Origin of the sequence: Streptomyces sp. NPDC090025 (assembly GCF_044748125.1) — a bacterium.
GTDB lineage: Bacteria > Actinomycetota > Actinomycetes > Streptomycetales > Streptomycetaceae > Streptomyces.
The window spans coordinates 1-57,671 of sequence record NZ_JBIVFL010000018.1 but is presented as its reverse complement, the minus strand read 5'-3'; the positions used below and the strand labels follow the sequence as shown (position 1 = coordinate 57,671).

Genomic DNA, 57,671 nt, shown 5'->3' with positions numbered 1-57,671 from the left:
GATCAACGCGCACTTCGAGTGCAACATCCACTCGCGCCGTGAGTACCTGCGCGCCATGGCCGACCACCGGCTCGTCCCGAACGCGGTGATCGACCTGACCGCCGCGACCCTGCCGTACTGGGAGCTGCGCGCCACCTCGTCGCTGGTCACCGGCATCGAGGAGGCGTTCATCGAGTCGTACAAGGACGGCTCCTTCCAGTACCTCCTGATCGCCGCCGACCGCGTCTGATCCCCCGGACCGCCGCCCCACCGGCGGGAACGGGGCCGGGCCCGCCCCTCCTTCAGCGGAGGGGCGGGCCCGGCATTTCGTACGACGGTCAGGGCGCGGCCCCGGCAGGTTCCCCGGCGGGCTGCTCGGCCCGCCGGATCGTGCAGTGCAGCGTGTCGTGGACGACGTCCGCGACGATCGTGTCACCCGGCTCCGCCTCACCGCCGAGCAGCAACGAGGCGATCCGGTTGTCGAGTTCGGTCTGGATGGTCCGGCGCAGCGGACGGGCGCCGAACTCCGGCTGATGGCCGTGGGCGACCAGGAGCTTCTTCGCCGCGTCGGTCACCTCCAGCTTCAACCCCTGGGCGTGCACCCGGTGTTCGCTGCGGTCGAGCAGATGCTCCACGATCTGGGCGAGGTCGTCCTCGGTCAGGCTGTGGAACACGATGATGTCGTCGATGCGGTTGAGGAACTCCGGCAGGAAACGCCCCCGCAGGTCCTCCATCAGCTCGTCCTTCAGCTCGGCCGCGTCGCCCTGGTGCGCCAGGATGCGGTGGGCGCCGATGTTGGACGTCATGATGACCACGCAGTGCCGGAAGTCCACCGTGCGGCCCTGACCGTCCGTCAGGCGGCCGTCGTCCAGGATCTGGAGCAGCGTGTTGAAGACGTCCGGGTGCGCCTTCTCGACCTCGTCGAACAGGACCACGCTGTACGGCTGGCGGCGCACCTTCTCGGTGAGCTGTCCCGCCTCGTCGTAGCCCACGTAGCCGGGCGGCGCGCCGACCAGGCGGGCGACGGTGTGCTTCTCCTGGAACTCGCTCATGTCGAAGCGGATCATGCGGTTCTCGTCGCCGAACAGCAACTCGGCCAGTGTCTTGGCGAGTTCGGTCTTGCCGACGCCGGTCGGACCGAGGAAGAGGAACGAGCCGACCGGGCGGCCCGGGTCGCCCATGCCCGCGCGGTTGCGGCGGACCGCCTCCGACACGGCGGTGACGGCCTCGTCCTGGCCGACGATCCGGGCGTGCATCTCCTCCTCCAGTTTGAGCAGCCGCTCCTTCTCGCTGGTGGTGAGCTGGGCGACCGGGATGCCGGTGCGCCGGGCGACGATCTCGGCGGCGGTGACCGAGACGACGCCCTCCCGGCGCTCCTCGATGCCCGCGAGCTCGCCCTCCACCTCGGCGATCCGCCTCTTCAGGTTCGACGCCTTCTCGAACTCCTCGCCCGCGACGGCCTCGTCCTTCTCCCGGCGCAGCTTGGCGAGCTTGTCCTCGCGGCTGACCACCTCGGTGGAGCGGCCCGCGCTGCGCAGCCGGACCCGGGCGCCCGCCTGGTCCATCAGGTCGATCGCCTTGTCGGGCAGGAAGCGGTCGCTGATGTAGCGGTCGGAGAGCTCGGCCGCCGCCGTGAGCGCCCCGTCGGCGAACCGGACCTGGTGGTGGGCCTCGTACGCGTCCCGCAGTCCTTCGAGGATCTGCACGGTCTCCTCGACCGTCGGCTCGGGGATCAGCACCGGCTGGAAGCGCCGTTCGAGGGCGGCGTCCTTCTCGACGTGCTTGCGGTACTCGTCGATGGTGGTGGCGCCGACCACGTGCAGTTCGCCGCGGGCGAGGGCGGGCTTGAGCATGTTGCCCGCGTCCATCGAGCCCTCGCCGGTGGCGCCGGCGCCGACGACGGTGTGCAGCTCGTCGATGAACAGGATGATCTGTCCCTCGGACTGCTGCACGTCCTCGATGACCTTCTTCAGGCGCTCCTCGAACTGGCCGCGGTACTGCGCGCCCGCCACCATGCCGGACAGGTCGAGCGAGACGACCCGCTTGTCCTTGAGGGTGTCGGGCACCTCGCCCGCCACGATCCGCTGGGCGAGGCCCTCCACGATGGCGGTCTTGCCGACGCCGGGCTCGCCGATGAGGACCGGGTTGTTCTTGGAGCGGCGGGACAGGATCTCGACGGTCTGCTCGATCTCGTCGGCGCGGCCGACCACCGGGTCGAGCTTCCCGGCCTTCGCCTCCTCGGTGAGGTCGCGGCCGAACTCGTCGAGCGTGGTGGCCGGTTGCCGCTGCTGCGCGGCGGGCGCCTCGCCCGGCCGGGACGCCTGCTCGGCGGCGCCGCGCAGCCGCTGCACATCGAGGTCCTCGGCCCGCAGGAAGCGGGTGGCGCCGGAGTCCGGGTCGCGCAGGAGCGCGCCGAGGATGTGCTCGGGGCCGATGTACGAGACGCCCGCGGCCTGGGCGTAGGCGTGGGCGGCGGCGAGGGTGCGCTTGGCGGCCGGGGTGAGTCCGGGTTCGGCGGACGGCTCGCCCGCCTCGCGGGGCAGCACCCCGGCGATCTGTTCGGCCAGCTTGTCCGGGTTGACCCCGGCGTCGGTGAGCACCCGGCGGGACGCCTCGACCTGGGTGGCGGCCCACAGCAGATGCTCGGTGTCGAGGTCGCTGGTGCCGTCCTCAAGGGCCTGCTGCGCCGCCCGGGCGAGGAGTTCCTGGGCCGACTCGGTGAGCAGCCGTCCGATGGGGACGCGCTGGACGGCCGGGGGAGAGGACGCGGGCGACATTCCGAAGAAGCGGTTCAGCATCTCGCTGAACGGATCGGAGGAGCCGAACGGGGATCCGAACGCCATGGACATCTGGTGCTCCTGCTGCGGGGGTGCCAGGGGGTGGGGGGTCGTTCCTCCCCACTCAAACCCGGGTCCCGGGGCCCCGCAAGCGGGGTCCCCAGTGCGTTCAGGGGTCTTTCATTGCAACGTTGCGCGCCCCGGCATTGCCTTAAGTCGGTTTCCATTGCAACGATTTATCGGTTCTGAGCTGGGTGGTTGTCCGGGGATCGCCATGGTCATGTTGCCTGGAGCGCGAATGCAACGTAGCGTTTCTGTTATCAGAAACAGTAGGCGGCAAACGAGCCGTGTCCCAGGAAGCCGGAGCAGACCATGCAGAAGTTCCCGACCGCCGCCCCCGTCACCGTCGTCGTCGACCTCCCCGCCGGGCGCATCCAGCTCATCGCCGCCGACCGCGCCGACGCCACGGTCGACATCCGGCCGCTCAACCCGGCCAAGACCCGGGACGCGAAGGCCGCCGAGAAGGTCCGCGTCGACTACGCCGACGGCGTCCTGCGGATCGAGTCCCCGCAGCCGGAGAACCGGCTGTTCGGCAGCTCCGGCCACGTCGAGGTGACCGTCCAGCTGCCGGTCGGCTCCCGGGTCCGGGCCAAGGCCGCCGCCGCCGACCTGCGCGGTGTCGGCCGCCTCGGCGACGTCGACTTCGAGACCGCCCAGGGCGAGATCAAGCTCGACGAGACCGGCGCCGCCCGGCTCGCCGTCCAGGCCGGCTCCATCGTCGTCGGACGGCTCGGCGGACCTGCCACCCTCAGCACCCAGAAGGGTGACCTGCGGGTCGACGAGGCCAAGACCGGCACCGTCGAGCTGAGCACCCAGAAGGGCGACATCACCGTCGGCGCCGCCCGGGGCGTCTCCGCCACCCTCGACGCGGGCACCGGCTACGGCCGGGTCGCCAACACCCTGCGCAACGACGAGGGCGCCGCGTCCGCGCTGCGCTTCAAGGCCACCACGGCGTACGGCGACATCACCGCCCGGAGCCTGTGAGGCCCGTGGCGGGGGACGGGTGGCGTGGGGCGTACGAGGTGGTGACGGGGGGTGCGTGAGGTGGCGACGGGGGATGCGCGGGGCCGGGGGCGCGGATACGCTGACCTCGATCTTGCTGACCGAAAAGTGATGTTTGTCCGTACGTGCGCATCTCAGGGAGTCGTGTGGCCACCCCGCAGCCCGTCCTCGCCCCTCCCGCGACAGCCGCCGTGTTCCTGGTGGTCACCGTGGACCCGGGTGGCGAGTCCGCCGCCCGCGACGCCCTCGACGGCCTGGCAGGACTGGCCCGGTCGGTCGCCTTCCGCGCGCCCGAGGACCGGCTCAGCGTCGTCGTCGGCATCGGCGCATCCGTCTGGCCCCGCCTCTTCGACACCCCGCCGCCCCACGACCTGCACCCCTTCCGGCCGCTGCGCGGCCCCCGGCACACCGCCCCGGGCACCCCGGGCGACCTGCTGTTCCACCTCCGCGCCCGACGGATCGACCTCTGCTTCGAACTGGCCCGGCTGATCGTGGACGGCCTCGGCGGCGCGGTCACCGTCGTCGACGAGGTGCACGGCTTCCGCTATTTCGACTCGCGCGACCTGCTCGGCTTCGTCGACGGCAGCGAGAACCCGGAGGGCCCGGCGGCCGGTGCCGCCGTGTACATCGGCGACGAGGACCCCGACCACACCGGCGGCAGCTACGTCGTCGTCCAGAAGTACGTGCACGACCTCACCACCTGGGACACGCTCAGCGTCGAGGAACAGGAACGGGTCATCGGACGCACCCGGTCCGCCAACGTCGAACTGCCCGACGAGGTGAAGCCCGCCGACTCGCACGTCGCCGTCAACACCATCGTCGACGCCGACGGCGACGAACGGCAGATCGTCCGCGACAACATGGTGTTCGGCTCCGTGGGCCAGGCCGAGTTCGGCACCTACTTCATCGGCTACGCCCGTACCCCCGAGGTCACCGAGCGGATGCTCGACCGGATGTTCCTCGGCGAGCCGCCCGGCGTCACCGACCGGATCCTCGACTTCTCCACCGCCCTCACCGGCTGTCTCTTCTTCGTGCCGAGCGCCGACTTCCTCGACGACCTGCCCGACCCGCCGTCCGCGTCGGCATCCGTCCCCGCGACCACGCCCGCCGAGGCGACCACGCCCGCCGGACCGGCCGCGCCCTCCGACGGCTCCCTCGCCATCGGCAGCCTGAAAGGAGCCTGAGCACCATGACACCTGCCGGCGACCCCACGACGACCAGCAACCTCCACCGCGAACTCGCCCCGGTCACCGCCGCCGCATGGGCGCAGATCGAGGAGGAGGCCGCCCGCACCTTCCGGCGCCATGTCGCGGGCCGCCGCGTCGTCGACGTGCCCGCATCGGACGGGCCGGGACTCGCCGCCGTCGGCACCGGACACCTCACCGACATCGCCGCGCCCGCGCCCGGCGTCACCGCCCGGCTCCGCGAGGCCCGGCAACTCGTCGAACTGCGGGCGCCGTTCACCATCAGCAGGACCGCCGTCGACGACGTCGAACGCGGCTCCAACGACTCCGACTGGCAGCCCGTGAAGGACGCCGCCCGGGCCATGGCCTTCGCCGAGGACCGCGCCGTCTTCGACGGCTACGCCGCCGCCGGGATCGCCGGACTGCGCGAACGCAGCTCCAACCCGGTCCTCGCGCTGCCCGCCGAACCCCGCGACTACCCCGACGCCGTCAGCCGCGCCCTGACCTCGCTGCGGCTCGCCGGGGTCGACGGACCGTACGCGCTGCTCCTCGGCGCCGACGACTACCGCGCGGTCAGCGAGACCTCCGACCACGGCTACCCGATCGCCGCGCACCTCGCCCGGATGCTCGACGGGCCGCCGATCTGGGCGCCCGCGCTCACCGGCGCGTTCGTGCTGTCCACCCGGGGCGGCGACTTCGAACTCCGGCTCGGCCAGGACCTGGCCATCGGCTACAGCGCCCACGACGCCGACAGCGTGCACCTCTACTTCCAGGAGACGCTGACGTTTCTCGCCTACACCGACGAAGCCGTCGTCGTGCTCCAGCACTGACCCCGGCCGGGATCGTCTCCGGCTGACGGTCAGGCGCCACCGGCCGACGGTCAGGCGCCGACCGAGACCACCTCGGCGCTCATCGGCCCGCCGGGCGTCCGGTACGACACGGTGTCCCCGGCCCGCCGCCCGAGCAGCGCGACACCGAGCGGGCTGTCCGAGGTGACGAGCGCCGGGTCGTCGGCGTCGGCCAGCTCCCCGAGGTGCACCGTCGACTCGCCGCCGTCCTCGAACCGTACGGTGACGGTGCTGCCCACCCCGATCAGCAGGGCGTCCGGCGGCCCGGCCACGGAGGCGCCGTCGAGCCGCTCCTGGACCCGGGCGATCCGCTCGTCGAGCCGGGACAGCTCGTCGGCCCGCTGGATCTCGTCGGCCGCGTCCCCCTCGTCACCGACCGTGTCCTGGTCCTTCAGGGTCGCCGCCACCGAGCCGCGCTCGGCCCGCAGCTCGGCCAGTTCCTGCTGGAGCGCCCGCTGCGCCTCGGGGCTGATGGGCTCGGGACCGTCCGTCATGCCTGCTCCCAGGTGACTCGTGGCGCGCGTCCCGGCGATCGCGCCTCGCGGACCGGGGACGGGGCCGTGGACATCGTCTCCATTACCGCACCGCCCGGGTCCCCCGGCAATCCGGCCCGGCCGCTCAGGCGGTCCCGTCGTCCCAGCTGGCGAAGTAGGCGGCCGCCATGTCCTCGTCGCCCCTGCCCTGCGCGACCGCCCGCAGGAACCGCGCCTCGGCGGCCCTGGCCAGGTCCAGGCGCACCCCGCCGCGCTCGCCCGCGGCCACGATCAGCCCGGCGTCCTTCGCCGCGGTCCGCACCGCGAAGCTCGCGGGCGACAGCCGGTCCTCCAGGACCAGCGCGGCCTTCGCCCGCAGATAGCCCAGGTCGAGCGGGCCGCCGTCGATCACCGAGAAGAAGTCGGCCGGGTCGACGCCGAGCGCCCGGGCCAGCGCCAGCACCTCGCCGGTCGCGGTGGTGGCGGCGAGCACCCAGCTGTTCGTGACCAGCTTCAGCCGGGTCGCGGTGCCCGCCGCGCCGTCGTCGCCCGCCCACACCGTACGGCTGCCCACCGCGTCGAACAGCCGGGCCACCGCCGCCCGGGGCGGCCCGTCGGGCCCGGCGGCGAGCACGGTGAGCCGCCCGGCCTCGGCGGGCTCGCGGGTGCCGAGCACCGGGGCGTCGAAGAACGTGAGCGCGTGCTCGTCGGCCAGCGCGGCGAGCGCGCCGATCTGGTCGAGGCCGACGGTCGTGGACTGCGCCCACACCGTGCCCGGCGCGAGCCCGGGGGCCGCCGTCCGCATCACGTCGAGGACGGCGCCGCCGTCGTACAGCATGGTGAGCACGGCGTCGGCGCCCGTGACGGCCGCCACCGGGTCGGCCACCGCCACCACCCCGGCCGCGTCCGCCGCGACGGCGGCGGCCTTGTCCGGCGTACGGTTCCAGATCCGCACGGTGTGCCCCGCGCGGGCGAGGCTGCGGGCCATCGCGGCGCCCATGATCCCGGCGCCGAGGACGGCGACGACGGCCCCCGCGCCGGGTGCGGACCGCTCGGCGGACGTGGACTGCGCGGCGGGCACGGGCTGTTCGGCGGACACGGGGGCTCCCTCGGCTGTGCGGCGCGGACCCGCCCATCGAACCACGGCGGGCCGGGCGGGGCCGGTCAGTCCGCCGCGGGCTCCGGCTGGATCCCGGCGAGCAGGTTGAACGCGCCGGTCAGCAGGTTGAGGGTGACGACGCCGACCACCTCGGCGATCACCCGGTCGCTCCAGCCGTGCTCGCGCAGCTCCGCCACGTCCGCGTCGCCGACGGCGCTCGGCTCGGCGAGCACCTTCAGGGCCACCGCGATCAGCGCCGCCTCGCGCGGGTCGGTGGCGGTGCCCTGCCGGGCCAGCTCGATGTCGAGATCGGTGAGCCCGGCGGCGCGCGCGGCGGCCTCGTGGGCCTCGCGGCAGGTGCCGCAGCCGATCCACTCCTGGACGGCGAGGGAGATCTTCTCGCTGATCGGCCGGGCCATCCGGACCCGCTTCATCGACCGCGACAGGCTCAGATAGCCCTCCAGGACGGCCGGCGAGTGGGCCATCGTGGAGACCATCTCGCCCGCCGAGCCGTGCCGTTCGACGATGTCGGCGAGCAGTTCGCGGGCGCGACCGGTGGCCTGCTCGGGTTCGAGCGCGGTGAGTCGTCGTCGCACGGTTCCTCCTGCTGCTGTTCTTCTCGGTCACGGTCGTGGTCGCGGGCCGGTCGTCCAGCCCCGACTATATACCCCTGGGGGGTATGATGTCGGGTGTCCTCCCCGCGTTCGCGCTCGCGCGCTCTACGATCGAGGGGTGATCAAAGGCGTCATGTTCGACTTCTCCGGCACCCTGCTGCGCGTCGAGTCCATCGCCCACTGGCTGGACGCGGTGCTCGCCGGGTCCGATGTCCGGCTCTCCGGCGACGCGTTCGCGCACACCGTGGAGCGGCTCACCCACTACGGAGCCCTGCCCGGCGGCCCGGCACCGGAGCAGGTGCCCCGGCGGCTGGCCAAGGCGTGGGCGGAGCGCGACCTCGACGACGCGCGGCACCGGGCCGCGTACACCGCGCTGATCCGTGCCGCCGGGGTCACCGACCCCGGCCTCGTCCGGGCGCTGTACGACCGCCACCGGACGCCCGAGGCATGGCACCCCTACCCCGACACCGCCCGCACCCTCGGCGAGCTGAGCCGCGCCGGTGTCGCGGTCGCCGTCGTCAGCAACATCGGCTGGGACCTGCGACCGGTGTTCCGGGCGCACGGGCTCGACGCATGGGTCGACGTCTACGCCCTCTCGTACGAGGTCGGCGTCCAGAAGCCGGACCCCGGGATCTTCCGGTACGCGCTCGACGGGCTCGGGCTCACCGCCGCCGAGACCCTGATGGTGGGCGACGACCGGCGCGCCGACGGCGGCGCCGAGGCGCTCGGCGCCCAGGTGCACTTCGTCGACCACCTGCCCGTCGACCAGCGCCCGCACGGTCTGCTCCCGGTGTTCGGGCTGCTCGGCGGCGGCACCACCACCGGCGGCCACCGCCCGGGCGGCCACCACGCCGGGGACCCGCACGCGGACCCGGGCGCCGCGCCCGGCTCTCCGCCGGACTCGCCGCCCGACTCCCCACCCGTCACACCCAGTTGACCTTCGCGCGGGCGAGCAGCGGGTCCTCCAGGAGCTCCCACAGCGGCACCGCCACGTTCCCGACCCGGTAGCGCCCGCCGTAGTGCAGTCCGAGCACCCGGTGGTCGGTGAGGTCGAAGACCGGCGAGCCGCTGTTGCCGCCGAGCGTCGAGCAGTCGTGCCGCATCACCAGGCCGCCGGGCGTGAACTCGGTGGCCATGCCCGGCTGGAGCCGCTTCACGTTGTACACGTCCATGAAGATCCGCCGCATCGACTCCGGCTCGTTGCGCCGCCCGTCCCAGGCCGGATAGCCGATCACGTACACCGGACGCCCCGGAACGCCCGCCGGGGCGTCCGCCGCGACGGCCAGCGGCGTCGGCAGCGGCTCGTCGTCCACCGGGGCGATCCGCAGCAGGGCCAGATCGACGTCCGGGTGGATGCCGGTCACCTCGACGACCTCGTACGGCCGGGTGTCCGCGGTCGGCACCGGGCCGGGCGCGGGGTGCCCGGGCTGCTCCTCGCCCGGGTCGATCCGGGCCGACATGCCGTCCTGGAAGGTCCAGCCCGCGTCGTCGGCCCGGCTGAACTCGGCGGCCACGTGCCGATTGGTCATCACCGTCTCGGGACCCACCTGGAACGCGGTGCCGATCCACTCCAGGCTCGGATGCCCGGTGACCTCCACCCGCCCCACCCGGGCGATCGACTCGCGGATCGCGGCCCGCCCGGCGTCGAGCACCGACCAGTCGCCCGGCTGCGAGGCGAAGTCCTGCCCCTGCACCAGGATCGCCGGGCGCCCCTCCAGGAGCACGATCGCCTCCACCCCGAAGTACTCGTCCTCGTCGATCTCGTCCGCCCGGTCCCCGGCCAGCTTCTCCAGCCCCGCCACCCCCGCCTCCAGGACCCGGGCCCGCTCCTCGGCCGCGAACCGGCCGATCTCGGCGGCCGGGGCCACGCCGGGCGGCAGCTCCTCGGCCGACTCCTGGATCTCCAGCTCCTGTTCGAGCCGGTCCCTGACCCGCTCGGCCACCGCGCCGAGATCGCCGAAGACCTGCGCGGGACCGGTCGCCACCGGTGAACCGCTGTGCGAGCCGCTGCGCGATCCGTAGCTCATCCGTCAGCCCTCCTTCGGCAGCCGGGCCTGCGCCGCCATGATCTCCTCGTACAACGCGGGCCGGTTCTCCCGGAGATGGGCGAGGATCCGGCTCATCTGGGTGCCGACGTTGACGACCGCCGTCGACCTGCCCTGGTAGTCCACGTCGCTCACCCGGCGCGCGCCCCGGTGCAGCGCGACGACCGTCCAGTCGTCGGTGCAGACCGGCGAGCCGGACGAGCCGCCCTGGGTGTCGGTGAAGTAGGCGAGGTTCCTGGCGTCCGCCTGGTAGACCAGGTTGTTGCGCAGCGCCACCCGCTTCGGCATCCCCTTCGGATGCTGGATGATGTTGACCGCCTGGGCGTCGTTGGCCCGGGACTCGTACGGCTCGGTCGACACCCGGAGCACCGCCCGCTCCGGCTGAGCCACCGTCAGCCGGACCACCGCGTAGTCGAGTTCCGGGTCCCAGGCGACCAGCGCGGAGGCCGTCGCCTCCTCCGTCTCGGCCTCGTCGGCGCCGTAGTCGAACCGCGAGCGGGAGTTGCGCACCTGGAGCTGCAGATCCGCCTCGGCGACCTGTGTCCGGCCGCCGCCGATGCCGTTGCGGGCGTTCACCACATGGTGGTTGGTGACCAGCAGCCCGGGTGCGATCAGCCAGCCGGTGCCCACGTGCGGGTACGCGGGATGCATCGGCCGGCCCGACTCGTACGGTGGCACGGTCACCCGGGCGACCGCCGCGCCCGCCGTGAAGCCCTCCCGCAGGAACTCGAAGGGCACCATGTCGTCCCGGATGACGATCTCCTCCTTGAACTCGGTGAGGTGCTCCGACGTCAGGTACTTGGCGGGGAGTTCGGGCTCGCCCGCCGCGTCCCGCACCACCCGGTCCAGGGCCCGCTGGAACACCGCGACCGGGCCCGGCTCGTCGGCCAGACCGATCGCGTTGCGCAGCCACAGCTCCAGCGGCACCTCGCCCTCCATCAGCCGCTCGACGTGGTTCAGCGTCGCCAGGTCCGCGGTCAGCTGGGCGCGCGGGCTGGGCAGCGGCGGCAGCGACATCCAGAAGTGGTCCTTGACGCCCGCGAACAGCGGCCCGCGCAGCTCCCGGTCGGCGAGCCCGGCCTCGGCGGCCGCGTTCTGCACCGCGAGCAGCCCGTCGGCGTCCAGGTACGGCTCCTGCCGCCAGGCGGCCTGCGCCTGGTCCGGCGGCGGGGTGCGCCCGGGCTCGTCGCGCTCCTTGCGTTCCCTGAGGGCGGCCGTACCGGTGTCCACCGCCTCCGCGACACCCCGCAGCAGCTCCCCGCCGTTGTCGCCGAGCGCGAGGGCCCGCCAGGCCACGCTGTCCAGGGTGCCGCGCCGCCGGGCCGCCCGGAGCGCCTCCTCGACCCAGACCGCGTCGACCGGGTCGGCCCCGTAGGCCGTGCCGCTGCCGCCGGGACCAGGGGAGACCCCGGAGCGGAACCCGGAGTGTCCGGACCGGGTGCCGGTGCCGTAGCGGGTGCCGGGGCCGTCGGACCCGGGCACGACCGTGCCGCCGGACGGCTCGCGCGCGCCCGCCGCCGCCGACGCCAGGATCCGGGCCAGCGGCTCCCGCAGCTGCGGCCGCTCGGCGACCGCCCGCGCGAACCGGCGGGCCAGCACCGTGACCACCGCGTCGTCGTGCTCCGGCAGCCCCACCAGGCGCAGCGTCCTGGCGAGCGCGGGCGGGTCGGCCCGGCAGGCCGAGACGGCCGCCGCCCTGGCGAGCCCGGGCCGCCGGGCCAGCTCCTCGTCGGACAGCGCCCGCAACCGCCGGGCCAGCCGGGTGTCGACCTCCGTCGCGTCCCATCCCGCGTCCACCGCGAGCCGCGAGCGGGTCACCAGGACACCGATCGACTCGTACGGCAGCCCGAGCCCCGTCGCCACCGCCTCCGCCTCCTGGAGGTCGTGGTCGGCCCCGGTGAGGTCGCCCGCCTCCCGGGCGAGCCGCGCGGACAGTTCGAGCAGTTCGAGCCGGGTCTCGGCGCAGCCCGCCTCCTGCGCCCGCGCCACCGCCCGCTCCGCCGACTCCCTGGCGTCCCGCGCCCGGCCGCTCCTGGCGAGGGTCTCCACCAGGAGCGCGGGCAGTCGGCTGCACGGCGTCCACGGCTGACGCTCCGTCAGCCGCTGTGCCGCCGCCTCCACATAGCCCTGGGTGAGCAGGTCCTCGATCTCGCGCGCGGCGATCCGCTCCCAGTCCTCCTGGTCGGCCAGGGCCATGATCTGGTCCGGCACATGGCCGCCGATCCGGCCGAGCAGGAACGCCGCCGAGCGGGGCGACAGATCCCGCTCCGCGCCCGCCAGGTAGTGCTCCACCCCGGACAGCCAACGCGCCTCCACGGTGCGGGGGTTCTCGCCGAGCCGCAGCCGGTGGTAGATCTCCTCGGCCCGGTCCCGTACCGTGTCGCGGCCCGCGAACCAGGCGACCGCCCGGGTGTCCACCGCCCGCATCAGATCGGTGCGGGCGCCGTCCGAGAGCCGCAGCATGATCGAGCGCAGGTCCGGCCGGTGCCGGACGGCCCCGGGTCCGGCCGGTTCCATCAGGTCCATCCGGGCGGTGAGGTGCGCGAACAGCCGCCCCGCCTCGGCGGCCGACGGCACGGTGAGCCCGGCGGGACCGGCGAGCACCTCGCGCACCAGCACCGGGGTGATCGTGCGCAGCGCCAGCCCCGCCTGCACCAGGGCCCGCAGCTCCGGGTCCGCGATGTGCTTGAGCAGCCGGTCGTACAGCGTGCCCTGGATCAGCATCCGGTCCACGCTGCCGCGCAGCCGCCGCCGCCCGGTCACCCCGCTGAGCAGTTCGCCGATCGACCGGGCGTCCTCGCCGAGCGACACGGCGGTGCGCGCCGCCAGCTTCAGACTCAGCGGATGGCCGCCGACCTGCGCGTACAGCTCGCGGGCCAGGGTCTCGTCCTCGACCCGGCAGGACATCAGGAGGCTGACGGACGCCTCCTCGTCCAGCTCGGACAGCTCCATGGTGCGGGGCGCGAGGACCTTCGCCGGATGCTCGATCGGCGCCCGCCCGGCCACCACGAACCGCAGCCGGGGGTACGCGGCGCGCAGTGCCGTCCACACCGCCCACATCCGCGAGAGCGCCGGTGACCCCCGGTACTGCGCCTCCTCGAAGGAGTCGAGCACCACCACGAGCGGCGGCTCCATCACCCCCGGGGGCGGCGCGGCGGCCTCGCCGACCAGGGTGGCCAGCTCGCGCGCCAGGTCCTGCTCATGGGCGCTGGCCCGGGCGTGGAAGCCCGCCGAGTAGTCCCTGCTGTAGGTGGAGCGGGTCACCGAAAGGCCGGACAGCTCGTCGAGCCGGGTGCGTTCGCCGCGCTGCACCCCGGCGGTCCGACCGCACCGGTCGGCGAGCGAGTCGAAGCGCTCACGCGACTCGGGGTACTGCACGCCGAGTTGGCGGGCCGCCTCGCCGAGGACGGTGGCGGGCTGATGGATCGTCAGAGTGGGGCGCTCGAAGTCGATGTAGGCGAACGGGAAGCCGTCCGGCGCCGCCTCCCGCAGGCTGTCGAGCAGGAAGCGGGCGAGCAGGGTGCTCTTGCCGATGCCGCCGATGCCGTGCACCAGGACGGGCGGCTCGGCGGGTTCGGTCGGCAGGGCGAGATAGCCGCGCAGCGCGTCCAGCTCCCGGATCCGGCCGTGGAACGACTCCCGGACGAGCCGGCGCAGCGGCTGGAGCAGCCGGGCCCGCTCAAGGCGCCGCTGGACCGCGTCGGGCGCCGGGACGAGGCCCGCCGTGCCCGGCACCTCGGCCAGCCACAGCACCGCCTGCAGGGTGTCGGACAGCCGGGCCACATCGGCGTCAGCGAGCAGCGCCGCCGCCCCGGCGGGCGCGGAGTCCACTCCGGCGGCCGCCCCTCCGTCCGTGCCCGCGCCCGTCTCTGCTCCCGCACCCGCACCCGCGCCGGACAGCAGCGCGAGCGCCGTCGCCGCGGGACCCGACCCGCGCGGGAAGACGCCCTCGTTCGCGGCGAGCGCCCGGCGGGCCGCCTCGGGGCCCGCGAGCCCGCGCAGCGCCTCCAGGCGGACCTCGGGCGTGAGCGACCAGCGCACCGAACGCTGCGGGGCCGCCGAGGCCGTGCAGTCGTCGACCAGTTCGAGGACCGCCCGGCCGCTCGCCGTCGTCTCGCCCGGCAGCCTGAGCAGCGCCGGGTCGAAGCTGTCGAGCAGGCACGCCGCCTCCCGGTAGCCGCGCCGCAGCTCGGGCAGCGCGGCGACCAGCGGCGACACCGGGGAGCGCAGCGCCTCGCGGAGCCGTACGACGAAGTCGTCGCCCGGCGCCAGGTCGAGGCGGACCCGTACCGCCGTCTCCACCGTCGTGCACACCCGCCGCATGTGGCTGTCCACGGGATCCGCCGCGTCGACCGCCCGCAGCACCTCGTCGACGACCTCCTCGACCACCCGGGCGTCGACGGCACCGTCCGGGGGACCGGTGCCCGGCGTCGCGCCCGGCGCGTCGGCGAGGAACCGGGCGAAGAACTCCCGCAGTTCCTCGGGCCCGGCCGGGGTGGCCGTGTCGTGGCACTCGTTGTTCCGCAGGTCGTACGGGAGTTGGTGGCGGGCCCGGTCCCAGCCGAGCAGCACGAGGCGCGGCACGGTCTCGTTGCGCACGGGGGTGTGCTCGTAGATGGCGAGGGCCAGTTTGCCCACGCAGTCGAACACGTCGGAGTTCGGGTCCGGCGCGTCGCACTCGTCCAGCACCAGCCAGAACCGGTCGTCGGCGGCGGTCGCCCGGCTCACGATCCGGTGCACCGCGTCGTCGACCGACGGCAGCAGGTCGTTCAGCCGGGTCGGGTTCAGCACGAAGCCGTTCGCCTCGGGACCCGCCACGAACGCCCACAGCCGCTCCACCAGACGCTCCGCCGTCGACGTCCGGTTCAGCGTCACCCGGACCGGCCGGAACCCGGTGTGCTGCCCCAGGTGCCGGATCAGCCGGTAGGTGTACGAGCGGCCGCTGTCCGGGGCGCCGTCCACCACGAGCACCGACTGTTCGGGGTCCGCCACGAACCGGCGCAGGGTCCCGCGCAGCGCGGTCCGGTCGAGGAACACCTCGGTGCCGTGCCGCAGCACCACCGCCTCGTACGGGTCGCGGTCCTCCCGCCGTACCGCCTCGTCCTCGCGCAGCCGCCCGAGCAGCGCGCGTACCTCCATGCCCCGGCCCTCGGAGTCCACCGCGTCCAGCCGGTCGAGCGCGTCGAGCCTGGCCAGCGCGTCGAGCAGCCGTCGCTGATGGCCGATCTCCTGCCGGGCCGCGCCGACCACCACCCGGGCGTTCGCGTCCCGGTCGGCCGTCAGCCGGAGGCCGGTCACGAAGTCCGTGGTCAGTGCGGAACGCAGCAGACGGCTGCGGGGATCGGGGTCGTCGAGGAGGTGGTCCCGCACCCAGCTGGTGACGAGACCCCACTCCGTCTCGGTGAGCGGCATGAGGCACCTGCCCGGGCGTCCCCGCGCCGTTGGGGACACCGGCTCGCTCCTGCCATCGTCCCGCCGCACGCGCCCCCGCGCAATCGCTGCCGGACCGGCCGTCGGGCCGCCGACCGGACCGCCCGCCGGGCCGCCCGCTCAGTCCGCCATCGCGATGTCCTCGTACGACTCCAGGCGCCGCCAGCGGTCCTCCGGGCCCCGCGACGGCGGCATGAGATCCACGTCCGGCAGCGGCCCCAGCTCCAGCTCGGCGATCTCCGCGACGTCCGACACCGGCACCTGGTAGGTGCGGAACGGCCCGAGCGGCGGCGGCGCGCCCGGGGTCGCCCCGGCGAACGCCCGGTCCGCGTCCCGGCTCAGGTCCGGGCTCTGGTCGAGCACGTACGCCGTCGCCGCGAGCGCCCCGTCCTGCATGAACGCCGCCACCTTCCAGAACCGCAGGGGCACCTGGATGCCCCGGTACGGCGGATCGGACTCCTGCAGCACCGGGCCGGTCAGCACCACCAGCTTCCGGTCGAAGGCGGCCGCGTGGTCGAGCAGATAGTTCTCCAGGCCCTGCCACACCTGCTTGCCCTGGTTGAACACATCCGCCTGCGGCGCCGCGTTGGTGAAGTGGAAGGTGTCGGCGTCGGCCCGCCCCGCCACCGCCGCCGCGCCCCACACCGGGTCCAGCCTGCGCACCAGATGCCCCCGGTCCAGGCTGTTGTTCCGGTACACGTCGTCGCCCGCCTGCTGCTCGCGCGCGACCCGCGGGTCGTACAGCCACGTGTCGTCGCGCGGCATGTCCTCGCGCAGCTGCCCGCCCTCGATGCAGACGGCGGTGGACGCGGCGAGCCGCCGGTCGGGCCGGAACACCACGGTGAAGTGGGTGTACGGCAGGATCACCGTCGGCACCGACGCGCGGGCGGGCAGCGCGAGCGGCACCGCCGGGCCGAGGAAGCCCTCGTCGTACCCGGTGCGGTCGGCGAGGAGATCGGCCCGGCCGGGCCGCTCGGACTGTTCGGGCCGCTCGGGCCGTTCGGGCAGGTTCTGCCGGGGATCGCTGGGGTTCATACGATGGAAGTACCGCGCGGACGAGGGTCGCCCACGGCACCGGACCCGCAGGCCACTCGAACAGACGCCCACGATGCCCCCTCCCGCGCGCCCGAGGAGGCACCCCATGCCCACCGGACTCTCCCTCCACGTCGGACTGAACAGCGTCGACCCCGATGCCTACGGCGGCTGGGACGGCACCCTCCTGGCCTGCGAGAACGACGCCCGCGACATGGCACGGCTGGCCCGTGCCGCCGGATTCGCGGACACCGTCCTGCTCACCGGCGAGGGCACCGTCGACCGCTTCACCGGCGCCCTGCGCGCCGCCGCCGAGCGGCTCGCCGCGGGCGACATCCTGCTCCTGAGCTACTCGGGCCACGGCGGCCAGGTCCCCGACGTCACCGGCCCGGACGACGAGCCCGACCGGCGCGACGAGACCCTGGTCCTGCACGACCGCCAGTTCCTCGACGACGAGCTGCACCAGGAGTTCCTGCGCTTCGACGACGGCGTCCGGATCGTCACCTTCCTCGACTGCTGTCACAGCGGCAGCAGCGTCGAGCTCCCCGGCCCCGGTCCCGGACCCGGCGCGGAAGGACCCGCGGCCCGCTATGTCCCCGAGGCCCGCCAGATCGCCCTGTACGAGCGTGACCAGGACTTCTACGACGACCTCCAGCGCTCCGTCGCGAAAGCGGCGGCCGCCTCCGGGGACGGCCAGGGCCCGCCGGTGATCCTGATCTCCGGCTGCCAGGACAACCAGACCGCCTCCGACGGGCCGGTCAACGGCGCCTTCACCGAGGCGCTGCTCGACGTGTGGCGCGACGGCACCTTCCGCGGCGACTACCGCACCTTCCACCGCGCGATCCAGCGCCGGCTGCCCCCCACCCAGAGCCCGAACCTCTACACCACCGGGGCGCCGTCGTCGGCCTTCCTCGGCCAGCGCCCGTTCACGGTCTGAGCGTCACGGCCTGAGTCTCACGGTCCGAGCGTCACGGTCCGAGTCGCACGGTCCGAGCGTCACGGTCTGAGCGCGGTGGCGAGCTGCGCCCGCGAGCGGACGTCCAGCTTCTGGTAGATGCGGGTCAGCCGCGCCTCCACCGTCTTCACGCTCAGATACAGCTTCGCCGCCGCCTCCTGATTGCTCGCCCCCTGGCCCACCAGGCGGGCGAGCCGCAGCTCGGCCTCGGTGAGCGAGGCGAGCCCGGGCGACGTCTCCTCGCCCACCGGCGGCTCCCCGGCCGCCGGTCCGGCCGGGGTCTCGCTGGTCAGCACCAGCCAGGGGGCCGCCCCGGCCCGCTCGAACACCGCCGCCGCCGACTGCAGCGCCGACTGCGCCGCCGACCGGCGACGACGGCGGCGCTCCACCCGGGCCAGCGCGATCAGCGCCCGGCCCCGCTCCAGCGGCAGCTCCGCCTCGGCGAACCGGGCGGCGGTGCCCGCGAGCAGTTCCGCCGCCGAGTCCGTGCGGCCCTCCGCCGCCAGGCACAGCGCGTACACCCGGTCGCAGCCGAGCAGCACCGTCGTCCGGCCGAGCCGCTCGCCCACCGGCCGCACCTCGGCGAGCACCGCCCTGGCCCCCTCGACATCGTCGTGCGCGAGCAGCGCCTCGGCCAGCTCCTCGTGCCAGCGCAGCATCGACGGGTCCACCGTCGACTGGGCCCGCTCGTTCGCCTCCACCCGGCGCAGCGTTTCCAGGGCCGCGCTCACGTCGCCGTTGACCAGCTGCACCCGGCCCAGCGCGTACAGGCTGCGGGACAGGAAGACCCGGTCGCCCTCCTCCTCCGACGCCCGCACACTGCGCCGCGCGTAGCTGGCCGCCCGGGCGAAACTGCCACCGGCCGTCTCGGCGAGCGCCAGCGCGTACCAGGCGGGCCCGGGCGAGAGCCCGGCCTCCAGGGTCATCGCGAGCGACCGTCCGGCGTGGTGGAGCGCCGACCCGCACGGCCCGATCCGCGACTCGATCTCGGCGAGCGTGCTGAGCAGTTCGATGGCGTCCTCCACCGAACCGCGCCGCTGCACCAGCGGCAGCAGCGCGCCCAGCTGATTGCGCGCGTCCACCAGACGCCCGTCGAACAGGGCATGACGGATCGTCAGGATCTGGGCCGCGTTGCGGATCCCGGCCGGCTGCTCCGCCGTCTCCAGGGCCCTGGCCTGCGCGAGCACCGCGTCGGCGTCCGGCGACCCGAGCGCCCGCTCCATCCGTGCCTGTACGGTCAGGGCCTGGGCGGCGGTCCGCGGATCGCCGGTCGACGCGGCGAGCGCCGCCGACTCCATCGCGGCCGCCCGGGACCGCAGCGGATCGCCGTCCGCCAGCACGTACTTGATCGCGAGCCTGAGCTGTACGGCGGCCCGCAGCGCGGTGTCGCCCTCCGAGTCCTCCATCGCGTGCACATACATCTCGTCGAGCCCGGTGAGCCCCTGGCCCGCCGTGTCGAGGACCGCGAGCCGGGCCCGCACCCGGTCGGCCGGAGCCGCGTCCCGGGCCAGCAGATCCGTCGCGGCCCGCATGGCGAGGTCGGCGCGGGCCGCCCTGGCCGCCTCCTCGGCGGCGTCCACCAGGCGCGCGATGCGCCGGGGCCCGTGCCCGCCGGGCGTCGACTCGGCGGCGAGCAGGGCCAGTTCGGCGGCGAGCACGCTGTTGCCGCGCCGCCGGGCCAGATCGGCCGCCGCGGCGACCTCGGCGGCCAGCTCCTCGTCCGGCGCGTCCCCGGCGAGCGCCCGGTGCCGTACCGCCTCCACCGGATCGTCCACCACCCGCGCCAACGCCGCGTGCCCCGCGCTGCGTTCGGCCCAGCAGGCGTCGTGCACCAGGGTCGACGGCAGCAGCCCGGCGGTGAACGCGACCGTGCCGTCCTCCGCGAGCGACACCAGACCGGCCCGCTCGGCCGCCGCCAGGTCCGCCTCGGCGTCCGGCCGCCCGGCCCGCCGCACCAGGGTCGCGGTCGGCCTGAGCGCGAGCGCCGCGAACAGCAGGGTGGCCCGCACCTCGGACGGCGCCGCGCCGAGCAACTGCCGGGCCAGGTCGCGGGCCCGCCCGGACAGCGTCAGCGCCTCGGCGTGGTGCACCGGGGTCCGGGCGTCGGCGAGCGAGCGGCCGACGGCGAGCGCGAGCCGCGGATTGCCGCCGCTCGCCTTGTGGATCCGGCCGGCCATCCGGGACGGCAGCCGGTGCTGGATGAGGAGTTCGGCGATCTCGTCGGCGTGCAGCGCGGGCACCTGGAGCACATCGGTCTCGGACGGCACCCACAGCCGGTTCTCCTGCGGGTCGGCGCGCCCGCCGCCGTACTCCGCGTACGCCCGCGGGGTCTCCACGGCGACCACCCGCAGCGCGGGCGGCGCGAGGTGCAGCGCGAAGCGCAGCAGGTCGGCGCTGTCCGGGTCGATGTGCTCGACCCCGTCGACCACGAGCAGCACCGGGCCGCGGCCGGTCAGCGCCCGCAGGATCCCGGCGATGCCGAGCCGCAGCGCGATCGGGTCCCAGCCGCCGTCCTCCGGCGGCGCCTCCCGGCACAGCATCGCGACGGCGGCCCGCTGCGGCCCCGGCAGCCCGTCGAAGGCACCCGAGGCGAGCGCCCCGAGCCCGATCGGCCCCCCGAGCCCGATCTGGCCCCCGAGCCCGATGTGGCCGCCGAGCCCGGCGCGCGGGCCCGGGGCGGTGGGCGGATCGGCGGCCGGGCGCTCCTCGTCGGCGGAGCCGGTGGCCTGGGCGGGCACCTGGGCGGTGAGCACGGGGAACGCGGCGAACGGGTCGGGCGCCCCGGCACCGGCCGGGCCACCGGTCCCGGTGCCGTGCCCGGCCCCGTACTCCGGTCCGTACCCCGGAGGCGGAGACGGGGACGGAGGCGGTACGGGCCAGGGCCCGGGCGCGGCCCCCGCGCCGGGCCCGGGGACGGCCGGGACGGTGGTGACGGCGGTCGTGGCCACCGTGGCGGCGACGATGGCGACGAGCGCGGCCGCCGCCGCGCCGGGTATCCCGCGGTCGGCGGGCAGCGTCGCGAGCCAGAGCACGGTCTCGCCGCGCGCCTGCGCGCGGGCCGCCGCCGCCACCGCGACCTCGGTCTTGCCGACCCCGGTCGGCCCGGTGAGCAACGCCCGGCCCCTGAGCTGCAGCACTCGCTCCAGCCGGGTGAGGAGTTCCTCCCGGCCCACCGGCGCAGGCCGGAGCGGCGCTGTCGTCACCTGTCCACCACCCTCCGGCACGCGGGCCCGGCCCGTGAGCCCCGTTCCGCAGAGAATACGGAGCGACGCGCCCGCGTCCAGGGGTCGTGTCCGGCATACGGACGGTCGGATCCGGTGAGCCGGTCGCGCGCGGGGAGCCCCCAACTGCCGGAAGCGCCCGTGGTGTAGACCACGGGCGCTTCGCTGACCAGCGGTGATGCTGGTGTGTGGGGGGTGGGGCTGATGTGGTTCGCGAGGCGAACCGGGTGGATCAGAAGGTCAGGCTCCAGCTGTCGATGTAGCCGGTGTCACCCGAGGCCACGTCCCGGACCTGGAGCTTCCAGGTGCCGTTGGCGACCGAGGTGGACGCGTTGACCGTGTAGCTCGCGATGACGTTGTCGGCGCTGTCGGAGCTCGACGAGGTCTTCAGGCTGCGCACGGTGCCGTCGGGGGCGACCAGGTCGACGACCAGGTCACCGCGCCAGGTGTGCTTGATGTCCACGTCGACCTTGAGGGCGGCGGGGGCGTTGCCGGTGCGGCCGGTGACGGCGATCGAGGACGACACGGTGGTGTTGTCGGCGATGGTGACGTCGGTCGCGTTGGTGAAGACGGTGCCGGGCGGCGGGGTGGTGGTGACCGCCGCGACGGTCTTGGCGGCGTCCGCGATGCCGGTGCCGCAGCCGCCGGTGCAGGTGCCGGGCAGCGGGCGGGCGTTGGCCTTGATGGCCGACTCGATGTCCGCCGGGGTCAGGCTCGGCTTGGCCGACTTCAGCAGCGCGGCGAGACCGGCGATGTGCGGGGCCGCCATCGAGGTGCCCTGGTAGGGCTTGTAGGTCTCGGCGGACTGGACGGTGGCGCCGGAGTTCAGGGTGGAGTAGATGCCGTTCTCCGGCGTGGTCACCGTGCCGGGCGTGTCGGTGGCCCTGCGGGTCTCGCCGCCGGGGGCCGCCACGTCCACGATGGTGCCGAAGTTGGAGTAGAAGGAACGGTTCCCCTCGCGGCTGGTCGACGCCACGTTGATGATGTTGGCGCAGTTCGCGGGGGTGAAGCCGGAGGCGTTGGCGTTGCTGTTGCCCGCGGCCACGACGACCGTGGTGCCGCGCTGCACGGCGCCGTTGATGGCGTTCTGGTAGACGCTCGGGCAGGTGGCGCTCGCGCCGCCCAGGCTCATGTTGATGACCTTGGCCGGGGTCGGGTTGGCCGGGATGCCCGGCACGGTGCCGCCGGAGGCCCAGGTGATCGCGTCGGCGATGTCGGCGGACGAACCGCCGCACTTGCCGAGCACGCGCACCGGCTGGACCTTGGCGTTGTACGCGATGCCCGCGATGCCCTTGGTGTTGTTGGCGACGGCGGCGATGGTGCCCGCCACGTGGGTGCCGTGCCAGGAGGAGTTGGACGCCTTGGAGCCGGTGCCGCACTCGCCGTCGGTGGCGTTCCAGTCGCCCTCGTCCTTGGCGTCCGCGTCCCGGCCGTTGCCGTCGCGGGCGTCGGCGGCGGTGGAGATGAAGTCGTAGCCGGACACGATGTTGCCCGCCACGTCCGAGTGGGCGGCGTAGCCGGTGTCGATGACGGCGACGGTGACGCCGGAACCGGTGGCCTTGTCCCAGGCGGTGGGCACGTTCATGCCGCCGGTGGGCTCGAAGAGGTCCCACTGCTTGGCGTAGTCGGTGTCGTCCGGGGTGACCGCCATCGGGTAGGCCCGGATGTCCGGCTCGACGGAGGCGACCTGCGGGTCGGCGCGGAACGCGGACATCACCTCGGCGACGTCCTGCTTGCTCGCGGCGCCGCCCAGGTCGACGAGCGCGGCACCGCCGGCGAGGCGGCGCTCGAACGACAGCTTCTCGCCGGTGCTCGCGGCCTTGTCGGCGGCGTCGGTCTTCGCGGCGGAGTTCGAACCCGCCTCGGCGGCCGAGGACTTGTAGGTGACGATGACCTTCTCGACCGGCGCGCTCGGCAGCGCGGTCAGGGCCTGCGCGGCCGGCGCGGGCTTCGGGGACGGGGCGCCGGGGACGGCGGCGAACGCCCCGGAGGTGGTGGCAGCGGCACCGAGGATCGCGGCGCTCGCGACGACCACGGATATGACTCTCCGCCTGGAACCGTTCAAGGTGTGGCCCTTTCGAGTACGACGTGAGGGAGCAGTGGCGGCGGCGCGGGAGCCACGGGGCGAAGTGGGGTCGCACCGCCGTTCCCTGGGCGTGGGGGCCCGTGCGCCGCCACCGGCGCGACGGCCCGGGTCAAGGCCGTCCCCGGACATCACCCACGTGTCCTCATGCACCTGACAGGCGAGGAGGGCGGCGGGAGCTTCCGGTGCGGCAGACAGTAGGGAACGCCGAGGTGAACTCGATACGGGGAAAACCCTTGTCGACCCTCGGGGGAGGGAGGGGTGGGGGAGGGGCGGGGCCCGGGGCGGGCCGGGCGGTGGGACCCGGGCGTCGGGATCCGGGCGGGCTCGGCCGGGTCGGCGGGCAGGGGCCGGTGGCGCGCGGGGCGGCGTACCGGCCGCTCACCGACAGCGGGGCCGTGCCGGGGCATCCGTACCGGACGGTGAAGGGCCCGGGTCCTGGGCGGCCGGGTCCGCGCGGCGGGCCGCGGCAGGGCCCCGTGCCCGACGGCGGCGGCCCCGCCGCCTGCCCCGTCCCCCGCTCGGGAAGGACGGGATCGCCACCGGGACCGGCACCGGGACCGGCAGTGGGGCAGGTGGGACGGGAGTGAAGGTCAGCCCAGTTCGAGGGTGGTGACCGCGAAGATCCGGTCCTGGGCGACCGGACGGATCGGTCCCGTGTACATCCGGGCCGTCTCGAAGGACGGCTCGAGACCGCGCGACAGCGCGAGCCGGGCCGCCGCCGGATTCGCCTCCGGCATGTCGACCGCGACCCTCGGCGCGCCGAACGCCCGCGCCTCCGTGGCCAGCGCGTCGAGCAGCGCCGACGCGTCGGCGGGCGTGTCCGCGAACAGCGGACCGATCCGGGCCTCCGACTCGGCCGGGCGCACCACGCCGTAGCCGGTGAGCCGCCCGTCGGTCACCCGGGCCAGCGCCCGGTGCCCCGGCGCGCTCACCCACGGCGTCAGGAAGCGCGGCCGGTCCGCCGGATGACACGCGCTGTCGTACGCGGCGAGCGCCGCCGGGTCCACCCGGTCCACCGGCACCACCCCGGTCACCGGCCGGTCCGGCAGCGGCACCTCGCCGACGTAGCGGGCGGTGCGGTAGGCCGGGGCGAAGCCGGAACGCCGGTAGTTGTCCTGCTGCGCCGGCACCCCGTCGAGGCCCACCGTCCGGTCGCCCGCGTGCGCGAGGGCCGCCCGCCAGGTGGCCAGACCATGGCCCTGACCGCGCAGATCCGGCCGGACCAGATAGAACCCCAGGAATGAATAATCCGCGTCGTAGTTGACGACCGAGATCGCCGAGACCGGCTCCCCGTCGACGCGCCCGACGAAGAAGCCGTCCGGATCCTGGGCGAAGAACACCGACGCGTCGGCCGCACCGGGGTTCCAGCCCTCCGTCGCGCACCAGTCGCGCACCAGCGCCCAGTCCTGGAGGGAAGCACGGGATACGTGGAGGGTCATGGGGGTCCCTTCGACGACGGGGGAGGGGGGAGCGGACGAGCATAGCTGCGCGACCGGTCCGTACCGTGGCGCCGACAGCGCCTTCTGGCCGGATCCCGAACCCCTGGTCGCAGGCGCGCCGTTCAGGTTCCGCCCTCCGCGCCGCCCGGTGTCGCCGCCCCGTCGCGCGGTGCGGCGGACCGTCGCGGACCGTCAGCGAACGGGTTCGGGCAGCGGCCCCGTGTCCGGTACGGGCAGGGGCGCGCCACCGCCGTCGCCCCGGTCCGTCCGCTCCACCCGCGGCGTCGTCGGGGTCGCCGTCCGGCTCGTGCTCCGGGGCGAGGGGACCAGATCCACCCGGTCCACCCGGTCCACCAGGTCCGCCAGGTCCACCGGGTCCGGCCGCCCCACCACGGCCACCGTCTCCCGTACGGCCACGGTCTCCCCGACGGCCACAGGCTCCGGCGTGGCCGTCGGCTCCGGCGCCCGGCCCGTGGTGAGCAGGACCACGCCGCGCGCGGCCACGAGCGACGCCCCGGCGGCCACCAGCCAGCCCCAGACGCCCGCCCGGAAGCCTTCGCCCAGCAGTGCCACGCCGATCACCGCGGCGGCGGCCGGGTTGGCGATGTTGACCACGGCGAGGGGTGCGGCGAGGCCGCCGCCCCGGTAGGCGATCTGGGAGAGCAGCAGCCCGCCCACCGCGAACGCGGCGACGAGCAGCGCGAGCAGCGCGGTCTGCCACCAGACGGTCGGCCCGCCGGGCAGATCGCGGGCGAGCGCGGCGGTCAGCGTCTGGGTCAGCGCCGAACCGACCGCGGAGGCGACCCCGGAGGCCGTCGCGGGCCCGAGCCCGCCGCCCTGCGGGCGGCGGCCGTCGGAACCCTCGGCGCTCCGGGCCCGGCCCTGGCTGCGGGCCGCGAGCAGCCCGATGAGCAGCAGCGTCACCGCCGTCACGATCAGCGTCTCGCGCAGGTCGAGCGCATCGCCCGGATCGGCGGGACCGGTCACCGCGACCAGGCCGACCAGACCGGCCAGGGTGCACAGGGCGCCCCGCCACTCGACCCGGGTGACCCGGCGCCGGGCGCCGTACGCGCCGATCGGCAGCGCCGCCACCAGGGTGAGCGCGCCGAGCGGCTGGACCAGGGTGAGCGGGCCGTAGTGCAGCGCGGCGACGTGCGCGAGCGCGCCCCCGGCGTTCAGGCCGACCGCCCACCACCACTGCGGGCGGCCGAGCAGCCGGCGCAGCGCGCCGGGGCCGCCGGTGGAGGCGGACGCCAGCCGGGACTGGGCGACGGCGGCGAGCGCGTACCCGGCGGCCGACACCAGGGACAGCAGGACGGCGATCACGGTTCCGGTGGCCCCGCCGACGGCGTTCATCGCACCGCTCCGGAGCTCGCGGCGGCGGTGACCGGGGTGAGCGGGGCGGGCAGCTCGACGCCGCCGCGGCGGCCCCGGCCGGGTCCCGCCGAGCCGCTGTCGTGCCCGGCGCCGTCCCGACCGGTGCCGTTCCGTCCGCCGTCGTCCCGGCCCGCGCCGGCCGCCCGGGCGCGCTCGGAGCGTCCGGGCGCGGGCACCACGTACAGCGCGATGCCGAGGAGCCCGGTGGCGACCAGCGCGTCGAGCCAGTAGTGGTTGGCGGTGCCGACGATCACCACCAGGGTGAGCAGCGGGTGGAGCAGCCACAGCCACCGGCCGCGCGAGCGGGTCGCGGCGATCAGGCCGATGGCGACCATCAGCGCCCAGCCGAAGTGCAGCGAGGGCATCGCGGCGAACTGGTTCGCCATGGAGTCGGTCTCCGGCGTCGCGCCGTACACCGAGGGCCCGTACACCCGTGCGGTGTCGATCAGACCGCTCGCCGCGAGCATCCGGGGCGGCGCGAGCGGGATCAGCAGGTGCAGCGCGAGGGCGGTGCCGGTGAGCAGCGCGAGCACCCGGCGCGACCACAGGTAGTGGGCCGGGCGGCGCCAGTAGAGCCAGGCCAGGAAGGCGAGGGTGGCCGGGAAGTGCACGGCCGCGTAGTACGTGTTGGCGACCTTGATCAGGGCCTCGCCGTGCATCAGGAGCTGCTGCACGGTCCCCTCGCCGGGCAGATGGAGCGCCCGCTCCAGGTCCCAGACGCGGTCGGCGTTGCGGAAGGCACGGGTCTCGTGCCCGTTCGCGAACAGCCGGCCGAACTTGTAGACGAGGAACAGCGCTGTCACAAGCAGCAGCTCACGCACCAGTGGTGGGCGTACGGGGGTAGCGGTCGCCGCCCGTCCCGTAGGACGGGTGCTTCGTATCCCGCCAGTCCCGGCAGCCATCCCGCGGCCCCTTTTTACCGTCAATCCGGACATCAAACGCAGGAACTCTAGATCCGAATTCATCGAGACGCAAGCGTCTCGATACGTTTGCGTCTCGATTGTGTGCCCTCTACTCTCGGAGGTGCGGCGCCGACAGCTCCTCGGGCGGCCCCTCGGGCAGCCCGTCGGACACGGTTCGGGCACGGTTCGGGGCCGCCGGTCCGGGCACGGATCAGGTGGCGCGACGCGTCACGGACAGGGGTCGACGGGCAGACCGGGAGGAATCGATGTCCACGCAGGCAGCGACGGCCGCCGCCCGCCGCGGCAAGCTCACCCCCGAGCGGGAGGACGAGCTGTACGAGGCGGTGATCTGCCTGCTGCGCGAGGGCGGCTACGACTCCGTCACCATGGAGGGCGTCGCCGCCCGCACCAAGTGCGGCAAGGCCACCCTCTACCGCCAGTGGGGCACCAAGACCCGCCTGGTCACCGCCGCCCTCGACAAGCGGCGCTGCGCCGTCTTCGCCGGGATCGACACCGGCTCGCTCGTCGCCGACCTGCGCGAGGCCGCCCGGATCGCCGCCTCACGGCGCGAACGCGACGCCGAACTGATGGAAGCGGTCGCCCAGGCGTACATCCAGCACCCCGACCTGCGGGCCGCCTTCCGCGAGACCGTCATCGCGCCCGAGGTGGCCGCCCTGGACGCGATCCTCACGCGAGCGGTCGAGCGCGGCGAGATCGCCGCCGACAACCCGGCGATCGCCTTCGTCGCCCCCTGCTTCATGGGCATGTTCCGGGTCGAGCGCCTCTTCGAGGAGCGCTTCACGGACACCGACACCCTGCGGACCTTCGTCGACGCGGTGCTGCTGCCCGCCCTCGGCGCCGCCCCGGCCGCCCCTGCCGATCCGCCCGCCCCGCCCGCCCCGCCCGCCCCGGGCGCCTCGTCCGCCTCGTCCGCCCCGGGGCACCCGGCCGAGGTGTGAGCCGCCCCGCCGTCCGGCACCCTGAGGTCATGCCCGACACCCCACCCCCCACCGGCCCGGGCCGGGCCCGGCTCAGGGTCCGTCGCGTCTACGAGCCGCCGGAGCCCGACGACGGACTGCGGGTGCTCGTCGACCGGCTCTGGCCGCGCGGCCTCAGCAAGGCCGACGCCCACCTCGACGAATGGCCCAAGGCGCTCACCCCCTCGAACGAGCTGCGCCGCTGGTACCACGCCACGGACGGCGGGTACGAGGAGTTCCGCCGCCGGTACGAGCACGAGCTCGCCGAACCGGCCGCCGCCGAGGCCCTCGACGCGCTCCGCGCCTGGACCGAGCGGGGGCCGGTCACCCTGCTCACGGCCGCGAAGGACCCCTCGGTGAGCCACACGGCGGTCCTTGCCGAACTGCTCGCCCGCCCCTGACCGGGCGACGGCGGAGCGGACCGGGGAACGGGCGGCCGTGCGCCGCGTCGGCGCGGGATTCCGGCCAGCCCGTGCCGTACCCCTGGCCTCCTCGCCGCACCCCCTCCACCATGGCCGCCATAAGGAGGCGCAGATGGACGAGGCACAGGCTCGGGACACCGCCGCCGAGGCGGCGGCCGCCCGACGGGCGCACCACACCGCCCTCGACGCGCTCCAGCGCGACCCGTACCCGCTCTACGCCGAGGCGCGCGGCACCCCCGGCCTGACCCATGTGCCGGTGCTCGACGCCTGGCTGGTCTCCCGCGACGCCGACGTCCGCGAGGTGCTGCTGCGCCCGCAGGACTTCTCCTCCGCGCAGTCGCTCCGCCCCGACGTGCTGCCCGCGCCCGCGGCGCTCGCCGTCCTCGGCGGCGGCTTCGCGCCCCGCCCCACCGTGGTCTCCACCGACGGGCCCGCCCACCACCGCCACCGGGCGCCGCTCAACAGCGGCCTGTCCGCCACCCGGGTCGCCGCGCTCACCCCGTACGTCACCGGCCGGGCCGAGAGCCTCGCCGAGCGCTTCGCCGACACCCTCGCCGCCCACGGCCGGGCCGATCTGATGGCCGAGTACGCCCGGGTGCTGCCCGGCACCGTGATCGGCCGGCTGCTCGGCCTCGACCCGGCCGACGTGCCGCTCGCCGTGCGCTCCTCGTACAGCGCGGAACGCCTGCTCTACCGGCCGCTCCCGGAGGCCGAGCAGCTCGCCGCCGCCGAGGACGTCCTCGCGCTCCAGCGGCTGCTCGACGACTACGCCCGCGACCGGCGGCTGCGGCCCCGCGACGACCTGATCAGCGGGCTCGTCGCCGCGCTCGCCCCGGACGCCGGGCTCGGCCCCGGCCCGCGCGCGCTCAGCCACGACCAGCGCTGCGAACTCGTCGCCAACATCCAGAACCTGCTGATCGCCGGGCACCTCACCACCACGGCGCTGATCGGCACCACCCTGCTGCACCTGCTCCGCCACCGCGACCAGTGGGAACTGCTCGTCGAAAGGCCCGAGTTGATACCGGCGGCCGTCGAGGAGGCGGCCCGCTACGACACCGCGGTCCAGGGCTTCCGCCGCACCACCACCCGCCCCGTCACCCTCGCGGGCACCGAACTCCCCGCCGGGGCCACCGTCTTCGTCGCGTACGGCTCCGCCAACCGCGACCCGGACCGGCACGCGGACCCCGACACCTTCGACATCACCCGGCCCCGCCCGCACACCCGGCACCTCGCCTTCGGCCACGGCCCGCACGGCTGCCCCGGATCCCAGCTGGCCCGGGTCCAACTCCACGCCACGCTCCGGTCGTTCCTCCGACGGCTGCCCGGTCTGCGGCTCGCCGACGACCGGCCGGTGACCATGCTGCCCACCCTGATCCACCGCTCGCCCGAAGAGCTGCCGCTCACCGCCTGAGCCCGGTCACGCCCCGGGTCCGGTCAGTGCCCGGGGCCGGTCAGCCGGGGCGCCTCCGCAGCCGCGTCGACCGGACCGCCGGCCGTCTCGACCCGGCCCGCCAGCCGCCGCGCCCAGCCGGCCAGCCCGGCCATGTCGATCCCGTACGTCTGCGCCCCGCCCCGCCCGTACTCCTCGACCCGCGAGGCCCCGCGGCGCAGCAGCCGCGCACCGCCGGTCGCGTTCCCGCGCGCCGCGTGCGTCAGCCCGACCGCGAGCTGTGCGAGCCCCTGCCACAGGTCCCGCTCGCCGTCGGGCCCCGACTTCCAGGCGTCCTCGAACACCTCGTGCGCGTGGAACGGCATCCCGGCGTCGAGCAGCCGCTGCGCCTCCCGCACGGTGGCGTCCGGCGCCCTGACCACCCCCTCGGGCTGCCGCGCCACCCCCTCGGCCCCGTACGCCAACGGGCGCCCCAGCCCGTCCCGCGGCCGCCCGCTCCGCGCCCGCCCCACCTCGTCCCGATCCCTGCCCCGGCCCGTCCCGCGTTCGCTCTCCATGCCCCCATTCTCCGCCGGACCCCCCGGTGACACCCCGTGTGCTGATCCACCCCGTGAAGTGAGGTAATGTTCTCTTGCACGCCGCCCCGGGGCCACACCCCGGAGCACGCGAGCATCGGGACGTGGCGCAGCTTGGTAGCGCACTTGACTGGGGGTCAAGGGGTCGCAGGTTCAAATCCTGTCGTCCCGACCATGCGGACATCGCAGGTCGGAGGCCGTTCTCTCATCGATGAGGGAACGGCCTTTCGTGCGTCCTGGAGAGGTTCGGGGCGCCCGGTCAGGTGCGCCGGGTCGCCGCCTCGTTCGGTCACGCGTCGGTGTCGGTGTCGGGGCGGTGGAGGCGGGCCGAGAGGGCGGCGCGGGAGGTGACGCCCAGTTTGCGGTAGATGCGGGACAGGTGGGACTCGACCGTGCGGGGGCTGAGGAAGAGCTGTTCGGCCATCCGCCGGGTGCGCAGGCCGGTCGCCGCCAGGGTGGCGATCTCGCGTTCGCGGTCGCTGAGGGCGTCGAGACCGGGGTCGGTGGCGGGGGCCGGGCCGGGGGCGCCGAGCAGGTCGGCGCGGGTGCGGGCGGCCTGTTCGAGAACGAGGCGGGCGCCGACCGCGCGGGCGGTGGACTCGGCGGTGTCGAGATCGCGCAGGGCGGCCGTACGGCCCTGGCTCGTCGCCCGGGCGACGGCGCCGACCGTCAGCGTCCACGCGTACTGCGCGGGCATCCCGGCCGCGCGGAAGGCGTCCGCCGCCGTCGCGAACAGGGCCGCAGCCGCGTCGTGGTCGCCGTCGGCGGCCTTCAGGAGGGCGTCGGCACACCGCACATGGGCCGCCTGGACGGGGAGGCCGAGCCGCCGGGCCGCGTCGGCGGCGGTACGGACGAGGTGACCGGCCTCCGCCCGGTCACCGCACTGGAGCGTGGCCGTCGCCAGCAGGCTGAGCTGCAAGGGCCGGGTGAACGGCCGCACCACGGCGAGTTCTTCACCGCCGCCGCCCTCCAGGAGGGTGCGCCGGGCACCGGCCGGGTCCCCGGTGAGGAGCTGGGCCTGGGCGAGGAGGCCGGTGGTGGACGTCGCCCACCAGCTGTGCCCCGGCGCGGGGACCCGGGTCGCCTGGTGCAGTTCGGCGACCGCCGCCGTGTGCGCACGGCCACCGGACCAGACGAGCGAGGTCACCCGGATCGCCTGGGCCAGGGTGGCGGCGGCCGTGGCGCCGAGCGCGTGGGCGAGCCGTTCGGCCGCTCCGGCGTGCCGCTCGGCCGCCTCAAGACGGCCGGTCCACTGCTCGGCGATCGCGAGGGCGAGTTGCCGGTGCAGCAGGATCGGCCGGTGGGTGCCGAGCTCGTCCTCGGCCGGATGCCGGCTCAGATGCCGTACGGCGGCCGGGAACCGTTCCAGATACAGCTCCGCGCTGCCGAGCAGGGCGAGGAGTTCGGGGGTGCGGTTGGCCTGCGCGTCCGGCAGCGCGTCCACGAACCGGGCGCAGTGGGTGATCTCCGGGCCCGCCTCGTCGAGATCACCGGAGTGCGTGGCGCAGAGCGCGGCCAGCACCCGCAGCACGGCGCGCTGCGTGGGGTCCGCCTCGCCGGGCACCCGCGCCGCCGCCCGCAGCAGCTCCCGCGCCTGCTCATGGCTGCCGCGCAGGACGTGCGCCAGACCGTGCACCGTGATCAGCTCGACCGCCTCCACCGGCAGCGGCTCCGGCAGCGGCTCCGGCAGCCGGTCGAGCGCCGCGCCGATGATCGCCGTCGCCTCCTCGTGCCGCCCCAACTGCCGCTCCGCCTCCGCGCACACGGCGTGCGCCCGCAGCGACTCCCGCAGGGGCAGGGCGTCGTGGTGCAGGCCGAGCAGCCCGAGCAGCTCGTGCGCCAGCGCCCGGGCCTCCACCGGCCGGTTGGCCGCGATCAGCGCCCGGCAGCGGGCGATCTGCAGCGCCGTGCGCTGCGGCGAGGGCCCGCCCAGGTCGGGCAGCCCCTCCAGGGCGAGCCGCAGCCAGTGGGCCGCCGTCGCGGGGCGGTGCGGGGCGACGTCCCGGGCGCCCGCGGCCAGGATGCGCAGCGCCGACGCCCCGTCGGTGCCGATCAGATGCTCCGCGTGCCCGGCCCGCGCCCCGGGCGGACCGCCGCGCGCGGTCACCAGGGCGAGGGCCCGCCGATGGGCCCGGATCCGGAAGGCCAACTCCGTGTCCGCGTGCGCGACATGACCCACCAGTGGGTGACGGAACGTCAGTGAGCCGTGCCAGTCGACCCGTCGTACCAGATCGGCCCGCTCCAGCTCGGCGAGCGCCCGGTACCCGTCGTCCAGACCCAGCTCGCCCACCCGTGTCACGTCCTCCGCGCGGAACACGGTGCCGAGCACCGCCGCGGCCGACAGCGTCGTCCTGGCCCGCGCCGACAGTCCCGCGAACTCCCGCAGCAGCGGCTTCGCCTCGCGCAGCAGCGCCTGGGTGTCCGTCCCCGGCCGCTCCGGCCACAGGCCCGGGTCCCAGTCGGCGGCCAGCAGCATCCGCGCGTACCGCGGATTGCCCTCGGCCGCCGCGCACAACCGTTCGGCGAAGTCGGCGCCGTGACGCGGCCGTCCGCCCCGGGCCGGGAACCGGTCGGCGGCCAGCGCCGCCACGTCGTGCCCGTCGAGCGCGGGCGGTTCGAGCCGCGTCACCCGGCGGCCGCGGCGGCCTTCCTCCAGGACGTCGAGGAGCGCGGGGTGCAACTGCCGCGGCCGGTGGACGAGCACCAGGAGCCGGTGGCCGTCGGCCGTCGAGCGGATCGCCCGGGCCAGCGCGGTGGCGGTGCCGGGGTCGCAGACGTGGAGGTCGTCCAGGACGACGACGAGGCCGGGGCGGGCCGTGCGGTCGTCGTCGGCGTACCCGCCAGGCCCGTCACCAGGCCCGTCACCAAGGCCGTCGCCCGGGCTGCGCCGTACGACGGCCACGCCCCGCTCCGCCGCCCGGTCGGCCAGGGCGTCGGCAAGCGCCGTCTTGCCGCTGCCCGGATCACCGGCGATCTCCACGATCCCGCCCCGGCCCGCCGCGAGCCCGGCGAGCAGCCGGTCGAACCCGGCGGCCACGGCTTCCGGCGGACGAGGCGCCCCGGCCACCACAGCGCCCACGCCCCTACCCCCCAGCAGCACTCGACAACGCACCCCCCGGCACGCCTCGCGGCAACTTTACAGAAACATGGGGAACCGAACGGAATTCTCATCTCCCGGCCCGCGCCCGGTCGTTCACCGCCAGGCGCTCCGTTTAGGTGGTCCGTTAGGTGTTTTCACGGCAGCGCCCCGGAGCCCGCGCCGGACAGACTGCGGCCTGCTCCAGACCCTGAAGGACCGGAGGAACCGTGAAGCTCCGCAAGATGATGGTCGCCGCCGCACTCGGCGCGACCGTGCTCACCGTCGTACCGGCGGTGACCGCCCCGTACACCGCCTACGCCTGCGAGGACAACCAGACCAACTGCGACCACCCCGACGAGCCGGAGTACCCCGAGCCGGAGGACCCGTGGGAGTACCCGGGCGGCGGTGGCGGCGGGGACCAGGGCGGCGGTGGCTGGTCCGGCGGGGGGCTCGACATGGACAACGGCGTGCCGAACATGCCGGTGGACGCCACGCTGCCCGGGGTCGTCGTCGACGGCAAGGCCACCCGGCCGCCGACCCCCATGGACCCGCAGATACCTCCCACGAGCGGCGCCGCCGGGGGCTCCGGCAGCGGCCCCGGCATCGTCCAGGCGGGCGAGAAGTTCGAGCGCCACACCGACTGCCACCGCAACGCCAACACCATGCCGGTGCGCATCAACACCGGGGTCAAGTACCAGGTGTCCTACCAGGCCAGCGCCAACCTGTCGGTGAAGGGCGCGGAGGTCCTGACCGCGGCCCTGGGCGTCCAGCTCAACACCCAGATCGAGCGCACCTACAGCGTGGACGTCACCCTCAACCCGGGCCAGTCCTGGGCCCTGTTCATCGAGTACCAGGAGTTCACCTACTCGGTCACCACGACGAACTGGCTCGGCTACAGCAGCACCGAGTACGCCAAGGTGATCCAGCCGACCGGCAAGATCACCAGCCGGTGGTGCTGATGACGGCACGCCCCTCGGGGCAGGCGGTACGACGGGTCGGCCCCGTCGTACCGCCGCTGGACGTGGCGGCCGTGCCCGGGCCCGAGCGGGCCGCCGCCGCCGCGGCCCTGGCCACCCTCGCCGAGACGGCCCGCCGCCACCTGGACGACCCCGACCTGTTCCACCGGCCCCGGTTCCGTACGGCCGTGCACAGCCGCCATGTCGCCCGCGTCCCCGGCAACCAGGTCACCGGGCTGATCGCCGGAGCCGCCGAACAGCGGGCCGCCGCCGGGCTGCTCGCCGTCGCCTCGGTCCGCGCCGAGGTGCGCGAACACCCCGGCCGCAGGCCCTGTTTCACCCCGGACGCGCTGTGCGAGCTGCACGAGATGATCGTCGCCGGGGACCCCAGCATCCCCGCGACGGGCGGTTTCCGCCGCACCACGGCCAGGATCACCTGGGCCGACGGCCGGGTCTTCACCATCGCCGTCGCGCCGGGGCGTGAGCTGCGCGACCACATGGAGCGCTGGCACCGCTGGGCCGAGCGGACGACCGCGCCCGCCCTCGACGCGGCGGCCTTCGGCATGGCCCGGCTGATCACCGTCCACCCGTTCCCCGACGGCAACGGCCGCACCGCGCGGCTGCTCGCCCAGTGCGACCTGGTGGCGGCCGGCCTGCTGCCGGGGCTGCTGCTCGACCTGGAGGGCTGGACCCACGCCCACCGCCTCGCCGCCGACGAGGCGCTCGTCGCCGCCGCCCAGGGCCGGCCGGTCCCGTGGGCGGCCCTGTTCGCCCGGATGGTCACCGAGACCTGCCGCCACCGCACCGCCACCATCCTCCGCTTCTCCACCCTGCTCGCGGCGGCGGCCGGGCGGTACGGCGACGACCCGGCGGCGCGGGCGGTGCTGCGCCGCCTGCGCGGGACACCCGCCGTCTCCGCGGACTGGCTGCGCGAGCGCATCCCGTACGACCCGGGGCCCGCACTCGCCCGGCTGGCGGCCGACGGCGTCCTGACGCCGCACCCCCGCCTGCCGGGGGCCCTGGTGCACGCCCCGTCCCTGGCGGTGCTCGACGAGCCCTGGGCGCCGGAGGCCCCGGTCTGAGGCAGGTGGCCGGGCGGGCGGTCACGGGCCCCGGACTTGTATCATGTGCGACGGTCGTGGCCCCGGACCTGTCATCCGGGGCAAGGGGTCGCAGGTGGACATCAGGACAACTGTGGCCCCGGCTCGGAAGAGCCGTACACCGGAGGCCGTACCGGAGGCGCGCGAAGCGTCCGGTACGGCCTCCGACGCGATGGGGGAAGCGGGCGAAGGTCCGGCATGCCCTGAGTGGGCGTGCGGCGTCCTGCCTGCCCGTGTGAAGAGAAGACCCCCAGGGAGAAGTGAGGTATGCCGGTGATCTGCGTCGGAGGCATGATCGGGATCGGCAAGACGAGCGTCGCCGAGCTGCTGGCGAAGGAGCTCGGCAGCGACGTCTTCTACGAGAGCGTGGACGACAACCCGATCCTGCCGCTCTTCTACACGGCGAGCCCCGAGGAGATCCAGGCGAACCGTTACCCCTTCCTGCTCCAGCTGTACTTCCTGCAGACGCGCTTCGCCGCGATCAAGGAGGCGTACAAGCAGGGGGACAACGTCCTGGACCGGTCCCTCTACGAGGACTGGTACTTCGCCAAGGTCAACCACGACCTCGGCCGGATCAGCTCGCTCGAGATGCAGGTGTACGAGGGGCTGCTCGGCGAGATGATGCGGGAGATCGACGGCCTGCCGTACCGCAAGGCGCCCGACCTCATGGTCTACCTCAAGGCGGACTTCGAGACGGTCCTGCACCGGATCGGCCTGCGCGGCCGTGACTTCGAGCAGGACGAGGGCCTGATCGAGTACTACCGGATCCTGTGGTCCGGCTACGACGACTGGGTGCACCACCACTACTCGGCCAGCGAGGTGCTCGTGGTCGACATGAACCACACCGACGTGGTCAACAACCCCGAGGACGCGGCCCGCGTGGTGCGCGAGGTCAAGGCCGCCCTGGCGACCTCTGGCTGATGTTCCGCCTCCGCATGGCTGATTTGCGGTCGGGCTAAGAGCGGGTTAAAGTTGCGCCCGATCGATCCCGATCACAGGGTTGTTACTCCCCACCTGGACATGGCCGTCCGGGTGAGGCGAGGCAAGGCCTGGGAAGCGCCGTCTGGCGCGACCCGGGCCTTTTTTGTTGCCCGGAACCCGGGTGGGGAGCGATCGCGTACCGCAGGAATCCCAGGATGCGAGGAAGCGTCATGAGTACAGCCGCACAAGGCACCGAAGCGTTGGCGGAGGCCATCCTCCGCGGTGTGGGCGGGCCCGGGAACATCGAGAGCCTCACGCACTGCGCGACCCGGCTGCGCTTCCAGCTCCATGACGGGACCAAGGCCGACCAGGCCGCGCTCGACGCCCTCGGCGGGGTCATGGCCACCGTGCCGCAGTCCGGCGACCGCCTCCAGATCGTGATCGGCGGCGCCGTCGCCAACGTCCACTCCGCGATCATGAACCTGCCCGCGATGCGCGCCGGCGGCTCGCCGCGCCCGCAGTCCGACGCGGACGTCAAGGCCGCCGCCCGGGCCAAGGGCCGGGGCCGCTACGCCATGGTCGACAACTTCTTCGAGTACCTCTCGGACTCGTTCCGCCCGCTGATGGGCGTCCTGCTCGGCTCCTCGCTGATCATCGCGATCGCCTCCGTCCTCGACGCCGTCGGCCTGGTCGACTTCCGCGCCGCCGACAAGTCCGCGAGCTGGGTGTTCGTCGACGCCATGTGGCGCTCGGTGCTCTACTTCCTGCCGATCATGGTCGCGTACAACGCCGCCAAGAAGCTGAAGGTCGACCCCTGGGTCGGCGCCGCCGTGATGGCCGCCGTGATGACCCCGAACTTCACCGGGATGCTCAACCCGAAGTCCGGCATCCCCGGCGTGACCTGCACCACCAACGGCACCCTCGGCACCCAGGAGTGCGTGGCGCACGTCTTCGGGCTGCCGATGCAGCTCAACGACTACGGCGGCCAGGTCTTCGTGCCGCTGCTGATGGTCGGCGTGCTCGCGCTCGTCTACAAGGGCCTGCAGCGGATCTTCCCGGAGACCGTCCACCTGGTCTTCGTCCCGTTCTTCAGCATGCTGATCATGATCCCGGTGACCGCCTTCCTCATCGGCCCCATGGGCGTCTGGGCCGGCAACGGTCTCGGTGAGGGCCTGTCCTGGCTGAACAGCAACGCCCCGATCGTCTTCGCGATCCTCATCCCGCTGCTCTACCCGTTCCTGGTGCCGCTGGGCCTGCACTGGCCGCTGAACGCGCTCATGCTCGTCAACATCAACACCATCGGGTACGACTTCATCCAGGGCCCCATGGGCGCGTGGAACTTCGCCTGCTTCGGCGCCACCGCCGGTGTGCTGCTGCTCTCGATCCGCCACCGCGAGAAGGAGATGCGGCAGACCGCGACCGGCGCCCTCGCCGCGGGTCTGTTCGGCGGCATCTCGGAGCCCTCGCTCTACGGCATCCACCTGCGCTTCAAGCGGATCTACCCGCGCATGCTCGTCGGCTGCCTCGTCGGCGGTGTGATCGTGGGCGTGCTCGGCGGCGTCGACACCAACGCCTTCGCCTTCACCTCGCTGCTGACCATCCCGGTCTTCTCGCCCACGGCCACCTACCTCATCGCGATCACCGCCGCCTTCGTGATCTCGATGGCGCTCGTGTACTTCTCCGACTACCTCACCCCGGAGCAGCGCGCCGCGGCGACCGCCGAGCGTGACGCGGCCGAGGCCGCCGCCGCGACCGCCGAGTCGGTGTCCGTGTCCGAGCCGGCCGAGGCCGCCGACCGCGAGCTCGTCACCGTCGGTGCCACGGCCACGGCCACCGCCACCGCCACGAGCAAGACCGCCGCCGCCCCGGCTGTCACCGCCACCCCGGGCACCGAGCTCGCCGCGCCCGTCGCGGGCCGGGTCATCGCGCTCGACGAGGCCGGGGACCCGGTCTTCGCCTCCCGGGCGCTCGGCGAGGGCGTCGGCATCGAGCCGGCCGACGGCCACGTCGTCGCCCCGGTCGACGGAGAACTGGTCACGGTCGTCGACTCCGGCCACGCCTTCGGCATCCGCACCCCCGACGGCATCGAGGTGCTGATCCACGTCGGCATCGACACCGTCCAGATGAAGGGCGCGGGCTTCGACGTCCGGGTCGCCTCCGGGCAGCAGGTGAAGGCCGGTGACCTGCTCGTCGAGGTCGACCTCGACGCCGTACGCGCCGCCGGGCACCCGACGGTCACCCTGATGACGGTCACCAACACCGCGGAGCTCGCCTCGGTGGTCCCGCACACCGGCCGGCCGGTCGCCGTCGGTGACCCGGTGGTGACGGTCACCCGCTAGGGCGCAACACGCCCTAGCGGCCCCGGCGGGCCGCGTCCCCCACCATCCGCCGATCCCGGCCTTAGGGCCGGGATTGGCGTCGACGGGGGACGATACGGGATCATCGAACAGGAATCGGACTAGGGACGGGAAGGAGGGCCGGTGGAGGCACTACGCGTCCTCAACAACAACGTGGTCCTCGCGCGCGACGGCAAGGGCCAAGAGGTCATCCTCACCGGCCGGGGCATCGGCTTCGTCTCCCGCCAGGGCAAGCCCATCGACCCGTCCCTGATCGTGCGCGTCTTCGTCCCCGCCGACGGACGTGATCCCGATCACCTGGCCGAGGTGTTCGCGCTGATCGGCGAGGACGTGCTGCGGGCCGTCGTCATCGCCCTCGAAGAGGTCGGCATCGAGGGCCGCGAGTCCACCCGCCCCACCCTCGCCATCGCGATCGCGGACCATGTCGCCGGGGCGCTCGACCGGACCGCCAAGGGCGTCGTCATCGAGTACCCGCTGCGGGCCGAGACCCAGGCGCTCTACCCCACCGAGTACGCCCAGGCCCAGCGGCTCCTGGCGGCCGTCAACGAACGCGTCGACCCCCGCCTCGACCCCTCCGAGGCGACCGCGCTCGCCCTCCACCTGGTCAACGCGGGCTTCGCCTCGGGCGACCTGTCCTTCACGTACAAGATGACCGGCGTCATCCAGCAGATGCTCGCCGTGGTGGGGGAGCGGTACGGCATCGACGTCTCCCAGGAGTCGATGAACGCGGCCCGCTTCATCACCCACGTGCGGTACCTCTTCGTCCGGATCCAGCAGCACCAGCAGCTGAAGGGCCACGAGTCCACCATCGGCAAGGGCATCCGCCACCACTACCCCGAGGCCACCGTCACCGCCCAGAAACTGGCCACGATCGTCGAGCTGCGCCTCGGCGAGCGGCTGAGCGAGGACGAGGTCTCGTACCTGGCCCTGCACGTGGCCCGGATGACCATGGACGCGGACGGCGCCACCCCGCTGCCCTGACCCTCCTGGTGCCCCCCGGTACGGCCTTCGGCTCGTCACGCGTGCGTCGAGTTCGAGCCAACTCCGTTGAGCTGTAAGGGATTTGCCGCGCCCTCCTGCTAGCTTCGCGAGCGTCCGACGGAGCCGGGGGGTCTCATGGGGCGCAGCAGGGCGGTCAGGCGTACGTCGGTGCGTCGTCGTGCCGAGACCGGCCGGGCGGTGCGGTGAGCACGCCGTCGCCGGGCCCGTCCGGGACCGCGACACCGAGTCCCGGGTCCACATCGACCCCGACCGCACCGACCCCGACCACGACGCCCACGCCCGGGACCACCCACCTGCCGTCCCCGGGCCAGTCACCGGGGCAGCCGAGTCCGCAGCAGTTGCCGTCGCCGAGCCCGAACTCGGCGCCGCAGGGTCCCGCCAAGCCCGCGGGCCCGCCGAAACAGTTACCGCCCGCGATCCCGCCGACGGTGTCGAGTCCCTGGACGGGCCCCGGCACCATCGACGTACAGCCGCTGCAGCTGTACCAGGTGTCGGCGGCCCTCGCCGTCGAGCAGCAGTCGTTCCACAGGGCGCTCACCCAGTTCCTCGACGTCCACACCTGGTACGCCAAGGTCGGCGGCTCCGGCACCGACACGGCCGCGTTCGCCACCGCCTACGCCGAGGTCGTGGCCCTGCTCATGGAGGTGCACGGCAAGGCCGTGGTCGCGATCGGCGGTGCGGCGGTCGGGTTCACCACCACCGCCAACAACTTCGGCCAGGCGGACGCGGCTACCCACCCCGGTAACCCGCCCTTCACACCGCAGCCGCCGCCCGTGGTGATCGACAGGCCGCCGACGTACCCGCTCCCGCCGCCGTTCGGCGTCCGGGACGGCAACCCCGTCGACGACTTCCTCGACGTCTTCGACGGCGGCATCGCGGGCGACCTGATGCGCGAGGTCGTCGAGGCGGCCTTGCGCACGGGCCGGGCGCTGGAGATCCTGCCGCTCCCCGACTACCTCAAGGTCAACGACCTCTCCCAGGCGTGGCTGCCGCTCCAGACCGGCATCGGCATGATCCAGGGCCAGCTCCAGGACACCATCAACATGGTCACCAACCACGAGAACGCGGAGTGGCACATCGCGATGCGCCAGTTCGTGTCCTCGCTGTGGGGCACGACCGCCTGGGGCAAGAACACCGTCGGCCTGGAGTGGGGCCACAAGCCGCCGACAGGACCGGGCACCAGCATGCCGGTCTTCGCCGTCCTCAGCACCACGGCGCAGCTGCTGGCCCAGTACCTGCGGGAGTACGCCGAAGCCGCCGAGGCGGTGCGCCGCGCACTGCGCGAGATCCTGCACACCGCGTTCCAGCGGGCCTTCGCGGTGCTCGACCTCAGTGACATCAAGCGCACCTTCAAGAACCTCTGGGACCGGGTGAAGAAGCTGACGAAGGGGCTGCTCGCCGCCGTGCTCCTGAACATCGACACGGGCAAGGTCAACGAGGCCGTCGACATCTACGAGAGCAAGTTGCGGGAGCTCACGCAGAAGGTCAAGAACCTGATGGACCAGCTGCGGGAGGCGTCGATCGCCGTACCGACCTTCCAGGCCGAGACGGCGCGGGCCGAGGCGTACGCCTCGCGCTCGCTCTTCGAGTTCGACCGCTCGCTCTACCCGCTCAACGCGCAGTCACGGGACCCGAACAACCACTTCGGCCTCGACCTGGCGTCGATGGAGTGGGCGACCAACCCGTTCCAGCCACCGAACGGTGACCCGCTCAGGGAGGGCAAGGACGCCCACACCATCGACCGGCATGTCGGCCTCACGCCTGAGCAGTTGAAGGCGCGGGTCCGGGACCAGGGCGTCGACGCCTCGGCGTTCCCGGACCTGCAGACGGCGGAGAAGGCCGTCCAAGCCGCACTGAACGATCAGCAGAACATCACCATCATCGAGACCTGGATGAACAAGCAGAAGCAGAAGGTGGCGAACGGGACGTTCAGCCCTGGCTCCGCTCCGGAGCTCAACGTCGTCACCCTCACGGACGTGACAGGTTCCACCATCTCGAAGGCCGATTTCGACGCGTCCGGCTTCGCCGCCCAGCCGGTCCCCGTCCACAGTGCCAAGGTGATCCTCGCCTACTCGCCCGAGTCCGGGACGTTCTACGTCCGGACCGCCTTCCCGAAGGCCCCGTAGCATGCCGACCGTGTCGACGAAACACCATGAACTCCTCACCCATGGCGCGGTGGGGCTGCTGCTGCGTGTCGCGGCGGCGTCCCGCACGCCCGGTGCCGCGCCGCTGGAGGACGAACTCCAGCGGCTGTCCCGGGTCCTCACGGACAACCGCGCCACGGCGGCCATGATGCCCACTGTGGTCCTCGCGTCGTTGCTCGACCTCCTGGCCGACGAGGTCGGCACGGAGGCGTTCCAGGACCGGCCGTCCGACTACCGGCGGCAGCTGGCCGAGGCAGCCGGTGGTGATCAGCCCGCCGACTTCCTGCGCTCGCTCGCCGAGCTCATCCGTGACCCCTGGTTCCGGCTCCCCCCAGGCCCCGCCGAGCTGCCGCTGTCCGGATGGGAGGCGACCGCGCGCTTCTCGCTCACCTCGGCCTTCGTCTCCTCAATGGTCGCGAGCGAGTACAACAGCGTGGACGAGGCCCTGGACGAGATCCTCAACAGCGAGCATCCCGAGGATTGCCACGAGCGGCTCGGGAACCTCGCCGGAGAGCTGCAGCGGGTCCTGTACCTGTTCGGCGGCCCGGCCGAACTCGACGCGGCCTTCGCCGCCGTCATGCCCGAAGTGACCCATGCGCGCGTGCGCCGTCTTCTGGACGCCGTGCACGCGCACTTCGCCGAGCTGCACTGACCGAGCGACCGAGGGAAGGAGCCGCCGCCATGTCCACCGAGCCGAACCTCGCGGTGACCGACGAGGACCTGAGGCGTCTCGCCGACGACCTCGACGCCATGCGGGCGCACATCGACGGACAGGTGCGCCGGATGGACGCGCTCGTCGACCGGGCCGAGGCGCGCTGGCGCAGCGAGGCGGCGACGGCATACCGGAAACTGCACCGGGAGGCCGGAGCGGACGCGGTGCGTATCCGGGAGATCCTGGGGGTGCTCGCGAAGGCGGTGCGGATGAGCCGGGACGGCTTCACCCGGCAGGAGCTGGACGTGCTGCGGGAGTTCCGGGCCGAGATGCGGAAGGTCGACATCGACGCCGAGGTGCGCGAGCTGTCCGGCGAGGGGTCGGGCGGCGCGGGACCCGGCGGGGGCTCCGGTACGAGTCCGGCGGCGGCGCCGACCAGCAGGATCAACGACATCTGAGTGGGGGCATGACGTGAGGGCGGGGGACATGGCATGAGTGACGACGGATCCATCACCGTCGACCTGGCCGCGCTGCGCGAGATCGCCGGCGAGCTGGAGGGCATCCTGAAGGCGCTCGACGAGCGGCTGACGGTGCTGTACGACCGTACGGTGCCGGTCGTCCTGGCCTGGCAGGGCGAGGCGCGCGAGGCGTTCGTCGACGAACTCGACCGCTGGGACCGGCAGGTGGGGGACCTGCAGGCGGCACAGCGGTGGCTGCATGCCATCGTGACCACCGGGCACGCCAACTACGCCTCCGCCCAACGGGCCACCCTGCGCGGCTGGGGCGGTGCCTGAGATGACCGACGCACCGGACGACAGCACGCCCGAGGTCGACCTCACGAAGCCCTCTGCGGCACCGGCACCGGCACCCGACCCGGAACCCGTTCCGGCTCCCGCGCCCGCGCGCGCCGACCGGGCCGCGACCTTCCCGGACCGGGCCACCGCCCAATGGGCCGTCCAGCAGGTGATCGCCCTGAACGAGCAGACCATCCACCGCTGGCTCGCCCAGTCCACCCGGCGGCGCCTTGTCGTCGAGGCGGCCTGGCCGTCCAGGACCGACCCGGTGGGCACGGTGCTCACCACCGGGATGATGCTGGCCGGACAGCAGCCGATCGAGGTCCGCGCCGCGCGGGTCGTGCTGCTGCGCGCCGCAGCCGACCAGGCCGGGGTGCCCCCCTTCTCCATCCGTTCCTTCCTGCCCGTCATCCTGTAGAGGCCGCAGTGTCCCTGAACCCCGCCGAGCACGACCGCAAGTACGGCGAGCTCGACCAGGTCGTCCGCGCCCACCTGGGCCTCGGCCCGCACGCTCCCGAGGCCCTGGCCGGATATCTGCGGCAGACCTGGCGCACCCGGCCCTGGGCCATCGCCGTCGCCGCCGAGCAGCTCCGCACGTACGCGGACAACCCGCCGGGACGGCTCCGGCTCCGGCTCGGCGAGTACTACCGGCTGCCCGACCTGGGGCTGCCGCCCGAGGAGCTCCGGGAGTGGCTGGTCGGGCTCGCCGACCGGCTCGACGAGAGCCTGGCGAACGGACAGGCGCCGCCGCCCGGGCCACCCGTCACGCCCTGGGAGTGGCGGGCCCGGTTCCCCGAGCTGGCGCAGCTGCTCGGCGGCTGGTTCACGCAGGACATGCCGGAGGAGTTCGGCGACCACGAGGCCGCGCTCGCCGACTACCTGGAGGGCACCGACCCCGGGCTCGTCGCCCAGCTCACCGGCGAACTCCACGACCTCCTCGCCCTCGGCCTCGGCGAGGAGGGTCTCGCCCTGGCGCTGGTCGCGCTCGGCGCCGAGACCGAGCCCCCGGTGCCGTACACCCCGGACGCCTGGCTTGCCGTCCTCGCCGTACGGCTGCGCGGCTGACCTCCGACGATGGCGAAGTGGGCGCGGAGGGACGGTTCATGATGAGGCGTCAAGCCGTCGTCGTCGGGGCCGGGGTCGGTGGGCTCACCGCGGCCGTGGCGCTGGTACGGCGGGGCTGGCGGGTCACCGTGTGCGAGCGGGCGGTCGAAGCGCCCGTCACCGGGGCCGGGATCGGGCTCGCGCCCAACGCGCTGCGCGCGCTGCGGGCCGTCGAGGTCGACGTCACGCGGGTGACCGGCGGCGCCGTGCCGGACACGATGGGGGTGCGGCGTGCCGACGGGCGGTGGCTCGTCCGGACCTCGACCGCCGATCTCGCGGCGCGCTACGGGATGCCGCCGATCGCCGTGCCGCGCCCGGCCCTCACGGTCGCGCTGACCGGCGCGCTGCCCGGCGGGGTGCTGCGGTACGGCACTGCCGTCACCCGGGTCGACGGCGCCGGGGCCCGGGCGGTGGTGCACACCGAGGGCGGCGAGGAGCTGGCGGCCGATCTGGTCGTCGCCGCCGACGGGATCCACAGCCCGCTGCGCCGCGCGTATTTCCCCGGCCACCCCGGGCTCCGGCATCTCGGCGAGACCGCCTGGCGGGCCCTGGTCGAGGCCCCCGACGTGCCGGTCCCGGCGATGAGCGAGACCTGGGGCCGTGGTGAGCGGTTCGGGGTGACCCCGCTGTCCGACGGCCGCTCCTACCTGTACGCCACCGCGACCCTGCCGCCGGGCGGCGCCGGGGCGGGCGATCCCCGGGCCGAGCTGCGGCGCCGTTTCGGCTCCTGGCACGACCCGATCCCCGCGCTGCTCGACCGGATCGACCGACTGGCCGAGGCGGACGTGCTGCGGCACGACCTGTACGAACTGGCGGCGCCGCTGCCGCGCCTGCACCAGGGCCGGATCGCCTGGCTCGGCGACGCCGCCCACGCGATGGCCCCGAACCTCGGCCAGGGCGGCTGCCAGGCCGTCGAGGACGCCGTGGTCCTCGCCCATCTGCTGCCGCGCGGCGACACACCGGCTTGCGGTGCGGGAGACGTCCCGGCCGCCCTCGCCGCGTACACCGCCGCCCGTCGTGACCGTACCGACGCCGTCCGGGTACGGGCCCGCCGGGTCGGCGCGCTCGGGCAGCTGCGGCACCCGCTGGCCGTCGCGGCCCGCGATCTCGCGGTCCGCGCCACCCCGGTGCGGCTGGCGCTGCGCGGGATGGACGACCTGTTCGACGGGTTCAGGCTGCCGGAGCGGCCGGGGTCGCCGGGACGCTGACGGGCGCCGCCGGGAGCGTGTCGAGGAAGGCCAGCACCGTGGCGGCGAACTCCTCCGGCGCACCGGTGTAGACGAGGTGGTCGGCGTCCAGCTCCGCCGCGACCGTGTGCGCCCGGCGCTCGGTCATGGCGCGGACCTGCTCCGCCGGGATCACGCCCCGGGTGCCGTGCACGAGGAGGGCGGGGCAGTCGGTCGCCGTCCAGTCGGCCCAGTGGTCGCCGTGGACCAGTTCCTCGGACCGGTACATGTCCTCCGGGTGGAACGGCAGCCGCCAGCCGCCGTCCGGCTCCCGGCGCAGCCGCTCGGCGAAGTACGGCGCCGCCGGACCCATGCCCGCGAGCAGTTCCTCCCGGCTCGCCGCCCGGTAGGGCAGGTTCAGCAGGAAGCCGAAGGGGTTGGCGCCGTCGAGGCCGAGCGAGGCCGGGCCCTCGGCGTTGATCAGCGCCGAGACGCGCTCGGGGTGCCGGGCGGCGAACTGGTAGGCGTTGACGGCGCCGAGCGAGTGGCCGAGCAGGGTGACCCGGTCGAGTCCCAGGTGGTCCAGGAGGGCGCCGAGATCGGCCAGATAGCCGTCGCGCCCGTAGTCGGCGGCGCGGTCCGACTCGCCGTGGCCGCGCTGGTCGGGGGCGATCAGCCGCCACCGCGGCGACAGCGCCTCGGCGAGCGCGGCGAAGGTCGCGCCCTCGGAGAGGTGGCCGTGCAGGGCGACCAGGGGGCGCCCCGTACCGCCGAAGTCGAGGTAGGACAGCGTGCGGCCGTCGACGGTGAGGGCGGAGCGGACGGCGGTGGCGGGCGTCGTGGTGCCGGACATGGAGGCTCCTCGGATCGGTGGGGAGGCGGTGGGGAGGCGATGCGGCGGCCGTGCCGTGCGGTGCCGTGCGGTGCCGTGCGGTGCGCCTCGGTGGCGATGACGAGAACGCTAGCGAGGATTTGGGCGTACGCGCAAGACGTGCGCCTAAGGCATTTGCGCGAGGCGAGCGTGCGAGACGTACGCACAAGGCGGACGCACAAGACATGCGCGTAAGACTTGCGCGTAAGACGTTCGCCTGAGGCGTGCGCCTTGTGCGAGCGCCCGAGCGCTCGCTAGCCTCCGGGCATGGGAAATCGTGAAGACCTGCTCGCCGGAGCCCGCCGCTGCCTGGAGGAGAAGGGCTGGGCGCGCACCACCGTGCGCGACATCGCGGGCGCGGCCGACGTCAGCATGGCCGCCATCGGCTACCACTTCGGCTCCCGCGAGGCCCTGCTCAACGCCGCGCTCATCGACGCCATCGACGAATGGGGCACCCAGGTCGGCCGTCGTCTCGCCGACTTCGGGGCGGCGGGGGCGACCCCGGGCGAGCGCTACGAGGCCATGTGGGACCGGGTCGTCGAGTCCTTCGCCGACCACCGCGCGCTGTGGCTCGCCACGCTCGAAGCGCTCGTCCAGGCCGAGCACTCCGAGGACCTGCGCCGCTATCTGGCCGGCGGACAGGCCGGTGGGCGCCGGGGCCTGGCGGCCATCCTCGGCGGGGTGGCCGAGGACGAGGTCGACGACACCACGGCCCGCACCCTGGGCGCCGTGCAGATGGCCCTGCTGACCGGTCTGATGACCCAGTGGCTCACCGATCCCGAACAGGCGCCGACCGGTGCCGACATGCTGGCGGGGGTACGCGCGCTGGCGCGCGTGACCGGGGCCTGAACCCGGCCGCGGGCACGCGGGGCGGGGGCCTGAGGCCGGGTTCAGGCCCCGGTCCCCGTGGGGGTCAGCCCGCCGGGGTGAGGGTCGCGCCGACCGTGCTGCGCAGGGCCGCGCTTGGCGCGTTGAGGCCCGTGATGTCGAGGGTCTTGCCGCGCTGCGCGTACCGCTGCTCGATCGTGTCGAGCACCGCCACCGACGACGCGTCCCAGATGTGCGCGGCGGACAGGTCGAGGACGATCCGGTCCGGGTCGCCCGCGTAGTCGAAGCGGTCGACGAGTTCGTTGGCGGAGGCGAAGAACAGCTGGCCGGTGACCGTGTAGACGATCCGGCCGCCGTCCGGGTCGAGCACGGAGCCGAGGTCGGCGTGCCGGGCGACCCGCCGGGCGAAGACGACCATCGCGGTCACCGAGCCGACGACCACGCCGACCGCCAGGTTGTGGGTGGCGACCACGCACACCACGGTGATCACCATGACCAGGATCTCGCCCGCGGGCATCCGCCGCAGCGTGCCGGGGGCGACCGACCGCCAGTCGAAGGTCGCGAAGCAGACCATGACCATGACGGCGACAAGGGCCGCCATCGGGATGTCGGAGACGACCGGCCCGAAGGCGATGCAGAGCACCATCAGGAACGCCCCGGCGAGGAACGTCGAAAGCCGGGTCCTGGCCCCCGACACCTTCACGTTGACCATGGTCTGGCCGATCATGGCGCAGCCGCCCATGCCGCCGAAGAAGCCCGTGACGATGTTCGCGACGCCCTGCCCGACCGCCTCCCGGGTCTTCGAGGAGCGGGTGTCGGTGATCTCGTCGACGAGCTGTGCCGTCATCAGCGACTCCATCAGGCCGACGAGCGCCATCGCGAAGGCGTACGGGGCGATGGTGGTGAGGGTGTCGAGCGTGAAGGGCACGTCGGGGAGCCCGGGGACGGGCAGCGAGGAGGGCAGCGCGCCCTTGTCGCCGACGGTCGGTACGGCGATGCCCGCGGCGACCGTGATCACGGTGAGGGCCACGATCGAGACCAGCGGCGCCGGGATCACGGTGGTGAGCCGCGGCAGGAACACCATCAGGGCGAGGCCCGCGGCGAACAATGGGTACACCGGCCACGGCACGTGCCACAGCTGCGGCACCTGGGCCATGAACACCAGGATCGCCAGGGAGTTGACGAAGCCGACCGTCACCGACCGGGGTATGAACCGCATCAGCCGGCCCACGCCCAGCGCGCCGAGCACGATCTGGAAGACACCGGCCAGGACGACGGCGGCGATCAGATAGCCGAAGCCGTGCTCCCGGTTGAGCGGGGCGATCACCAGGGCCACCGCGCCCGTCGCGGCCGAGATCATCGCGGGCCGCCCGCCGACCACCGCGATGGTGACCGCCATGGTGAAGGACGCGAACAGGCCGATCGCCGGGTCCACCCCGGCGATGATCGAGAACGAGATCGCCTCCGGGATCAGCGCCAGGGCGACCACGAGCCCGGCGAGCACCTCGGTGCGCAGCACCTTCGGCGAGAGCCACGACGGACGCGGCGGAAGGAGTGAGCTGATCCGGGGCGCGGGTGCGGACGCGGGTGCCGGTACCGGCGTGGGCGTGGCGGAATCGGACGAGACGGTCACGTGGGGCGAACCTGTCGGGCGGGCACACCGCCGGGGGACAGGCGAGCGTACGGGGATACGGGACGACCGGCCAGCCTACCGGCGCGCCGGGCGCGGCCCGCACGGTGTCCACGGCACCGCCGTCCGTGCGCCTGTCCGTCCGTGCGCCTGTCCGCCTGTCCGTCTCTCCGCCTGTCCGTCCGGACCGTGTCCCCAGCTCCGCCGGCCCTCCGCTCAACCGTCCACGCGGCGCAGCTCGATCAGCGCGCTCGCGTGGTCCCCGCGCGGCAGCCGCAGCGGCAGGCCGCGGTGGACCAGGTCGGCGCCGTGGTGCAGCAGCCCGGTCTCCTCCTCCCGGTACACCGCGGCGGGGTCGAGGGACGGCAGCCGGAGCGGGGCCGGGGGGTGGCCGAAGACGGTGGTGGGGCGCCAGGCGAGGACGGCGTGGGCGGTGCCGTCCGGGGACGCGTGGTGGACCGCCGTCAGCGGAGCGGACGGGGGAGCGAGGCGGTACTGGATGCCGTGCTGGACCAGGGGGCGGATCCGTTTGTACGTGGCGACCAGCTCGGCGGCCTCCGCGAGGTCGGCCTCCGGCCAGGCGGCGAGGTCGCCGCCGAGGCCGAGCGCGCCCGCCATGGCGACATGGAAGCGGAAGCGCAGCGGGGTGGAGCGGCCGGTGGCGGGGGTGGGGCTGTCGGTGACCCAGGCCGCCATCGCCTGCGCCGGGAACAGCTGCGAGAAGCCGTGCTGGATGCCGATCCGGTCGACCGGGTCGGTGTTGTCCGAGGTCCACGCCTGGTCGGTGCGGGCGAGCATGGCGAGGTCCACCCGGCCGCCGCCGCCCGCGCACGCCTCGATGCGCAGTCCGGGGTGGTCGGCGCGGAGCCGGTCCATGATCCGGTGGACCGCGCGGGTGTGGTCGATCCACAGCCGGTCCGGGTCCCGGTGGCCGTCCCAGCCCGCCTCGGTGAAGGGACGGTTGGCGTCCCATTTGAACCAGTCGACGGCGTGGTCGCGGACCAGGCCGTCCAGGGTCCCGCGCACCCACTCCTCGACCTCGGGCCTGGCCAGGTTCAGCATCAGCTGATGGCGCAGCTCGGTCGCGGCGAGCCGGGGCGAGTGCAGCACCCAGTCCGGGTGCTCGCGGTACAACTCGCTGTCCCGGTTGACCATTTCGGGTTCCACCCACAGGCCGAACGCCATGCCGAGCCGGTGCACCTCGGCGGCGAGCGGGCGCAGTCCGCGCGGGAACGCCTCGGGGCGCGGGGTCCAGTCACCCAGGCCCGCCCGGTCGTCGCGGCGGCGCCCGAACCAGCCGTCGTCCAGGACGAACAGTTCCGCGCCGAGCCGCGCGGCCCGCCGGGCCAGTTCGATCTGTCCGGCCTCGTCGACGTCGAACCCGGTCGCCTCCCAGGAGTTGTAGAGCACCGGCCGGTCCCGCCCGGGCTCCGGCAGGACGTGCTCCCGTACGTACGCGTGCCAGGCCCGGCTCGCGGCGCCGAAGCCGTCCGGGGTGTACAGGCCCGCGTACACCGGGGTGCTCAGGGTCTCGCCCGGCCGCAGCGACCAGCTGAGCCCCTCGTGCCCGAAGCCGCCGGTCCAGGTGGTCCGGCCGACCGGGTCCCGGTGCACGGTGACCCGCCAACTCCCGCTCCAGGCCAAGGCGGTGCTCCACACCTCGCCCGACTCCTCGGCGGCCGTGCCGTCGTCGAGGGCCAGCCACGGGCTCGCGTGATGGCCCGTCAGACCCCGGCGGCTGGTCAGCACGGTCTCGGCGACCGGCAACCGGTCCCGCTGGAGCTGGAACTCACTGTTCCAGCCGCCGACCAGATGGCTGAGCCGGTAGTCGGCGAGCGGCGGCGCGGTCCAGGAGGCCGAGTCGAGACGGCTGACGGTGACCGGGTCCGGCGCCCCGTCCGTGGCCGCGCCGGTGTGGGTCAGCTCCGTCCAGCGTTCGATCACATCGGTGTCCTGCCGTACCCGGTAGCAGAGTTCGGCCCGCAGCGGACGATGCCGGTCCGCCAGGCGCAGCCGCAGTTCACCGCCTGTCACCCGGTGTCCCGCGAACCGCCACTGCGTGCCCCGGGTGCCGTCGGCGAAGCGGACCTGGAGGCCGGCCGGGCCGAACCGGGCGCCGGTCTCCGGTGCCAGCTCATCGGCCGCCGCCTCCGTCTCGAAGCTGCTCGCCGCCGCCGACACCGCGCCCGGCGTCCCGGCCAGCGCGTCGAGGCCGAGCGGCGCGCCCCAGTGCAGATGGCGCGGGCTGCCGTCGGCGCCGACCCGGAGCGCGTACGTGGTGTGCGGGGTCCGCAGCACCGCGAGGCCGCGGTCGGGGTCGAAGGTGACGGGCGGGTGCGGATCGCGTGGCACGAAGGGTCCCCTGACGTTCAGTCTTCAACAGCCCTTAGCCCCACGGGGGTTCGGGCACGGAGGCGGGCCCGAGCGTAGGTCCGGGATGTCAACTAAATCAATACTGGCCGAAGTTATTTATTTGCTCTACGTTGCACCCGTGTTTCGAACCCACTCCCAGCCGCTCGTCAGCGCGCCCGCCGAGACCGCCGTGCTCGCCCTGCTCCTCGCCGAGGGCCCGCTCAGCCGGGTCGAACTGGCCCGCAGGACGGGGCTCTCGTCCACGGCCGTCACCAAGGCCGCCCGGCCGCTCATCGACGACGGCTATCTGTACGAGCTGCCGCCGGAACGCACCGCGCCGGGCGCCGGACGGCCGGTGAACCCGCTCGCGGTGGCGCCCGACCGGGAGTTCTTCATCGGGCTCAAGATCAGCTCCGACCAGCTCTTCGGCGCGGTCTGCGATCTGCGGGCCGGGATCAGGACCACCGCCGCCCGCCCGCTCGAACGTTGCACCCCCGACGCGGTCGCGCCGCTCGCCGCCGAACTCGTCGGCGAACTCCTCGACGCCGAGCCGGTGTTCCGTGACCGCACCCGTCACCTCGGGGTCGCGGTCAACGGCGACGTGGACCGGGCGGCCGGACTGCTGCGCCACTCCGGGCTGCTCGGCTGGCGCGACGTACCGCTCGCCGCGCAGCTCGCCACTGCCACCGGCCTCGCCGTCACCGTCGAGAACGACGTCCGGGCCCTCACCGTCGCCGAGCACTGGTTCGGCGAGGGCATCGGCACCGACTACTTCGCCCTGGTCACCATCGGCGCGGGCATCGGCTCCGCGCTCGTCGTCGGCGGGCAGCTGCTGACCGGCGCGCACGGCGTGTCCGGCGAGGTCGGACACCTCTGCGTCGACCCGGCCGGGCCGCCCTGCCGGTGCGGTGCCCGGGGCTGCGTCGAGGCCATCGCGTCCACCGACGCCATCCTCACCGCGCTCCGCGAGGCCAGCGGGAAGCCCAGGCTCACCTTCGACGCGGCCGTCGCGCTCGCCCGCGGCGGCGACCCCGTCGCCCGCGCCGCGTTCGCCAGGGCCGGGCAGGCGATCGGCGTCGGCATCGCCAACCTGGTCAATCTCGTCGGGCCCGAACGGGTCGTCGTCAGCGGCGAAGGCGCCGACGCCTACGATCTGTTCAGCCGCCACATCCAGACCGCCTACGCGGCCCACGCGTTCGGCGCCGCCGCCCGCTGCACGCTCTCGCTGCGCCCGCTGCCCTGGGAGGAATGGGCCCGCGGCGGCGCCGCCGTGGCCATCCAGGCACTGTTCCCGCGCTACGCCGCCAGCTCGACCGTGGCCACCGGACGCTGAACACCCGGCGCCCGCACCGCAGTTCCGCACCTCCGCACCGCTCCCGTACCACCGCCTCCGTACCACCGCTCCCGCACCACCGCTCCCGTATCACTGCTTCCGCACCACCGCTCCCGTACCACCGACTCCGTACACACCCTCACCGAAGGACAAGGGACATGAGCGCACGCAGAGCCGAGCTCAGCCGCCGAGGCTTCCTCACCGGGTCGCTGCTCGTCGCCGCCGGATCGGTCGTCACGACCGCCTGCACCACCGATCCCACCGGCTCCGGCTCCGGCTCCGGCGCGAAGACCACCCTGAACGTCTGGTTCCACGCCTACGGCGAGGCGGGCGCGCAGGACGCCGCCCTCCGCTACGCCAAGGACTTCACCAAGGCCAACCCGGACATCGCCGTCAAGGTCTCCTGGGTGCCCGGCGACTACACCGCCAAGCTCAACGCCACCCTGCTCACCAGCGGCGCCCCCGACGTCTTCGAGATCGGCGACTTCAGCGAGGGCATGGCCCGGCGCGGCCAGACAGCCGCGCTCGACGACATCTACGGCAGCGCCGAGGAGGACTTCAACAAGGCCGCCCGCGCGTACGTGACGGTCGACGGCAAGAAGTACGGCGTCAAGATGGTCGACGACGTGATGATGCTCTACTACCGCAAGAGCGTCCTCGCCAAGGCCGGCGTCGCCCCGCCCGCCACCTTCGACGCGCTGCGCGCCGCCGCCAAGAAGCTCACCACCGCCAAGAACAAGGGCCTGTACCTCGGCAACGACGGCCTCGGCGACGCCCCGCTGATGGCGGTCTGGTCCACCGGCGGCAACCTGGTGGCCGACGGCAAGGTCGGCTACGCCGCACCCGCCGCCGTCGAGGCGGTCGCCGCGCTGAAGCAGCTCCACGACGACAAGTCGCTGCTGATCGGCTTCACCACCGACTGGTGGGACCCCTCCGCGTTCGCCCAGGGTGTCGTCCCGATCCAGTGGAGCGGACTGTGGGCGATGCCCGCGATCAAGGAGGCGCTCGGCGACGACTTCGGGGTCATCCCCTGGCCCGCCTTCAAGGCCGGGGGCACCCCCGCCGTCCGGGTCGGCGGCTGGACCAGCTGTGTCAACGCCAAGGGCAAGCACGTCGCCGCGGCCAAGCGGTTCGTGCAGTGGCTGTGGGTCGAACAGACCACCCTGCAGAAGGACTTCGCCGAGAGCTACGGATTCCACGTGTCGCCCCGGACCTCGGTCGCCGCCACCGCGGGCAAGCTGTCGCAGGGCGCCGCCAAGGACACCGTCGGGCTCGCCGCCCGCTACGGCCGGTCCAATCCGAGCACCTGGGACACCGCGACCGCCACCCCGCTCGCCGCCGCCGCCAACAAGATCGTCCGGGGCGAGGGCGACCCGGCCCGGCTGCTCGCCGACGCCGCCCGGCAGTCCCAGACGGCCGTGGACAAGCAGCGGTCCTGATGGCCACCGTCTCCGAGACCACCGGCGGCACCGGGTCCGCGACCGCCGCCCCGGCCCCGGCCGGCCGGCGGGCCACCCGGGGGCGGCGCGCCGACCGCCGCTCCTGGGGAGCGTTCCTGCTGCTCACCGCGCCCGTCCTGATCGGACTCGGCGTCTTCAAGTACGTCGCCATCGGCTGGAGTTTCCTGCTCAGCCTCTCCGACGCCCAGGGCACCATCGCCCTCGGCGAGTGGGTGGGCCTCGACAACTACCGCCAGCTGCTCGCCGATCCGGCGTTCCGCGAATCGCTCGGCAAGATCCTGCTCTTCACCCTCTTCATCGTGCCGGTCACCTTCGCCGTCTCGCTCGGCCTCGCCCTGCTCGTGCACCGGGTGCGGCGCGGCCGGGCCGTGGTGCGCACCGCGTTCCTGATCCCGGCGGCCGTCTCGTACGTCGCGGCCTCGCTCCTGTGGAAGATGTCGCTGTTCAACGGGCTGCCCGGCGGCATCGCCAACATGATCGGCGGCTGGTTCGGCAGGGAGCCGGTGCCCTGGATCCAGACCACCGACCCGCCGCTGTACTGGGTCGCCCTGGTGACCCTGCGCCTCTGGCTCCAGGTCGGCTTCTACATGGTGCTGTTCCTCGCCGGACTCCAGACCGTCCCGAAGGAGATCGACGAGGCCGCCGCCCTCGACGGGGCCACCGGCTGGCGCCTGCTGCGCCGGATCACCCTGCCGATGCTGCGGAACACCTCGGTCGCGGTCCTCATGCTCCAGTTCATCGCCGCCTTCCAGGCGTTCGACGAGTTCTACAACCTCTTCAACAGCGGCCTCTCGGGCGGCGGCACCGCCCCCGTGCAGCCCCCGCTGGTCTACCTCTACAACACCGCGATGGGTGCCCAGAACTACGGACTCGGCTCGGCCGGTGCCTTCGTGCTCACCGCGCTGATCGTGGCCGTCACCCTGATCCAGGGCCGGATCACCGGCTTCGGCAAGGGCGAGGAGTGAGCGCCGGATGAAGCCGATGAACCCGATGAACCCGAAAGTGAACACCCTTATCGGACAGGCGGGTTGGTGGCGGCCCGGCGTACGCGGACTGCTCATCGGTCTGCTGACCCTGGTCTTCCTCGCACCCTTCTACCTGATGCTGCGCAACGCGCTGATGGACTCGCGGAGCCTCACCTCGCCCGACTGGACCTGGTGGCCCTCGGACATGCGCTGGGACAACTTCTCGGCGCTGTTCGCGGACCCGACGCTCCACATGGGCCAGGCGCTGGGCAACTCCCTGCTGATCGCCGGGATCACCGCCCCGCTCTCCACCCTGCTGGCGTCCGCCGCCGGATACGCCCTCGCGCGCATCCCGGTGCCAGGGCGCGGAGTGGTCCTCGCCCTGGTGGTCGGCACCCTGATGATCCCGGGCTCGGCCACCTTCGTGCCGACCTTCGTCGTCGTCGGCTCGCTCGGCGGCGTCAACACCCTCTGGGGCCTGATCGTGCCGGGCCTCTTCAACCCCTTCGCCGTGCTGCTCTTCCGCAACTTCTATCTGCGCTTCCCCGCCGAGATCGAGGAGGCGGGGCGCCTGGACGGGCTCGGCTGGCTCGGTCTGTACGGGCGGATCGCGCTGCCCGGTTCGGGTGCGATGCTCGCCTCGCTCGGCGCGCTCGCCTTCATCGACAGCTGGAACTCCTTCCTGTGGCCGCTGGTCATCGGACAGGACCCGTCGGCCTGGACCGCGCAGATCGCGCTCTCCACCTTCCTCACCTCGCAGACGATCAACCTTCCCGGACTGTTCGCCGGGGCGGTGGTGACCATCGCCCCGCTGGTGGCGATGTTCGTGATAGCCCAGCGCTACATCGTCGAGGGCATCGCGACCAGCGGCCTGAAGGGCTGACCCGCCACACTCGCCCCCCCACCGACAGCACCACGCACCACCCCCGCTCCCTCACCCCACCCCCTCCGGAGGGAAACACCATGCGCAGACCTGCCCTGTCCGCCCTGCTGGCGACGGCGGCGCTGCTCGCCGGCGCCGCCGCGCCCGGCGCGGCCGCCGCCCCGCCGCCGACCACGCCCCTGACCGTCGCCGCCCCGATGACCGGTGCGCAGCTCGCCGCCTCCTGGACCGCGCCGCTGTCCACCCGGGGCCGCTACGTCGTCGACGCCGACGGCGACCGCTTCAAGCTGAAGTCGGGCAACTGGGCCGGTGCCCAGGGCACGTACGAAGGCAGCGGCGACATCAATGATGTGACGAACCATCAGGCCGACCAGAACTCGCACAACCTGCCGCTCGGCCTGGACCGCGCCCCGCTCGACCGGATCCTCGCCGACTTCCACGCCCTCGGCCTCAACAGCATCCGGCTGCCGTTCGCCAACGCGCTGCTGCACGACACCAGCACCGTCCCCGACGCGGCCGTCGCCGCCAACCCGCAGCTGAAGGGCCGCACCCCGCTCCAGGTCTTCGACGCCGTCGTGAAGGCGCTCACCGACGACGGCTTCGCGGTCATCCTGAACAACCACACCACCAGCTACCGCTTCTGCTGCGGCCTCGACGGCAACGAACGCTGGAACAGCGGCCAGTCCACCCAGGCGTGGGAGGACGACTGGCTGTTCCTGGTCAACCGGTACAAGAACGACAAGCGCGTGGTCGGCGTCGACCTGCGCAACGAGATCCGCCGCGACACCTGGGACGACCCCAACTGGGGCTGGGGCGACGACCACGACGCGTACGCCGCGTACGAGAACGCCGGGAACCGGATCCTCCAGGCCAACCCCGATCTGCTGATCGTGATGGAAGGCATCAACTGGTACGGCATCCCCACCGACATCACCAGCCATGGACGGCCCAACCTCAAGCCGGTCCGCAACCTCTCCCACACCCTGATCCGGTCCGGGAAGCTGGTCTACGCCGCCCATGTGTACGCCTTCACCGGGCCCAAGCACAGCGGCGCGAGCGACGACGGCTGGGGCTCCACCCACGACAGCCGCTACCAGGACTTCACCGCCGAGGAACTGGCCCGGGTCGTCGACGAGGAGGCCCTGTTCGTCACCCAGGACGGCCGGCACTTCACCGCGCCCGTCTGGCTCAGCGAGTTCGGGGCCGGTGGACGCGGCTCGGACAACGCCAAGGAACAGGCGTGGTTCCGCAACTTCACCGACATCCTGGTCCGCAACGACACCGACTTCGCCGTCTGGCCGCTGGTCGGCTGGGCCGACGCCACCGGCAGGCCGAACGACAACTGGGCGCTGGTCTCGTACGACACGGCCGGCCGCAAGACCTCCCTCGACCAGCCCGGCGACTGGCGCACGGCCGACTGGCGCAAGCTGGTCGACGCCCCCGCCCGCGAAGGCCGGATCGCCCCCACCGACCGCTGGAACATGCTGAACCTGGACTTCGGCGACCAGAACCTCTCCGAGACCCTGCGCGTCCAGCCCGACTGGAGCCAGGGCAACCGCAAGGGCAACTGCCCCGACTCCCAGCGCGTGGTCGCCCTCGCCCGCAGCTCCAACCGCGGCCTGTGCACCGACGCGGGCCAGCCCGCCAAGGCGGCCGGGGCCTGGACCACCGTCACCGACGAGCGCTACGTCACCCACGGCGACTGGGCGAGCGGCTACAACAAGCTCCAGTGCCCCGACCACACCTTCGCCGTCGGCTACAGCGTCAACGGCAACAGCATGGCCGCGCTGAAGTGCGCGCCCGCCGACCGCGCGCTGCCGCTCACCCAGCGGCTCGTCTGGTTCGACCACGGCGACAACCGCCCGGCCACCGGCGGCGCCACCGCCGACGACTGGGCACCGGGCCACTACAAGGGCCAGTGCGCCGACGGGGAGTACCTCGCCGGGGTCGCCTACACCTGGAAGTGGAACCACGGCGGGGTGCCCGACGCCCTGCTCTGCCGCCCGCTGCGCTGACCCGCGCCCACCGCCTCAGCTAGGGCGTGTCCGGTGGATCATGGCCGGGGCCGGGACGCCCGGCACGGCACCTCGCTCCCTAGGTTCTGTCGTCAAATGTCACGCCCACATCAGGAGTGATGCGAGGGTGACGGCTGCTTCGTAGGACTGTGCGGTCTTGTCGTAGCGGGTG

At 73.9% G+C, this 57,671-nt stretch carries 44 protein-coding genes, 1 tRNA gene and 1 pseudogene (1 of these 46 running past the window's edge); 28 read left to right on the top strand and 18 right to left on the bottom strand.

The window, feature by feature from the left end:
- On the top strand, positions 1-229 hold the 3' end of the coding sequence (locus tag ACIPXM_RS31045) for a geranyl diphosphate 2-C-methyltransferase (RefSeq protein ID WP_401662394.1). The gene continues 659 nt to the left of window position 1, outside the view; 229 of the gene's 888 nt are visible here — the last part of the coding sequence; the start codon falls outside the window, past its left edge; its stop codon occupies positions 227-229.
- 88 nt (positions 230-317) lie between these two features.
- Here the strand turns inward: ACIPXM_RS31045 and ACIPXM_RS31040 are convergent, their stop codons facing one another.
- Positions 318-2,828 carry an ATP-dependent Clp protease ATP-binding subunit gene (locus tag ACIPXM_RS31040; protein ID WP_401662392.1) on the bottom strand — a complete coding sequence of 837 codons (2,511 nt, stop codon included), beginning with the start codon at positions 2,826-2,828 and terminating at the stop codon, positions 318-320.
- A gap of 300 nt (positions 2,829-3,128) precedes the next feature.
- On the opposite strand from ACIPXM_RS31040, the gene ACIPXM_RS31035 reads away from it, so the two are divergent.
- The 3 genes from ACIPXM_RS31035 (at position 3,129) to ACIPXM_RS31025 (ending at position 5,832) form a co-directional block, all read left to right on the top strand.
- Positions 3,129-3,800, top strand: a complete 672-nt coding sequence (locus ACIPXM_RS31035; RefSeq protein WP_401662390.1) for a DUF4097 family beta strand repeat-containing protein — start codon at positions 3,129-3,131, stop codon at positions 3,798-3,800.
- A gap of 164 nt (positions 3,801-3,964) precedes the next feature.
- Entirely contained in the window at positions 3,965-5,002 is a 1,038-nt protein-coding gene (locus tag ACIPXM_RS31030) for a Dyp-type peroxidase (protein ID WP_401662388.1), read from the top strand.
- Positions 5,003-5,007: 5 nt separating this feature from the next.
- Positions 5,008-5,832 (top strand): family 1 encapsulin nanocompartment shell protein, encoded by an 825-nt coding sequence (locus ACIPXM_RS31025; RefSeq protein WP_401662386.1) that lies wholly within the window; start codon positions 5,008-5,010, stop codon positions 5,830-5,832.
- A gap of 50 nt (positions 5,833-5,882) precedes the next feature.
- Here the strand turns inward: ACIPXM_RS31025 and ACIPXM_RS31020 are convergent, their stop codons facing one another.
- The 3 genes from ACIPXM_RS31020 to ACIPXM_RS31010 all read right to left on the bottom strand — a co-directional run bounded on the left by ACIPXM_RS31020 (position 5,883) and on the right by ACIPXM_RS31010 (position 8,018).
- Positions 5,883-6,344, bottom strand: a complete 462-nt coding sequence (locus ACIPXM_RS31020) for a GreA/GreB family elongation factor (protein WP_401662384.1) — start codon at positions 6,342-6,344, stop codon at positions 5,883-5,885.
- Between the two features lie 124 nt (positions 6,345-6,468).
- Positions 6,469-7,404, bottom strand: coding sequence for an NAD(P)-dependent oxidoreductase (locus ACIPXM_RS31015; RefSeq protein WP_401662552.1), 936 nt, complete (start codon positions 7,402-7,404; stop codon positions 6,469-6,471).
- An 83-nt stretch (positions 7,405-7,487) separates the two neighbouring features.
- Entirely contained in the window at positions 7,488-8,018 is a 531-nt protein-coding gene (locus ACIPXM_RS31010) for a carboxymuconolactone decarboxylase family protein (protein WP_401662382.1), read from the bottom strand.
- A gap of 151 nt (positions 8,019-8,169) precedes the next feature.
- Between ACIPXM_RS31010 and ACIPXM_RS31005 the strand changes: the two are divergent.
- Positions 8,170-8,844: pseudogene (locus ACIPXM_RS31005) on the top strand (HAD family hydrolase); the annotation flags it as partial.
- Between the two features lie 115 nt (positions 8,845-8,959).
- Here ACIPXM_RS31005 and ACIPXM_RS31000 read toward each other — a convergent pair.
- The 3 genes from ACIPXM_RS31000 to ACIPXM_RS30990 all read right to left on the bottom strand — a co-directional run bounded on the left by ACIPXM_RS31000 (position 8,960) and on the right by ACIPXM_RS30990 (position 16,546).
- A complete protein-coding gene (locus ACIPXM_RS31000; protein WP_401662380.1) occupies positions 8,960-10,063 on the bottom strand; it encodes a trypsin-like serine peptidase in 1,104 nt (367 codons plus the stop codon).
- 3 nt (positions 10,064-10,066) lie between these two features.
- A complete protein-coding gene (locus ACIPXM_RS30995) occupies positions 10,067-15,493 on the bottom strand; it encodes a trypsin-like peptidase domain-containing protein (RefSeq protein WP_401662378.1) in 5,427 nt (1,808 codons plus the stop codon).
- Between the two features lie 138 nt (positions 15,494-15,631).
- On the bottom strand, positions 15,632-16,546 hold the full coding sequence (locus ACIPXM_RS30990) for a DNA/RNA non-specific endonuclease (RefSeq protein WP_401662376.1): 915 nt from the start codon (positions 16,544-16,546) through the stop codon (positions 15,632-15,634).
- A gap of 106 nt (positions 16,547-16,652) precedes the next feature.
- On the opposite strand from ACIPXM_RS30990, the gene ACIPXM_RS30985 reads away from it, so the two are divergent.
- A complete protein-coding gene (locus ACIPXM_RS30985) occupies positions 16,653-17,480 on the top strand; it encodes a caspase family protein (RefSeq protein WP_401662374.1) in 828 nt (275 codons plus the stop codon).
- A gap of 59 nt (positions 17,481-17,539) precedes the next feature.
- On the opposite strand, the gene ACIPXM_RS30980 is transcribed toward ACIPXM_RS30985, so the two are convergent.
- From ACIPXM_RS30980 to ACIPXM_RS30960, 5 genes are all read right to left on the bottom strand, one after another.
- Positions 17,540-20,701 carry a LuxR C-terminal-related transcriptional regulator gene (locus tag ACIPXM_RS30980; RefSeq protein ID WP_401662372.1) on the bottom strand — a complete coding sequence of 1,054 codons (3,162 nt, stop codon included), beginning with the start codon at positions 20,699-20,701 and terminating at the stop codon, positions 17,540-17,542.
- Between the two features lie 250 nt (positions 20,702-20,951).
- Positions 20,952-22,754 carry a S8 family serine peptidase gene (locus tag ACIPXM_RS30975; protein WP_401662370.1) on the bottom strand — a complete coding sequence of 601 codons (1,803 nt, stop codon included), beginning with the start codon at positions 22,752-22,754 and terminating at the stop codon, positions 20,952-20,954.
- Between the two features lie 641 nt (positions 22,755-23,395).
- Entirely contained in the window at positions 23,396-24,244 is an 849-nt protein-coding gene (locus tag ACIPXM_RS30970) for a GNAT family N-acetyltransferase (RefSeq protein WP_401662368.1), read from the bottom strand.
- A 192-nt stretch (positions 24,245-24,436) separates the two neighbouring features.
- A complete protein-coding gene (locus ACIPXM_RS30965) occupies positions 24,437-25,600 on the bottom strand; it encodes a DMT family transporter (RefSeq protein WP_401662366.1) in 1,164 nt (387 codons plus the stop codon).
- Positions 25,597-26,523: a phosphatase PAP2 family protein gene (locus tag ACIPXM_RS30960; RefSeq protein ID WP_401662364.1), complete on the bottom strand. Its 927-nt coding sequence runs from the start codon at positions 26,521-26,523 to the stop codon at positions 25,597-25,599. Before ACIPXM_RS30960 ends, ACIPXM_RS30965 begins: the two co-directional genes overlap by 4 nt.
- 266 nt (positions 26,524-26,789) lie before the next feature.
- Here ACIPXM_RS30960 and ACIPXM_RS30955 point away from each other — a divergent pair, with 266 nt between their 5' ends.
- From ACIPXM_RS30955 to ACIPXM_RS30945, 3 genes are all read left to right on the top strand, one after another.
- On the top strand, positions 26,790-27,482 hold the full coding sequence (locus tag ACIPXM_RS30955) for a TetR/AcrR family transcriptional regulator (protein WP_401662362.1): 693 nt from the start codon (positions 26,790-26,792) through the stop codon (positions 27,480-27,482).
- A gap of 29 nt (positions 27,483-27,511) precedes the next feature.
- Positions 27,512-27,901 carry a DUF488 domain-containing protein gene (locus tag ACIPXM_RS30950; protein ID WP_401662360.1) on the top strand — a complete coding sequence of 130 codons (390 nt, stop codon included), beginning with the start codon at positions 27,512-27,514 and terminating at the stop codon, positions 27,899-27,901.
- 133 nt (positions 27,902-28,034) lie between these two features.
- Entirely contained in the window at positions 28,035-29,333 is a 1,299-nt protein-coding gene (locus ACIPXM_RS30945) for a cytochrome P450 (protein ID WP_401662358.1), read from the top strand.
- Positions 29,334-29,356: 23 nt separating this feature from the next.
- Here the strand turns inward: ACIPXM_RS30945 and ACIPXM_RS30940 are convergent, their stop codons facing one another.
- Complete coding sequence (locus ACIPXM_RS30940; protein ID WP_401662356.1) at positions 29,357-29,869, bottom strand: DUF309 domain-containing protein; 513 nt, start codon at positions 29,867-29,869, stop codon at positions 29,357-29,359.
- A 116-nt stretch (positions 29,870-29,985) separates the two neighbouring features.
- Here ACIPXM_RS30940 and ACIPXM_RS30935 point away from each other — a divergent pair.
- Positions 29,986-30,062: transfer RNA gene (locus ACIPXM_RS30935), tRNA-Pro, on the top strand.
- A gap of 114 nt (positions 30,063-30,176) precedes the next feature.
- Here the strand turns inward: ACIPXM_RS30935 and ACIPXM_RS30930 are convergent.
- Positions 30,177-32,966 carry a LuxR C-terminal-related transcriptional regulator gene (locus ACIPXM_RS30930; RefSeq protein ID WP_401662354.1) on the bottom strand — a complete coding sequence of 930 codons (2,790 nt, stop codon included), beginning with the start codon at positions 32,964-32,966 and terminating at the stop codon, positions 30,177-30,179.
- 227 nt (positions 32,967-33,193) lie between these two features.
- Between ACIPXM_RS30930 and ACIPXM_RS30925 the strand changes: the two genes are divergently transcribed.
- The 5 genes from ACIPXM_RS30925 (at position 33,194) to ACIPXM_RS30905 (ending at position 39,281) form a co-directional block, all read left to right on the top strand.
- Positions 33,194-33,925, top strand: a complete 732-nt coding sequence (locus tag ACIPXM_RS30925) for a DUF6426 family protein (protein WP_401662352.1) — start codon at positions 33,194-33,196, stop codon at positions 33,923-33,925.
- Positions 33,925-35,004 (top strand): Fic family protein, encoded by a 1,080-nt coding sequence (locus ACIPXM_RS30920; protein ID WP_401662350.1) that lies wholly within the window; start codon positions 33,925-33,927, stop codon positions 35,002-35,004. The genes ACIPXM_RS30925 and ACIPXM_RS30920 overlap by 1 nt, the downstream gene beginning before the upstream one ends.
- A 285-nt stretch (positions 35,005-35,289) precedes the next feature.
- Positions 35,290-35,943 (top strand): deoxynucleoside kinase, encoded by a 654-nt coding sequence (locus ACIPXM_RS30915; protein ID WP_401662348.1) that lies wholly within the window; start codon positions 35,290-35,292, stop codon positions 35,941-35,943.
- Positions 35,944-36,173: 230 nt separating this feature from the next.
- A complete protein-coding gene (locus tag ACIPXM_RS30910) occupies positions 36,174-38,282 on the top strand; it encodes a glucose PTS transporter subunit IIA (protein ID WP_401662346.1) in 2,109 nt (702 codons plus the stop codon).
- 141 nt (positions 38,283-38,423) lie between these two features.
- Positions 38,424-39,281, top strand: a complete 858-nt coding sequence (locus ACIPXM_RS30905; protein WP_401662344.1) for a PRD domain-containing protein — start codon at positions 38,424-38,426, stop codon at positions 39,279-39,281.
- A 154-nt stretch (positions 39,282-39,435) separates the two neighbouring features.
- On the opposite strand, the gene ACIPXM_RS30900 is transcribed toward ACIPXM_RS30905, so the two are convergent.
- Positions 39,436-39,684: a hypothetical protein gene (locus tag ACIPXM_RS30900; RefSeq protein WP_401662342.1), complete on the bottom strand. Its 249-nt coding sequence runs from the start codon at positions 39,682-39,684 to the stop codon at positions 39,436-39,438.
- Positions 39,685-39,730: 46 nt separating this feature from the next.
- Between ACIPXM_RS30900 and ACIPXM_RS30895 the strand changes: the two genes are divergently transcribed.
- From ACIPXM_RS30895 to ACIPXM_RS30865, 7 genes are read left to right on the top strand one after another with little or no spacing between them, the layout of a single operon-like run.
- Positions 39,731-41,428, top strand: coding sequence for an RNase A-like domain-containing protein (locus ACIPXM_RS30895; protein ID WP_401662340.1), 1,698 nt, complete (start codon positions 39,731-39,733; stop codon positions 41,426-41,428).
- Positions 41,429-41,438: 10 nt separating this feature from the next.
- Positions 41,439-42,098 carry a hypothetical protein gene (locus ACIPXM_RS30890; protein WP_401662338.1) on the top strand — a complete coding sequence of 220 codons (660 nt, stop codon included), beginning with the start codon at positions 41,439-41,441 and terminating at the stop codon, positions 42,096-42,098.
- 29 nt (positions 42,099-42,127) lie between these two features.
- Positions 42,128-42,556 (top strand): WXG100 family type VII secretion target, encoded by a 429-nt coding sequence (locus ACIPXM_RS30885; protein ID WP_401662336.1) that lies wholly within the window; start codon positions 42,128-42,130, stop codon positions 42,554-42,556.
- Between the two features lie 33 nt (positions 42,557-42,589).
- Positions 42,590-42,892 (top strand): WXG100 family type VII secretion target, encoded by a 303-nt coding sequence (locus tag ACIPXM_RS30880; protein WP_401662334.1) that lies wholly within the window; start codon positions 42,590-42,592, stop codon positions 42,890-42,892.
- A 1-nt stretch (position 42,893) separates the two neighbouring features.
- Positions 42,894-43,310 carry an RNase A-like domain-containing protein gene (locus ACIPXM_RS30875; protein ID WP_401662332.1) on the top strand — a complete coding sequence of 139 codons (417 nt, stop codon included), beginning with the start codon at positions 42,894-42,896 and terminating at the stop codon, positions 43,308-43,310.
- Between the two features lie 8 nt (positions 43,311-43,318).
- Positions 43,319-43,957 carry a contact-dependent growth inhibition system immunity protein gene (locus ACIPXM_RS30870; RefSeq protein WP_401662330.1) on the top strand — a complete coding sequence of 213 codons (639 nt, stop codon included), beginning with the start codon at positions 43,319-43,321 and terminating at the stop codon, positions 43,955-43,957.
- Between the two features lie 38 nt (positions 43,958-43,995).
- A complete protein-coding gene (locus ACIPXM_RS30865; protein ID WP_401662328.1) occupies positions 43,996-45,204 on the top strand; it encodes an FAD-dependent monooxygenase in 1,209 nt (402 codons plus the stop codon).
- On the opposite strand, the gene ACIPXM_RS30860 is transcribed toward ACIPXM_RS30865, so the two are convergent.
- Complete coding sequence (locus tag ACIPXM_RS30860) at positions 45,167-46,015, bottom strand: alpha/beta fold hydrolase (RefSeq protein ID WP_401662326.1); 849 nt, start codon at positions 46,013-46,015, stop codon at positions 45,167-45,169. The genes ACIPXM_RS30865 and ACIPXM_RS30860 overlap by 38 nt on opposite strands.
- A gap of 285 nt (positions 46,016-46,300) precedes the next feature.
- Here ACIPXM_RS30860 and ACIPXM_RS30855 point away from each other — a divergent pair, with 285 nt between their 5' ends.
- Complete coding sequence (locus ACIPXM_RS30855; RefSeq protein WP_401662324.1) at positions 46,301-46,882, top strand: TetR/AcrR family transcriptional regulator; 582 nt, start codon at positions 46,301-46,303, stop codon at positions 46,880-46,882.
- Between the two features lie 64 nt (positions 46,883-46,946).
- Here ACIPXM_RS30855 and ACIPXM_RS30850 read toward each other — a convergent pair whose 3' ends face one another.
- Together ACIPXM_RS30850 and ACIPXM_RS30845 are read right to left on the bottom strand one after the other, a co-directional pair.
- Positions 46,947-48,494 carry a SulP family inorganic anion transporter gene (locus ACIPXM_RS30850; RefSeq protein ID WP_401662322.1) on the bottom strand — a complete coding sequence of 516 codons (1,548 nt, stop codon included), beginning with the start codon at positions 48,492-48,494 and terminating at the stop codon, positions 46,947-46,949.
- A 213-nt stretch (positions 48,495-48,707) separates the two neighbouring features.
- Positions 48,708-50,843 (bottom strand): alpha-galactosidase, encoded by a 2,136-nt coding sequence (locus ACIPXM_RS30845; RefSeq protein ID WP_401662320.1) that lies wholly within the window; start codon positions 50,841-50,843, stop codon positions 48,708-48,710.
- A gap of 139 nt (positions 50,844-50,982) precedes the next feature.
- Here ACIPXM_RS30845 and ACIPXM_RS30840 point away from each other — a divergent pair, with 139 nt between their 5' ends.
- The 5 genes from ACIPXM_RS30840 to ACIPXM_RS30820 all read left to right on the top strand — a co-directional run bounded on the left by ACIPXM_RS30840 (position 50,983) and on the right by ACIPXM_RS30820 (position 57,499).
- Positions 50,983-52,176: an ROK family protein gene (locus tag ACIPXM_RS30840; protein WP_401662318.1), complete on the top strand. Its 1,194-nt coding sequence runs from the start codon at positions 50,983-50,985 to the stop codon at positions 52,174-52,176.
- Positions 52,177-52,334: 158 nt separating this feature from the next.
- Positions 52,335-53,615, top strand: coding sequence for an ABC transporter substrate-binding protein (locus tag ACIPXM_RS30835; protein WP_401662316.1), 1,281 nt, complete (start codon positions 52,335-52,337; stop codon positions 53,613-53,615).
- On the top strand, positions 53,615-54,601 hold the full coding sequence (locus ACIPXM_RS30830; protein WP_401662314.1) for a carbohydrate ABC transporter permease: 987 nt from the start codon (positions 53,615-53,617) through the stop codon (positions 54,599-54,601). Before ACIPXM_RS30835 ends, ACIPXM_RS30830 begins: the two co-directional genes overlap by 1 nt.
- Before the next feature lie 7 nt (positions 54,602-54,608).
- Positions 54,609-55,484, top strand: coding sequence for a carbohydrate ABC transporter permease (locus ACIPXM_RS30825; RefSeq protein WP_401662312.1), 876 nt, complete (start codon positions 54,609-54,611; stop codon positions 55,482-55,484).
- An 80-nt stretch (positions 55,485-55,564) separates the two neighbouring features.
- Positions 55,565-57,499 (top strand): glycoside hydrolase family 5 protein, encoded by a 1,935-nt coding sequence (locus ACIPXM_RS30820; RefSeq protein WP_401662310.1) that lies wholly within the window; start codon positions 55,565-55,567, stop codon positions 57,497-57,499.
- Positions 57,500-57,671 lie beyond the last annotated feature (172 nt).

Excerpts from the sequence above, each read along its gene's own strand:
- ACIPXM_RS31040 (WP_401662392.1), bottom strand. The coding sequence starts at position 2,828 with ATGTCCATGGCGTTCGGATCCCCGTTCGGCTCCTCCGATCCGTTCAGC.
- ACIPXM_RS31035 (WP_401662390.1), top strand. The coding sequence starts at position 3,129 with ATGCAGAAGTTCCCGACCGCCGCCCCCGTCACCGTCGTCGTCGACCTC.
- ACIPXM_RS31025 (WP_401662386.1), top strand. The coding sequence starts at position 5,008 with ATGACACCTGCCGGCGACCCCACGACGACCAGCAACCTCCACCGCGAA.
- ACIPXM_RS31020 (WP_401662384.1), bottom strand. The coding sequence starts at position 6,344 with ATGACGGACGGTCCCGAGCCCATCAGCCCCGAGGCGCAGCGGGCGCTC.
- ACIPXM_RS31000 (WP_401662380.1), bottom strand. The coding sequence starts at position 10,063 with ATGAGCTACGGATCGCGCAGCGGCTCGCACAGCGGTTCACCGGTGGCG.
- ACIPXM_RS30995 (WP_401662378.1), bottom strand. The coding sequence starts at position 15,493 with ATGCCGCTCACCGAGACGGAGTGGGGTCTCGTCACCAGCTGGGTGCGG.
- ACIPXM_RS30990 (WP_401662376.1), bottom strand. The coding sequence starts at position 16,546 with ATGAACCCCAGCGATCCCCGGCAGAACCTGCCCGAACGGCCCGAGCGG.
- ACIPXM_RS30985 (WP_401662374.1), top strand. The coding sequence starts at position 16,653 with ATGCCCACCGGACTCTCCCTCCACGTCGGACTGAACAGCGTCGACCCC.
- ACIPXM_RS30970 (WP_401662368.1), bottom strand. The coding sequence starts at position 24,244 with ATGACCCTCCACGTATCCCGTGCTTCCCTCCAGGACTGGGCGCTGGTG.
- ACIPXM_RS30965 (WP_401662366.1), bottom strand. The coding sequence starts at position 25,600 with ATGAACGCCGTCGGCGGGGCCACCGGAACCGTGATCGCCGTCCTGCTG.
- ACIPXM_RS30960 (WP_401662364.1), bottom strand. The coding sequence starts at position 26,523 with ATGGCTGCCGGGACTGGCGGGATACGAAGCACCCGTCCTACGGGACGG.
- ACIPXM_RS30955 (WP_401662362.1), top strand. The coding sequence starts at position 26,790 with ATGTCCACGCAGGCAGCGACGGCCGCCGCCCGCCGCGGCAAGCTCACC.
- ACIPXM_RS30950 (WP_401662360.1), top strand. The coding sequence starts at position 27,512 with ATGCCCGACACCCCACCCCCCACCGGCCCGGGCCGGGCCCGGCTCAGG.
- ACIPXM_RS30945 (WP_401662358.1), top strand. The coding sequence starts at position 28,035 with ATGGACGAGGCACAGGCTCGGGACACCGCCGCCGAGGCGGCGGCCGCC.
- ACIPXM_RS30940 (WP_401662356.1), bottom strand. The coding sequence starts at position 29,869 with ATGGAGAGCGAACGCGGGACGGGCCGGGGCAGGGATCGGGACGAGGTG.
- ACIPXM_RS30920 (WP_401662350.1), top strand. The coding sequence starts at position 33,925 with ATGACGGCACGCCCCTCGGGGCAGGCGGTACGACGGGTCGGCCCCGTC.
- ACIPXM_RS30915 (WP_401662348.1), top strand. The coding sequence starts at position 35,290 with ATGCCGGTGATCTGCGTCGGAGGCATGATCGGGATCGGCAAGACGAGC.
- ACIPXM_RS30910 (WP_401662346.1), top strand. The coding sequence starts at position 36,174 with ATGAGTACAGCCGCACAAGGCACCGAAGCGTTGGCGGAGGCCATCCTC.
- ACIPXM_RS30885 (WP_401662336.1), top strand. The coding sequence starts at position 42,128 with ATGTCCACCGAGCCGAACCTCGCGGTGACCGACGAGGACCTGAGGCGT.
- ACIPXM_RS30880 (WP_401662334.1), top strand. The coding sequence starts at position 42,590 with ATGAGTGACGACGGATCCATCACCGTCGACCTGGCCGCGCTGCGCGAG.
- ACIPXM_RS30875 (WP_401662332.1), top strand. The coding sequence starts at position 42,894 with ATGACCGACGCACCGGACGACAGCACGCCCGAGGTCGACCTCACGAAG.
- ACIPXM_RS30865 (WP_401662328.1), top strand. The coding sequence starts at position 43,996 with ATGATGAGGCGTCAAGCCGTCGTCGTCGGGGCCGGGGTCGGTGGGCTC.
- ACIPXM_RS30860 (WP_401662326.1), bottom strand. The coding sequence starts at position 46,015 with ATGTCCGGCACCACGACGCCCGCCACCGCCGTCCGCTCCGCCCTCACC.
- ACIPXM_RS30855 (WP_401662324.1), top strand. The coding sequence starts at position 46,301 with ATGGGAAATCGTGAAGACCTGCTCGCCGGAGCCCGCCGCTGCCTGGAG.
- ACIPXM_RS30835 (WP_401662316.1), top strand. The coding sequence starts at position 52,335 with ATGAGCGCACGCAGAGCCGAGCTCAGCCGCCGAGGCTTCCTCACCGGG.
- ACIPXM_RS30830 (WP_401662314.1), top strand. The coding sequence starts at position 53,615 with ATGGCCACCGTCTCCGAGACCACCGGCGGCACCGGGTCCGCGACCGCC.
- ACIPXM_RS30825 (WP_401662312.1), top strand. The coding sequence starts at position 54,609 with ATGAAGCCGATGAACCCGATGAACCCGAAAGTGAACACCCTTATCGGA.
- ACIPXM_RS30820 (WP_401662310.1), top strand. The coding sequence starts at position 55,565 with ATGCGCAGACCTGCCCTGTCCGCCCTGCTGGCGACGGCGGCGCTGCTC.